Consider the following 57,671-nt stretch of genomic DNA (forward strand, 5'->3'; position numbering starts at 1 on the left):
AAATTTAGTTGATTATGTCACTAATGTCCTCGAAAATCTAGGAAAAGAATATGCAATTAATTTTGCGTAACTGCATATCGGACGGGATTCTAGTTCCAGATCGTCCGACAGGAAAGAGCTTAATTGATTTGCAGTTACAGTCTCTAATAAGTTCTTCTCCAAAAAAGGCAGCAAATAACAGTGATCTCTTGTTTGCTGGAATTTTTGGTCATATAAAACGCGAAACAGGGAAAGAATGGAAAGAGCATCAGACAGAGGAAGAGTATGAGAACGCCAAAAAAATCGCACTCAAGAAGCTCGAAGAAATACGAAAAGAGTTAAGGAAGCGTCTGGGTCAACCAAACTTGCTTGATTTGCTAGAATAAAGCAAGCGATCGCCTCTTGCAACTACCAAAAAAGCGATCGCATCTCCAATCCTTTAACTATCCGGATCCACTCCCAACTCCCGCAACCGTTGCGCCAGTCGTTCGGCGCGTTGGCGCTCTTGTTCGGCACGTTGGCGCTCTTGTTCGGCGCGTTCCTCGGGCCATAGGAGGAGTTCTCCTTCCGCATTCCACCAGCGCAACCAATAGCCGGTACGATTATCGCCCTTTCCTTGCCAGACTCCTAAAAAGAGTTCTAATTCGGGAATCCAATATCGACCGTCTGCATTTGTCGTCTGGATTTGATAGCGATCGCTCTCTAATCGATAGACTTCTAAAGTCGCGGTTTGCGGTTGGAAAATCCCATAAATTGGTACCTTCACCACTCGCTCGTAAAAATACCACTTCCCGATGCGTTGTTGAAACTCCACGGAGTATTCTTCACCGTAGGTATCGGATAGAAATTCCATAACCACTGACGGAACGGGCCCTTCCGTGTGGGGAGTGTAGCTGCGACGGGGATAGGGATGCGGCCAAGGTTCTATCGGACGGACATACATCCAATCGGGCGCTTTACAAAGGATGCGATTATTAATTGCGGCACAGAGGGCAAAATTTCCGACAATTAAAGCCTCTTCTACTAATGCTGGAGGAAGCGCTTGACGCAGAGCATTTGCTAATAAAGGATGTTCTGTATTTTCCACTGGATCGTCAGGCAGTACAAAGTCATCTGGCAGTTTAGGCCAGGTAATTTTTATCTCAGAAACTGGGGTTTGAGGTATGACAGACATTATGCAACCTCGCATGACCGTTAATAGGGAATTTGCTGTTATTCTATCGGATAGAAGCTGGCGATCGCATCCCCGACCGATTTAACCTCAACTCATGCTGTCTGCCCTCTGTGCTACAGTACCCCCAGCAAATCCGGCTTTTGACAACCTTTCCTTATTTTGCTGAAAAAAAAGATAGAGTTTATCGATTTCCATTAGAAAAATAGAAAAGACAGAACCCTAGGGTTCTGTCTTCTCAATTCTCAATTGTTTAGGCGTCTTCGGCTGCTGGTTTCAGTTTAGAGAGTTCCGCGAATTGAGCGGCGTAGATTTCGATTTCAATGTTTTCATCATCGCGAACCCCCAGCGATCGCTTCACCTGACCCAAAAATAGGGGTTTAGACAGTCCCGGTTCGGGATGGACGATTGTGCGGGCGCGAATGGTTAATTGGTTTTCTCCACCGGAACTAAACCGCCCCTGGGAAAACAAATCATTTGCCGCTTGACGCAGGGTTAATTCCAGTTCAGACTGGGTGATACTCGGCGGTAAAGCAATCACCGTTTGACTGCCGCCATTGTCGTAGACCCTAGTGTAATGGACTGCACCGGGGACTTGGACCCGAGTCAGAGGGACTAAGCTGAGGGCAAATAAACCGCCGGTGAGGACTCCCATAAAGCCGGTAATTCCTACCAAGCGAAAACGGACTCCCCATTTGAAGAGAAATCCTAACAAACTCAGGACTCCACTAACCAGGGTGAGGATGCCTGCCCACTTAAAAGCAATGAAAAATTCTGCGGTTGTTAGCATATTGGTTTCTGGTGTAATTGAGGAGTAGTTCGGTTGAGTTGCATTCAGATTTAAGATTCCGCTTCATTACTGACAAAGCTATCGGAGTCAGGGTTCACTGATTCGATCGCCGCTTTTAGAGTATGCCAGCAAAGGTTGGCGCATTTGATGCGAACGGGGAATTGGGCGACACCTTGCATGACATTAAGCTTGCGCTGTTCTTTGGGAAATTCCGCCTCGCCTTTCATCATGTTTTGGAAGCGCTGTACCATTTCGATCGCTTCGTCCGTGGATTTGCCGCGCAACGCTTCTGCCATCAAGTCCACCGATGCCATCGAGATGGCGCAGCCTTCCCCGTCAAATTTTACCTCTTCAATGCGATCGCCCGCCTCATTCAGCCGCAATGTCAGTTCGATGGTATCGCCACAGGAAGGGTTATGTCCTCGTTGTCGGCGATGCACCGGATCCGTGACACCCCGGTATTTGGGAGACTTGTAACGCTCCAGAATGACTTGCTGGTAGAGGTCGCGCAGATTGCTCAGAGACATGGTAGTAAGCGGGGAGAACTTAATTAATCTTTAGTTTAGATCCTATCAGCACTAGCACCTTTTGTCGTGGGTTAGGGGTTATGCGTTCTTGAGAATCCTGCCCAAGGCAATCTAAACATTAAAATCTTCCCGACCAATTTATTAGCGGTGTTAGCACTTTTGGTGATAGCGAGACGTGATCATCCTAGAGGTTATCCGCCAGGGCGCTAACCCACGGAACTTTAATCAGTGAGAAAGAAAGCGAGCAAGATGCTCATACTCCAATCTTGTACGCGAATAAGGGCGGGAAACGTTAATATAAATTAAAGATTTTTGTTAAATTTTAATTTATAAACAAATGCCTAAATTAAAATTTTTTAAACCGAGTAAAACCTTCTGGCTTTTTTATAGGAGTACAACCAATCTTCTTTACACTCAACAATTCTATTGTCAGCCTGCTGCAAGACGGGGTATATTTTTATCATAAATTTACGCTAAATTAGGAAATAAACCGTGAAGAGTCCGAGGGAAAAGTCGCAGGGATGGAATATCACCGAAGCAGAACGAGCCGTTTATCGAAACCGTTCTCAGGCATCGAGTGCAGCGAAGGCGAAGGCATTGCGGGGAGAAGGACCAAAACCGATTCATCCGATTAATGTGCCGAAGTTGCATCCGGAAGACTTGATGCTGCAGTTGCCATCTCATGGATTGCGATCGCTCTCTTTATTCAGTGGTGGGGGGGGTCTGGATTTAGGGTTTGATCGCGCCGGTTTTACTCATGTTGCCAGCTATGATATTCTCCCTGATGCCGGTAAAACCTTAACTCAAAATCGTCGCCATTGGAGAGTATTTTCTGGGGAGCCAGGAGATGTCACCCACATCGATTGGCGCAGTTATCGTGGGTTAGTGGATGTGATTCATGGGGGTCCTCCTTGTCAACCTTTTTCCGTGGCAGGTCATCAAAAAGGAAAAGCTGATCGCCGGGATATGTTTCCCGAATTTGTTCGCGCTGTCTTGGAAATTCAACCTTTAGCATTTGTTGCAGAAAATGTGACTGCACTACTGGGTAAAAAGTTCAGTTCCTATGTACAGGAAGAGATAGAAAAACCCCTCAGTCCAACCTATCGTTTAATTAAATTTATTTTATCTGCACCTGATTTTGGCATTCCTCAAATTCGCAACCGTGTTTTTTTTGTGGGATTTAAAACTGATAAAATTGCTGCCAAATATCAGCCACCTCAACCGACTCACCACTGGAAAAAGGAGGAAGGGAGTAGTATCAGGCAAGCCATTCAGTTAGATTTATTTTCCCCGGGAGAGCGTTCGCAACTCCCTCGATGTATGGGGATTCGAGAGGCATTGGGATTACCGGATCTTGGCTTTGATGCCTTAGCACCAACGATTAGAAGTGGACTGACGGGACCCCGGCATACCACATCAGTGTTGAGTAGTGTTTCCGCTCAAAAGAACTGGGAAAAACTACAAATTTGGCCGAATGGAGTGGCGGCAAATCGAGAACAAGCGCATTTATTTGTAGCGAAAAATGGTCATTTTCGATTGTCGGTGGCTGACTGTGCAATGATTCAAGGATTCCCTGAATTTTGGATAATTGAGGGAGCAGTTTACATGGCATTAGGACAAATTGGCAATGCCGTTCCCCCACCCTTAGCATATCGGATAGCGGCATCGATTTATAAAGCGTTATCCTGAAGTGCTTCTGCAACCAGTTCGCGCAACCGTTGAGCATGGTTGTTTGCGATCCGTTCCCATCCTTTAAAATAAGAAGCAGGAATATGAGGATTATTTAATGTCGAACCTCTCTCGATCAGGTATTGACATCTATCCTGCAAAATGGCAAGCATTCTCTCGGGAGAGTATCCAGGTTTTAAATCCATTTTAGAGAGGTACTCTTCCATAGAGTATTGTCTTTTGTGCAGTTTATTTGCGTCTTTAAGCGTATAGACGTCTTTTTTCCCTACTATTTCATAGAGCACAGACATAGTGAGACGTTCAGGAGAAAGTTGGGCGAGTTGATAATCTGATTGGATGTAGGCTTCTTTTTCAGCAATCCAAGGAGCCATTGCTTGGGGAGAACCATAGAGACAGGAGTTTAAAACTTTTCCCCCGGCGCTGTAGAAACCAAACAACCAATGTTTGCCGTGCCATTTTCTAATATGAGCCACTCCAAAGTCCCGAACGGTTGTCACAGAAGACTTGGTGCTTGACTTCAACTCAAATGGAATTTGAGATCCCTTGAGCAGGAGAATCGCATCGGTGCCACTACGGGTTGGATTTGCTGGCTTTTCTAATTGAAATAATTCAATGAGTTCATATTCTCGAATATCATCTTGAACGGTCATATTTTTAAAATGTAGTCTATAAAATTTATCAAGATATTTTGTAGTAGTTAGATCCGCGATGGGAAGCGAGAACCTATCTCTTTCCCAATGACTTAATTGGGTAGCAGAGTCGGGTTTTCAAAATTATGAGTGATTCAACTATAAATTAAGGACACGGCTTTTGCCGTGTCCTGACGATGCAAGGTCAGAAATCTGGGAAATTTATCCCCCAATTCTGAGTAGTTCTACATCAAAAATTAAGGTAGCATTGGGGGGAATCACACCACCGGCACCGCGATCGCCGTAGCCTAATTCTGGGGGAATCACTAATTCGCGACGTCCGCCCACTTTCATGGTGGAGAGACCTTCATCCCAACCTTTGATAACTTGACCGACTCCGAGTTTGAAGGAAAATGGCTGATTACGATCGCGGGAACTGTCAAACTTTGTGCCATCTTCTAAGGTTCCGGTGTAGTGAACTACAACAGTTTGCCCCTTTTGTGGGGTTGCGCCGGTTCCCTCGGCGATTTCCGTGTATTTCAGCCCCGAAGGTGTCGTTTCCATAGTTGTCGTGGTCTCCTGTTGTGTGGTGTCAGCGCTGGCGATTTGCGTTTGAGCGGTCAACCGTTGCGCCAACAGGGATTTGCTGGGCGTTGGTACTTCAGTTGTGGTTTGAGTTGGCTGAATGTTGGACGCGATCGCCTGACTTGAGCGATCGGTAAACTGAGCGACTACCAGCACCAAAACGCAGGCCAGCATCACCCCAAAGCTGATTAAAATTTCTCGCAAAATCAGTCCTCCTGAGTAGCCTGTAATGGCTCCAATCGTTTGGTTAGGGATTGCCCAACGAGCGATTGTAGCCTGATCCCTACTCTAACGCCAAATGTCCCCCGGGTGGTCCCGGATTTCTGAATCGAATATCGGATGGTGGGAGTAAACCCCCTTACCGCCACTGCTTATTTTCCAAGTCCCGAATTTGACGTTCTAGGCGATCGAGGCGTCCTCTGAGTTCGTCCATCTCTGCTTGGCGTGGCACTCCCAGGTCTTGCATGACGTTGCGAATCTGGCGCTGCACCTGGGTTTCAAAATTCCCCTGTTCCGATTTCATCTGCTGCATCAGATCATCGACAAAATGTTTCGCTTGGTCGGGATTGAGTTTGCCATCCTGGACCCACTGGTCGCTGACCTCTTTAATTTTCTCGGCGACTAGAGAGGTTGTCCCAATGCCAATTAATAGCAGTTGCTTGAGCAAATTATTCGCATCCATATTGTTTTATTGTTTTCCTCTGACTGGGGTTATGAAAATATCATCTACGATAGCGCGGGCCTTCCAAAGCTTGCGATCGCTGCCTCTATTCCAGCCCACTCTTCTATTGTGGGATATCCTATCCTGATTCTGTGGCTGTTCTACCTCTTATGTTGTAGGGTTTCCATTCTCGGACACAGTGCCCTTAGCCCAAATACTTGGGGTAGGATGAAACAAAGAGCTTGAGGATGAGTGAGGAAACCCGCACTCATTCCCAAGCCCCCTAACGGATAAAACCCCAGTTTGCCATCATGTCTGACTGTCCGCAGTGCCATCAATCCGTTGATGTCCAAGCTGTCAAATGTCCTTACTGCCAAACGCCACTCAAAGGGTTTGGTCACCCGGGTATTCCCCTGCATCAGGCCAACTCAGAAGAGTTTTTATGCGACAGTTGCACTTACCATGAGGATGATACCTGCAACTATCCCCAGCGACCCTACGCTAAAACCTGTACGCTTTATCACGATAAATCTCAGCCTCTGGTCCCGGTGATTCATACCCCCTATTCTCAATCTGGCTCTTTTTCGGGCCTGAATCAATGGGTGAGGAGACATCCGGGGTCGATCGCGGTGGTGGCGATCGCCCTGATTAGTCTGTTCCTGGCACTCCGATAAACTCACCGGCAACCTAAGACCGATCGCCCAGTTCCTCAATCAACTGGTCCAAAGACTGTTGCATCTGAGTACAAACCAACTGATAACATTGATTCACATACTGGCGATCGCTGGCTGCCTCTCGTCCATACCGCTCAAAGGCGACTGGTGCACAAACCCGGGTATGAATCTGTGCCGGTAGGGGAAAATTCGGTAAAGGTCCAAAGGCAATCCCCCAAGGCAATCCCAAATAAATCGGAAACACTGCCGGATCAATCCCAAATAACCAAGGCATCCCCCACTCATCATGCAACTGGCGCATTTGTTGGTAAATATCCGCCATCACAAACAGGGTGTCATGAGCACCATAGGAAATAATCGGTAAAATCGGGACATTTTCCCGCAGGGCCAATTTAATAAACCCTTGGCGACCCGCAAAATAAATTTTATCTCGCAGGTGATGGGGTCGAAACACATCCTCGGCACCTCCGGGATAGACTAAAACTGTTGCCCCCTTTTGTAGGGCCGCGATCGCCATTTTGGGATGCGCCCGCACTGCCCCACATTGGGCCGCTTGGCGAACCACCGTATCGGGAAAGATATCCCAAACCGTCGGGTGCATCAATCCGTAGGTCAAGCGCTCATACCCTTGGCGACGGAACCAATCATACATAAACATAAACATATCCGGTGCCGCGAGTCCCCCATTGTGAGAACCCACCACCAGCATTTTTCCCTCGGGTAAAACATGATGCCATCCGTCGGTTTGCACGCTAAAATAGTGCTGGTATGCCCATTCCCACAGGGGCATAAACGATTGAATCACCCGGGGGTCCCGCTGGTCTAACGACCAACCATCATAGGGATGGCGATCGCCCTTTCGTGCGAGGAACTCCGGTTTAAAGAACGATTCCAGGTTATCAAACAAAGCCTCTCCCAGCCCTTCCAGCGCAGAATAGCGCTTTCCAGAATAGTCTGGTCTGCACGCTCTTGACAAATCTAGCAACTTTGGGGACCGGAATTGTCGCTTTGTTGACCTTTCGTCCCCCGATTGCCCGTCCCCCATCCCGATCCACAACCCTGCGATATCCTCGTCACATCCTCGTCATATCTGCCTTTTACATTAAAAATAGTCAGCCCTTCAACCCAGTTGAAACTGTCTCAAGCCATGCTGATGCGGGTCTTGACTTTATGCTAGAAAGGTCTATAAAATAGCTAGTCTCTATCCTGGAGGAAATCTGACTCAGTTCCCTCTGTGTCTAACTCGGAAATGAAAGCAGGCAGCTTTTTTTCCTGGATTCTTCCCAATTGGTTTTGACGAGCTATATTATCCCGACTGCAAGCAAGAAGGCTCGATTTTAAGGTAATGCAGGAGTTTTGCAGCAGGAGTTATCCCGAATGAAAACAACAAAGGATCAGTTCAATACCCCCTCAGAACAATTGAATAATTCTAATCATCCGGGGTCGGCCCCCGGTTGGCAAAAAACCCTCACCTATTTTTCTATTTTTCTCTTAGGTGCCAGTGCTACCTGGTCCGCGACCCAATTTCTGAATGGACCCACCCTGGTTTCACCCCCGGTTAATGCCGCCTCTCCCGCTCAAGTCCAGAGTGCGCCTGTGATTCAGGCGAGATTGCCCCTGACGGAGACGAATTTTGTTACGGATGTGGTTCAAAATGTGGGTCCGGCTGTAGTGCGCATTAATGCATCACGTACTGTGACTACCCAAATTCCCGATGCCTTTAACGATCCATTTTTCCGGCAATTTTTCGGGTCCCGATTCCCGACTGAACCTCAAGAGCGGGTAGAGCGAGGGACGGGTTCGGGGTTTATTATTAGTAAAGAGGGTCAAATTCTCACCAATGCCCACGTCGTTGCCGGTGCGGATACGGTGGAAGTCACCCTGAAAGATGGTCGCTCATTTACAGGTCAAGTCATGGGGACGGACCCGGTGACGGATGTGGCGGTAGTGAAAATTGATGCGACCGATTTGCCGACAGCGGTTGTAGGAGATTCTGAGCAATTGCAACCGGGGGAATGGGCGATCGCGATCGGTAATCCCCTCGGGTTGGATAATACGGTGACTGTGGGTATTATTAGCGGAACTGGGCGATCGAGTTCTCAAGTCGGGGTCCCGGATAAGCGGGTCAACTTTATTCAAACTGACGCGGCGATTAATCCCGGTAACTCCGGCGGTCCCTTGCTCAATCAACGCGGTGAAGTGATTGGCATGAATACCGCCATCATTCAAGGTGCTCAAGGTCTCGGATTTGCAATTCCGATTAATCGCGCTCAAGATATTGCTCAACAATTGATTGCGAATGGAGAAGTTCAACATCCCTATCTCGGCATTCAAATGGTGCAGCTAACTCCAGAACTGAAAAATGAAATTAACAATAATCCCAATGCTGGCTTAACGATTACGGAAGATAAAGGGATTTTAATTGCTCAAGTTATGCCGGATTCTCCTGCGGTTCGCAGTGGACTGCGTGCCGGTGATGTGATTGTCTCCATTAATGGAGTACAGATGGCGGATGCCAATGCTGTACAACAGCAAGTGGAACGGACTCGTGTCGGAGGCGAATTGCAAATGCAAGTGATTCGCAATGGTCAACCGATGACTTTGGCGGTACAACCGGGTGCTTTCCCTTCCCAAGCGAGTAATTAATTGGCACTCTAGTTACTATTTCAATTATTTTTTCTGGCTCTGTTGTGGAACATTTTACTAGAGTTCCCAACAGAGCCAAATTTTTTAAAGCGGCTTGATATTTGTTAAAAAGTGTTTGTAAGAAGTCATTGAATATTAAGTTTAAATAGAGGCGATCGCCGGTTAAGAGAACTAGAGAAACGGTTGAGAGCGTTCTGATTAACCTGTTGCTATAATGACGCGATCGCGTCCTTGGGTCTTCCCCTGATATAAAGCCGCATCCGCTGCTTGCATGAGCTGGTTTCCAGTTACCCCATGTTGGGGAAAAACAGCCACCCCCACGGAAATAGTGACCCTAGGAAGGTCTTGAGCTAAATAAGTCAATTTTAGACGTTTAACCTGTTGGCGTATATGCTCCGCCTGTTGCTGAGTCTTCTCTAAAGAGGCTTCGGGTAAAATAACCATAAACTCCTCTCCCCCATATCGACAAGCAATATCAAGAGCACCACTTTCAGTTTTGAGTAGCCATCCCAGTTCCCGTAAGACGACATCACCCGCCTCATGTCCGTAGGTATCGTTGAATCCTTTAAAATGGTCAACATCCAACATGATTAGACCGAGAGATCGCTCGGTCAGTTGAGCACGGCACAGTTCCCGTTCTAAAGATTTGGCTAAATACCGGCGGTTAAATAAACCCGTTAACGGATCGCGAATACACTGCTCATGCAATAACTCTTCCATGAGGTCAGAATGTTCGACGATCGTGTCGAGCATGATTTCTAGGTCGGCCTTTTCTCGCAGCAGGTTTGTCACCAGGAACTGATATGTGGATTCAGTCTGCTTGCGATCGCGCTGTTCCGCTTCCAATTTTTGCGTCAACTCCGCGACCAAAGCGCTCAGGGTCTGTGTATGGAGCATCAAGGTCTTTTGGGTAAAAAGCAGTTTGGCCTTTTCCTGCTTAAACTTATCAAGTTTCAGGCGCAGTCTTTCCACCTCCCACAGCAAAGAGGCGTTGGGTTCAGGTTCATCTTCATCAGCTTGATAAAATTGGGTCTTGACACAAGTCAGGTTTCTCGATGGCTTAATTGTCATGACGCGGCACTCCTTTAAACTTTTCTATTATATCCCCAATATAAATCCCGTGTCATCCTTTTGATAGAGGCAATTTTTTAAAAAATAGGGTATGTCTTCTATGTAGGTGTCCCTGATTCCCGATTCGGTCCTTTAGGAACATCCTACTTCGGGAAGTCGTCAGCAGTTGGTATCTTTTGAAGCTTTTTATCAGGTTTTGCCGGAAGTTTCCGGAAGCGTTGACCCATCTTTCTATGATTCCCTTCTTTTCAACTGCGCAACTTCCGTTTAAAAAATATCTTAATAACTAATTGCCTTGAGTCCTGATACAACCTACGGCAGTCGGTTATCTTCACTCCCCAGTTCAAGGGTTTTATCCGAAGTAATTAAACGGATTTTTGAGAAAATTCACCCCACCGCCTCAAGCTAAAGGAAGAGAAAACTGAAACCGGCTGCCTTTTCCCACTTCACTTTCAACCTGAATCTGACCCCCTTGGAGTTCCACTAACCGCCGAGAAATGGCTAATCCGATGCCGGTGCCATTGCTGCCACTGGACCCGCGCCAGAAGCGATCGAACACATGAGGTAGATCCTCTGGGGGGATACCGGAGCCGGTATCAATCACGGCAATCCACAGATAACCCGCGCTGGTCCAGGTTCGCAGACAAATCGAACCTGTGGCGGTATGACGCAAGGCATTCCCCAGAAGATTGACCAGCACTTGTTCTAAGCGATCAGGGTCCGCCATTACTCCCGGAAGTTGAGGGGGAGAGTCTAATTGCAACACTAGGTTTTCTTCCAGAATCCAATCGGAAAACCGTTCAATTAAGGTTTCCAACAAAGGACGCACATTCATCCGCTGCAAATCAATCGGCAAATAACCCGCTTCCGCTTTGGAGAGTTCCTGCAAGTCATTGACTAACCGTTCCAGACGCCGAGTTTCTTTGGCAAGACGGTGATAAATATCGGGATCCGGTGGTAGGGTTCCATCTTCGAGTTGTTCCAAATTCCCCCGAATAATGGTTAAGGGGGTTCGCAGTTCGTGAGTTAAATCGCTAATCAGTTCCCGGCGGCGGTGCTCCACATTTTCGATACTCGCTGCCATGCGGTTAAAACTGGCACTGAGGCGATTGAGTTCAGGAATTTCACTGGCAGGCATTCGCTGATGGAGTTCTCCTGCGGCAAATTTTTGGGTGATCCGTTCCATGAGAGTCATGGGTTTAGTAATCCGTTTGGCAACAAAGTAACTGAGCAAACCGGCTCCGGTTGTCCCCACAATTACGGACCAAAATGTACCCCGATTCCAGGTGGTTTCAAAGACATCGACTAAAGAAGTGCGCACGTAGTGGAGGTTAAATCCTTTGCCTTCAAGTTGTTGAAGGTGAACAATAAATAGGCGGGGGGAGGAGAGTTTGCCGGTAATTACGAGGACGGTCACCCCAACCATTAAGACGAGGAGATGGGATAAAAATAAACGCGATCGCAATCCTATCTTAGTCATAGTTTTGAGTAATTTTTACCCGGTTTCTGACCCAAATTATCCAGGATTTCAGAGTTGATAGGACTTCCCCATTGCTGTTATATCTGTAGGTACAACTGGCTTGGATGGCCCTACAGGGTTTTCGGTCCAGGGCCTCAGTTCTGGCATGGTGACTGCTGAGAGACCCTCCCCTGGTGACTGGCGATCGCCATTGGATGCTATTTTAGCGATTTTCCATGAAAGCCGATGGCGGGATTTGAACCCGCGACCGCCTGATTACGAATCAAGTGCTCTACCACTGAGCTACATCGGCATGACTGACATTAGATGATTGTAGCAGGCTTTTTTTGAGTTGGCTAGAGGGTTTAGGAGATTTTTTTCAGGAATGTTATGAACAGTGACTCGGACGCCGGTACAGTCCAGGCAAGACCCCGGTTGAAAAACCGGGGTTCTTCATCCCATCGGTGACAAGTCCCAAAAACTCGCCAAGAAACCCGGTTTCTGGTCCCTTACCCCAGTTGAAGGCAGAACTTTTTTTAGGGAAATCCCTTAGAAAAATCAGGGTTGAACTTAAAGGAGATCGCCTCAATGGTAGGATTTGGTCTAACCCAGTCCCACAACTTCACAGCTTGCTGTTGATCCATTGCTAATGTTGACCTTAACCCACTGTTTGCCACCGGATCCCGAGGCGGCGATCGCCTTGACCCTTTCCCTCACCGCAGACGATCGCACTCGCAGTCGCCATCGATTTGCCACGGAGGAAGGAGAAGAGGTTCATCTGAAGTTACCCCGAGGGACTGTCTTAAGTCATGGCGACTGCCTCACCGATGACTCGGGGAACATCATGGTTCTGATTACCGCTAAACCGGAACCCACCCTGATGGTTACTGCTGATACTCCCCGGGATTTATTACGCGCTGCCTATCATTTAGGAAATCGTCACGTTCCTTTAGAAATTAAACCGGATTATTTACGTTTGACCGTTGACCCCGTTTTAAAAGCCCTGGTAGAACAATTAGGATTAACGGTTCAAGAAGAAACGGCTCCATTTCATCCAGAAATAGGAGCTTATCACTCCCCTCATGGTCATTGATTGCAGTCTGAATTGATTATTCTGGAGAAAAGAAAAGGCTAAATTTTAAACTAGAATTCAAAAAATTAACTAATTTTATGCTCTAAGTTATGGTTACTAAATTTTCATTATTATCCCTATTGCAACTAGCGAGTCCTGCGTTACCTGTAGGCGCTTATAGCTACTCTGAAGGGTTGGAAATGTTAGTTGAACGGGGAATTATAAACAGTGCAGAAACCCTCCGAAATTGGATTGAGCAGGAATTGCAAGAAGGGGCGATTTTTTTAGATGGAGCGGTGATGGTGAGAGCCTTAAATGCAGCCCAAGCAGGCAATTTGGGGAAGGTTCAGGAGTGGAATCACTGGTCATCTGCCACCCGAGAAACGGAAGAATTGCGGCAACAAAGTTGGCAGATGGGAAATGCGTTACTCCGGTTATTGATGAGCCTGGGGCCGGTAGAAGACCGAGTTGAAGTCCGCGCATTGGGTGAAGAGGATTGTAATTTTGCAGTTGCCTTTGGAATGGCGGCCTCCTATTGGCAGATTCCCCCGGATGTGGCTTTGTTGGGATATTTACACAGTTGGGCTTGTAATTTTATTGGGGCTGGGGTGAAACTGATTCCCCTAGGTCAAACGGCGGGGCAACAGCTATTATTTAACTTGCAACCCAATCTGGTGACGGCGGTTCAAACAATTTTAAGGGTAGAAGATGATGAACTCAGCAGTTGCACTTGGGGGCTAAGTTTAGCCAGTATGCAGCATGAAACTCAATATTCGCGATTGTTTAGAAGTTGAAGCGGTGCAACAACTAAGGAAGTTTTGAACTCCGCCGGTTTCTTGTAATTTTACCCTTTAAACCTTAACCTGATTATGAGTGCATTTCGTGTTGGAATTGCGGGTCCCGTTGGTTCAGGAAAAACAGCGTTAGTGGATGTGTTGTGTAAGGCGATGCGCGATCGCTATAACTTGGCGGTGGTGACGAATGATATTTACACCCAGGAAGATGCTCAATTTTTGGTGCGATCGCAGGCCCTGGAAAAGGAGCGAATTATGGGGGTAGAAACCGGGGGTTGTCCTCATACGGCAATTCGGGAAGATGCGTCTTTGAATTTAGCGGCGATCGCCCAATTGGAACGGCGGTTTACGACCTTAGATTTGGTATTTGTGGAAAGTGGCGGGGATAATTTAGCGGCGACTTTTAGCCCAGAATTAGTCGATCTCACCATTTATGTGATTGATGTCGCCGCTGGGGATAAGATTCCCCGCAAGGGAGGGCCAGGAATTACCAAATCGGATTTGTTAGTGATTAATAAAATTGACCTTGCGCCTTTAGTGGGGGCAGATTTGGGGGTGATGGAACGGGATACACAAAAAATGCGCGGTAGTCGGCCCTTTACCTTTACAAATTTGAAGACTCAAGAAGGATTAGAAGCGGTGATAGAGTTTATCGCCGCTAATCTGGTTTAAAAACAGGTACTTTTGTTCCGGTACTGTAGCGATATTGGAGAGGGGGTTCAGGGTGGGCGACTGCCCCACTCTGAACTGAGGCGTATCTTATCCCGGTGCTTGCAGGGTATGTTAAGGACCATAAAGCTAACGTTACCCCTCGACCTCACAATTGTTAGAAATCGCAACATTGTCACAAATTGGCTCAGACTAGATATCAGAGGTCTAAGGTTTGAATGGCTGGAAATTTTCTGTATCCATAAATACAATTTGTTTTTGAGAACATGGCTTTAATATCAAAGCTCTGATAGAAGCGAGTTAATACCAGTAGGAGTAGAAAAATAGGATGACCCATCGACTTGGACGGCGTAAATTTCTGCTTTATGGTACTGCTGCCCTAGGAAGCAGCCTTTTGTTGAAAGCTTGTACCGAGGCTAATGTACCGGAAACGACGGATGCAGCAACTCCGGGGGCAGGTGGTGGCGTAGATACGATTAAGGTAGGAATCCTCCATTCTTTAAGTGGCACGATGGCGATTAGCGAACAAAGTGTCGTTGATGCAGAACAGTTGGCGATCGAGGAAATTAACAACGCTGGAGGGGTTCTCGGCAAAAAAATTGAGGCGATCGTCGAAGATGGCGCGTCGGATTGGCCCACCTTTGCGGAAAAAGCCAGAAAACTGATTGATCGGGATAAAGTGGCGACAGTTTTTGGCTGCTGGACCTCTGCCTCTCGTAAGGCAGTTTTGCCGGTATTTGAGTCGAGTGGTCATATGTTATGGTATCCCGTGCAATATGAAGGCCAGGAATGTTCTAAGAACGTTTTCTATACTGGGGCGGCCCCAAATCAACAGATTGAACCGGCGGTGGATTGGCTGTTAGAAAATAAAGGCCAGCAATTCTTTCTTGTAGGGTCGGATTATGTCTTTCCCCGCACCGCCAATACGATTATTAAGGCTCAACTCGAAGCCAAAGGCGGACAAACCGTGGGAGAAGATTATATCCCCCTAGGCGGCACGGAAGTTACGGCGATTATTACCAAGATTCAAGCGGCGTTGCCTGACGGGGGCGTGATTTTTAATACCCTAAACGGGGATAGCAACGTTGCCTTTTTCAAACAAATGCAAGGGGCGGGATTGACGGCGGATAAATATCCTACGATGTCCGTGAGTATTGCAGAGGAAGAAGTACGAGCGATCGGCACTGAATATCTCAAAGGGCATTATGCCGCCTGGAATTATTTCCAATCGGTAAATACCCCTGAAAACAAAAAGTTTGTTGAGGCATTTAAGTCAAAATATGGTCAAAATCGGGTAACGAATGACCCAATGGAGGCCGCTTACATTATGGTTTATTTGTGGAAACAAGCGGTTGAAAAAGCCGGTACAGTGGATGATATTGAGGCAGTTCGTACCGCCGCTGTGGGACAAACCTTCCAAGCCCCAGGGGGTCTGGTTACCCTCCAAAACAACCATCACCTATCTAAAACGGTCCGGATCGGTGAAATTGGGGAGGATGGAATGTTTAAAATTGTCTCGGAAACCCCGGCCCCGGTTGATCCGGTTCCTTGGAATCAATATGTTGCCGATACAAAAGGCTATTCCTGCGATTGGTCAGACCCCTCTAAAGGTGGCAAATACAAGATGTAAAAATGGCTCAAAATTGGGAACGGTAATATTAAGTGTTTAGAGGGGAAAAGCACCTAAAAATTTTGCTTAACCTAGGAATTGATACCGTTTAAAATTTCAAGCCTTAGATACCGAGTTTCTGGCAAACAAGGAAGTTAATTCTGGTTAAAAGTTTATCCAGGAACTCGGTTTTTCCATCATCGGGTTTGAAGTGATATTTTTACTCTAAACACCTACCAATTTGCGAAAATTTCAACGCTTCAAAGAAATAATTTAAGTGAACGTCAACTATAATGGCACTATTTTTACAGAGCCTGTTTAATGGCCTTAGCATTGGGTCGGTTTTGTTAATTGCTGCATTAGGATTAGCCATTGTCTTTGGCATTATGGGCGTGATCAATCTCGCTCATGGTGAATTGATGATGCTAGGAGCTTACACAACATTTGTTGTCCAAAATGTGTTTAGAGGATTTGGAGAACCCTGGTTTGGGTTCTATATTATTGCGGCGCTTCCTCTGGCCTTTTTGGTGGCGGGTGCAGCCGGTTTACTCCTAGAACGGGGGGTGATTCGCTACCTGTATGGACGACCTTTGGAAACCCTGCTGGCAACCTGGGGGGTGAGTTTAATTTTGCAACAATTGGTCCGCAGTATCAGTGGGCTGATCTGTATTCAAATTGTGGTGTTTTGTCTGCTATTTTTTGGTGGATTGTGGGGGGTAAAACAGCGTGGAGATTTTGAGCGAATTCGCAATTGGGCGATCGCCATTTTGCTGCCCCTTTCTGCTGGAATTACGGTGGCATTGGGTGCGATTTTAGGGAAATCTGCTGGATTAGCCCTTACGCAACCCTGGTTTGGCGCACAAGGGGTGGATGTGACGGCTCCCGGTTGGTTGCGCGGGGGAATCCCAATTGGCACGTTTCAGTTGCCTTATGTGCGGTTATTTATTATTGCCCTAACCGTGGTTTGTGTGGTGGGAATTTACCTGTTTTTGTTGCGATCGCCCTGGGGATTGCGCATTCGTGCCGTTACCCAAAATCGCAGCATGAGTGCTTGTCTAGGAATTCCCACCCAAAAAGTGGATGCCTTAACCTTTGCGATCGGTTCCGGATTAGCGGGTATTGCCGGTTGTGCCATTAGTTTGCTCGGTTCCGTTGGACCCAATACGGGCCAAAACTATATTGTGGATGCATTTATGGTGGTGGTTGTCGGGGGAGTCGGCAAAATTTTCGGGACCGTCGTAGCGGCACTTGCCATTGGTTTGGTGAACTATATCATCGGTTCAGGAATTTTCATTTCAATGGTTTCTCCAGACAGTGCTTTATTTAATTTCTTGACCTTTTTTGCCACGACCAGTATGGCAAGAGTCATGGTATTTGTGCTGATTATTCTGTTCTTACAACTCCGTCCCGCCGGACTGTTTCCTCAGAAGGGACGCACAGTTGATGCCTAAGTTGAGCGGTTAGTTAAACGAGGTAAAAAAGCGGCATGAACAACGATAAATTTCCGGAAAAATGGGAAGACAAGAAAGACAAAGAAAGCTCAGCTTATAAGAACAGTTGGATTGACCCATTACTCCAGGTACAGGACAAGGTTAATCAGGTGGCGAAGCAGAAACCTCGATTATTTGAACTCTCGGCGATAGGGGTCGTGGCTTTAATCTTGATTGCAGTCATGCCGCTGGTTTTGTCAGATTTTCGCTTGGATTTGTTGCATCGGTATTTAGCCTTGGCGATCGTTGCTCTGGGAATTGATTTGATTTGGGGTTATACGGGACTGCTGAGTTTGGGACATGGGATATTTTTTGCCCTTGGGGGATATGCGATCGCCATGCATATCAAATTACAAATTCCTGAAACTGCCAGCAGTCAACTTCCGGACTTTATGGGACTCTATGGAGTGACGGAACTGCCTTGGTTTTGGGGGCCTTTTTCATCGTTTCCCTTCACGGCGATCGCCATCCTGTTAATTCCGGGCATCCTTGCCGCCTTTCTCGGGTATCTCGTCTTCCGAAATCGCATCCGAGGGGTGTACTTCTCTATTCTCACCCAAGCGGCTACCATCGTCTTTTTTAACTTCTTCAACGGACAACAAAAACTCTTCAACGGCACCAACGGACTCACAGATTTTCAAACCCTGTTAGGATTTCCCATCTCCAACCCAAATACACAATATGGGTTTTATGTAATCACAGTCATCCTGTTAGCGGGTTCCTATCTTCTCTGTCGCTGGTTAACCTCGGGACGTTTCGGACGCTTACTCATTGCCATTCGGGATGATGAAAGCCGCGTTCGATTTTCAGGTTACAATCCCACCGGATATAAAGTCTTAGTCTTTGCCATTTCTGCCGCTTTAGCCGGACTCGGCGGCGCACTGTTTACCCTTAGATCCGGTATCATTTCCCCCAGAGCAATGGATATTGCCTTTTCCATTGAAATGGTTATTTGGGTGGCGGTAGGCGGTAGAGCAACCTTAATTGGAGCCATCCTCGGAGCCTTATTAGTTAACTATGGGAAAAGTTTTTTAAGCGAACAATTCCCCGAAATTTGGCTGTTTTTCCAAGGCGCACTATTCCTGATTGTCGTCTTAGTTCTTCCTAATGGCATTGTGGGTTGGTTGCGGACCGAAGCGGGTAATTTCATTCGCACCATTACCGGACGTCCCCGCTATGTGATTACCTATCCTAAGTTAGCAGAAGACCCCGAAATTCAACGGGAACGTGAAACCCTGGAGCCTTAACCCAATCGACTTCCAATGAGTTGATTGGGGAAACATTCTAGTCATCAAGTATCTGAGAGAGAGTCCGTGAACGAGAACATCTTAGAAATTGAAAATTTAACGGTTAGTTTTGACGGATTTAATGCCCTCAATAACCTGACATTCACCATGAATACGGGGGAGTTACGGGTCATTATTGGTCCCAATGGTGCTGGAAAAACTACCTTTTTAGATGTGATTACCGGAAAGGTTAAACCCACCCAAGGGAAAGTTTTCTTTAAAGGGCGAAACCTCCGAAAATATTCTGAAGATAGTATCGCTCGGTTTGGCATTGGTCGTAAATTTCAAACCCCACGGGTTTACCTAAATCTTACCCCCCGGGAAAATTTAGAAATTTCCTGCAATCGGAATAAAAATGTATTTCAAACCTTATTGAAACCGACCCCGGCTTCGGAACACAATACGGTCAAAACGTTACTCGAAACTATTGGTTTGGTTGCTAAAGCAGATATTGCCTCGGGATTACTCTCCCACGGGGAAAAGCAGTGGCTAGAAATTGGGATGTTACTGGCTCAATCTCCCGATTTACTGCTCGTTGATGAACCTGTAGCCGGTTTGACCGATGAAGAAACCGCCCTCACTGGAGAATTACTGATTTCCTTGGCTCAAAGTCATTCGATTATTGTGATTGAACATGATATGGAATTCGTGCGGCAAATTGCCCGAAAAGTGACAGTATTACATGAGGGTTCGGTACTCTGTGAAGGAAGTATTGAAGAAGTGCAAAATGACCCCAAAGTGATTCAAGTCTATTTGGGAAGTACCGAGGAAGATGAAGAATAAGCCCGATTAAGACCCTATAAAAACTGAGAATAAAGTTGATGAATTCACTGGATAACCTGGAAAACCCCTACCTGACAGAACCCTCAACCCATCGGATGCTACAAGTATCTGGCTTGAATGTTTATTATGGAGAAAGTCACATTTTACGGGATGTGGATTTGAACGTATCCCCGGGACAAATGGTTTGCCTCATTGGACGCAATGGAGTGGGCAAAACTACTTTGTTAAAAACGATTATGGGGTTACTGCAACCTCGGAAGGGACAAATCTATTTAGAGGGTCAACCCATTATTGATAAATCAAGCGATCGCCGCGCTAAAATGGGCATCGGCTATGTACCTCAAGGTCGAGAAATCATTCCCCGCTTGACGGTGAAAGAAAATTTAATTTTGGGCTTAGAAGCGCGACCCACGCGCCCTAAAACCCTGGAAATTTCTGATGAAATCTTCGAGCTATTTCCTGTTTTAAATAAAATGTTACACCGGATGGGAGGCGATTTGAGTGGGGGACAACAACAACAACTGGCGATCGCCCGCGCCTTGATGGGAAATCCTCGCTTACTCATCCTCGATGAACCGACGGAAGGGATTCAACCTTCCATTATTTTAGAAATTGAAGCGGCAGTGCGTCGAATTATCCAATCAAAAGGCATTTCAGTCCTGTTAGTAGAACAGCATTTGCATTTTGTTCGAGAAGCCGATTGGTATTATGCTATGCAAAAAGGAGGCATTGTTGCCTCGGGTTCCACTGCAGAACTCAGTAATGAAGTCATTCAAAGATTCCTAGCGGTGTAATCAAAAAGTCTGGGTTCTACAGGCTATGACAACTGGATTTCTGGTCAAAGGGCAGGCTATAGTAGGATTTGATGTAACCTGAATCCGAGAATTTGTGAAGAATAGTCTGACTGAAAATCCAGGGCTTAAAGGATGGCATGGCAGCTTAGAATTAGCTTATGCTCAATCTGGAACAGCCACCCAAATGGTATCGGCTAAGGCGACGGCCCCTCTCAAGATGCAGCGCCCCTTTTATCCGGAAGGGGAAGGGGTTTGTCATAGCGTGATTTTGCATACTGCTGGGGGAATTGTTGGGGGTGATTCCCTGGGCCAATCGATTCATCTCCAGGAGAATGCTCATGCCTTAATTACCACCGCAGCGGCAGCTAAAATTTATCGGAGTATGGGTGAAGTTGCACGGCAAACTATTCAAATTCAGGTTGATTCTGGGGCTTATTGTGAATGGCTTCCCCAGGAAAGTATTATTTTTAATGGAGCAATCTATCGCCAAGATTTACGCATTGAATTAGCCCCGGATGCCCGCTTTTTGTTGTGGGAAATTAACCGATTTGGACGGAGTGCCCGGGGGGAAACGTTTGTTGAGGGAGAGTGGCGATCGCAGACAGAAATCTGGCAACAGGGTCGTCCCCTGTGGATCGATCGCCAACATCTCCAGGGGAGTGAGTCCGCAGTTGCCTCGGACCATGCTTTAGGCGGTTTCCCCATTGTGGCGACTCTCGCCTGGATTGCGGACCCGGTGACCCCGGAATTGGTCCAGGAAGCGCGATCGCTGTGGGAGACGCGTTCCAGTTCCTCCGACGGCGAAGCTGGGGTCACCAGGCTCACTCACGGATTATTATGTCGATATCGTGGATCTTCGACCCCAGAAGTGCGAAACTGGTTTAGCGAAGTTTGGCAACTCCTGCGCCTGAGGTTTATAGGCCGTCCGAGTTGTCCTCCGCGAGTTTGGCCGATTTGAAGGAATTATTATGCAACTTTCTCCCCAAGAAAAAGACAAATTATTAATTTTTACGGCAGCATTAGTTGCGGAACGTCGTAAAAATCGGGGCTTACTTTTAAATTATCCGGAAGCTGTTGCCTATATTTCTGCTGCTATTTTAGAAGGGGCAAGAGATGGGAGAACAGTCGCCGATTTGATGAGCTATGGCGCAACCTTACTCACCCGAGAGGAAGTGATGGAAGGCGTACCGGAAATGGTGGCAGAAGTGCAGGTGGAAGCGACGTTTCCCGATGGCACAAAATTGGTGACGGTTCACAATCCGATTCGGTAAGTTTAACCGATTTAATCTGGAATAATACAGGTAAGAGGTGATGATGATTCCTGGAGAAATTATTGTTAAAACGGGAGAAATAGAGCTAAATGCGGGACGAAAAACCGTCCGATTGCAGGTAGCAAATTCTGGCGATCGCCCGATTCAAGTTGGGTCACATTATCATTTTTTTGAGGTCAATGAAGCCTTAAGTTTTGACCGAGATGCCGCCCGAGGAATGCACCTGGATATTCCGGCAGGAACTGCGGTGCGGTTTGAACCGGGAGATCAGCGAGAGGTGGAATTAGTTCCCTTTGTCGGCAGTCGTCAGGTGTATGGCTTTAATGGGCAAATTAATGGGTCCCTAGACTCATAAGGCTCAAAGTCTGTAACCGTCACTACTACGATTGTTAAGAATTTCTTTTAAAGTGGAAGCAGTCCTCAAGCTCAACCCGTTATGGCGGGATTTAAGAGTGGAACAGGGGGATAAATTACCTCTAAAACTAGAAATATATAACTCATGGTAGATGTAAACTCGACAACACCGATTCATCAGGTTGTAATTGTGGGGGGTGGATTTGGGGGACTGTATGCTGCCCAGTCCCTCGGGCGGGCTCCCGTCCAAGTCACCCTGATTGATAAACGCAATTTTCATTTATTTCAACCCCTGCTTTATCAAGTGGCAACGGGAACCCTTTCCCCCGCAGATATTGCTTCTCCCTTGCGGGGTGTCCTCAGTAAAAATAAGAATACTAAAGTGCTGCTGGAAGAAGCAGTGGATATTGACCCAGAACAGCAAAAATTGAAGTTGTTGGGGCAAGAAATTCGGTATGATACGTTAATTGTGGCCACAGGAGTGAGTCATCATTATTTTGGCAATGACCACTGGGAAGACAAAGCGCCCGGTTTAAAAACCGTGGAAGATGCCTTAGAAATGCGGCGGCGAATTTTTATGGCATTTGAAGCAGCCGAAAAGGAAACGGACCCGCAAAAACGTCAAGCTTGGTTAACCTTTGCGATCGCCGGAGGGGGACCGACTGGGGTAGAATTAGCTGGGGCGATCGCAGAACTGGCTCATAATACCTTAAAAGAAGATTTTCGCAATATTGACACCACTGAAGCGAAAATTTTGCTGTTAGAAGGGATGGATAGAATTCTGCCGCCTTATCCCCCAGAATTGTCCGCGAAAGCGGAAAAATCTTTACATGAATTAGGGGTGAGTGTCCAAACCAATAGTTTGGTTACCAATATTACAGAGGATGCGGTAACAGTCCGGCGCAAAGAGGGAGAGGAAATCATTCCCACTCGCACTTTATTATGGGCAGCAGGGGTGAAAGCGTCGGGAATGGGGGAAATTTTGGCCCAACGGACGGGAGTGGAACGCGATCGCGCTGGACGGGTGATTGTGGAGGCGGATTTAAGTGTACCGGGATATCCGAATATTTTTGCGATCGGGGATTTGGCGCATTTTGCTCATCAAGATGGCAAACCTTTACCCGGGGTGGCACCAGTGGCGATGCAGCAAGGGGAATATGTAGCAAAGGTGATTCAAAACCGCTTCAAGCAGAAGGAATATCCGCCCTTTCATTATGTAGATTTTGGCAGTTTAGCGGTAATTGGACGTCATGCGGCGGTTGTAGATTTAGGATTTATTCAATTTTCTGGGTTTATTGCATGGCTATTTTGGGTCTTTGTGCATATTTACTTTTTGATTGAATTTGACAATAAATTAATCGTGATGATTCAGTGGGGTTGGAACTATTTTACCCGCAAACGGGGGGCGCGATTAATTACCGGAGAAAAGGGGAAAATGTTACTTGAAATTAAGGGAGGAGGGGACTATCATCTCCCCGAAGCGGAAAAAGAAACCCTGGAAGTGTAAGCTGGAAACTGAATCGGGTGACGAGTGACCAGAATCTGTGGGAAATACCCTCTAAGCCAGCGATCGCAATCTCACCCTGAGACACCCTATAAGCAGGGCGATCGCCACTTTTTCAAAATACAATTTTATCCACAACTCCCACAGGTTCATCGTCATCGGATAAAATATCCAGTAACCGATCCAGTTCAGTAATTTCCAGCAGATACATCACCGATCCTTTCAGATTACACAAGCTTAAACGGCGGCCTGTTTTTTTAGCCAGTTGATTGGCGGTGATTAATGCCATTAATCCAGAATGACTCACCGTGGTGACTTCACCTAAATCAATGAACCAGCGATTGTATTTTTCCCAGGCTAAACGAGCAATATTTTGTTGAAGCATTGCCGATGCTTTTAAGTCTAAATTACCTTGGGGCTGAAGGACCACGTTCATACAAATTTCCTCGGTTGATCGGTATGTATCTGGAGAAGCGGCGAGACTGTACTGGTTCACGCCCCTTCCTAACTCTGCGTAAAAATACGAATGCTTTTCCCTGACTTATGGTCAATATCCGTGATTTTTCGGTGATATTGTGTGATGCAGAAACCGAGAAACAGCGATCGTTTGGCAGAACAGGGGTGATCGCAATCACTGACAAGTTGCGGATTTTTAAATAATAGATGCTAAAATTCTAGCCTAGCAACGCATTGCCTGGATTAAAACCGGGGGATCCGTGAATCCACTGACTGTTTGACGGGATTGGAGACTGACTTGAATAAGTCCGGAGTTCCCCAGAATTAAGCCGATGGCGTCGGGAAGCAACTCCCACTTTTCTCTAGCTTTCTTCTACTTCCGGGAACAGTGGGATAGGTATTCCGCAGCTATCAGGGATGTGCAAAAAGCCGGTTTATGCAAAAATAAACCGGCTTTTTGGCTGAATTATTGACTGAAATTACATTAAAAATAGGGAAAAATATGATAATTTGACTCTATGGAGATACCCTGGGATTGTTTTAAAAGGGAACCGGGAAACTTGGAGGGTTTAATCGACCACGCGAATTAAACCCTGGTGGATGAGGTCGAATACCTGGTTAATTTTATACCACTCAGCCTCACCGATCGCCTCTCTGGATAGCAAACCAGACATCAACAACTGTTGATCCAAACGAGTAAGCTGACGAAATTTAAAAATTTTTTCAAGGATTTCATCTGTTGATATGGGCGTTCTCTGGGTGGTTGTATGCAGTGTTTCCCTGTAAGTCATCGTTGTTTAAAACAACTCTACGGTTTCAAGTATGGAGTGGGTTGAAGCCCGGAGTTGCGATCGCCAGCATACCAAACCCATGAGGTTGATCGACTCATCTGGGAGATCACGATCATTGACATTTACAAAGGAAGGAGGTAATCACCCGATGAAGGCTTTAATCCCCGATTTTATTTTGGGACTACAATAATGGCGTGACTTCTCCCGTTTTTTCCCACCGGAATGAGGAATCACCGAGTCTTGGTGACTCCAGGCGGACTCCAGATAGCGGCAATCCCAACAGGTTGCCGCATTAGAGAGAAAGGCGCAGGGTGCGATCGCCGATGGGAATTGCGGGTACTCGTCCCCCCCCAAAATAAATCCGCTGAAAATAGCGATCGTATTCCGTCCCCTTTCTGAGGCGATTAATTTTCACTCCACTGTAACCGCCTCGGGGCGTAGAATGAATGAATTGAGAATTGCCAATATAAATCCCCACATGAGTGGCTAACCGGCGATTTTCGCTGAAAAAAACTAAATCCCCCGGTTGTAATTCATCCAGGTTTTGCAATGTTTCAGCCACAGGTTGAGAGTAGAGTTGTTGTTGATAGGCATCGCGGGGTAAATAAAAATTTCCCTCTCTAAAAACCGTCTGGACAAATCCGCTACAGTCGAGACGATCGCCAATAGTTCCCCCCCATAAATAAGAACCTCCTCCATATTTTTTCTGCGGCATAAATTGGTGGGCGAGTTGAATCAAGAGAGTTTTATCGGGGATTAGTTGGGGAAAAGTCACCTGGCGATCGGGCAATTGGAGGATGCGACTATCCGGTAAGCGCACGGTGATTTTATCCCCGGAAGTCTCTTGGGGAACTAAGGGGAGGCGGGTTCCTAAATAGAGGGTTTGGGGTTGAGAAATCGTCTCCGTGAGTTGGACTTTGGGGGCAGTGATCCAAGCCTCAAAAGTCGGGCGATCGCATTCTAGCAAATCTTGCCGTTGAATCCAAGCCAGATATCCATCATCTTCTATTCTAACTCGGGCAAATTTGCCATCAGAACTATAGTCTAATAGCTGGACTGGGGTACCCATCCGTACTTGGGTGGCTAAGTCTCTAATTTCTAAAGTCGGTTTTGTATAGAGATTGCTAGAGGCTTTGACCGTAATCCCATAATCTAAATCAATATCAGAATAGGGAAAAATGGCCAAATGGGATTCTGCCCCATTGGGGAAACTTTCCCCAGCTAATCCTTCAATTAAGTCTCGTTCTGTGGCAGTTAAAACCTTTCCCATTAAAACCGGAATATTTCCATTGGAATTAATGCTAACCTCAAAGACCGTATCGCGGTGAATCCGAGCATAAGGTTCCAATCGGGTAATCGTTCCCGACTGCTCAGGAGAAATATCAAAAAAGACTTGCCTGCGATGGAGTTGCTGTTGTAAAAGCCGTTCCATCTGCGGAGTCAATCGGTTCACAAAGGTTTGGATATCGGCGGGAACCGCGTTTCCCGGACTAGATAAACTCAGGGCTAGTAAAACTGTTAACAGTCCGGCCAAAAAATACGCTGCTTTGAGCTTAAATCGAGGAAATATCATAGGGATTTCAGGGTGGGGTCAAGGCAATAGGAGACCAATACTTAGCCACTGTTTCAACGCGTACCGGGCAAATCCGGATAGTCTATTTCTGGAGTCGATAGGCAGGCTCTTTCCCTGAAAATCACCTTTCCAGGCTATATCCCCCCGTATTTTAGGCCGCTTGCCAAAAAGAAGTCTTTTGATTATTTATGCAGTCCGCATGAACATCCGCTATTCTATAAATGGCGATTAGCAATCACCCTCTAAAATGACCCTTTATGAGTCCCCATTTTTTTTGCTAATCTACAAGAAATCAGGGTCAGTAGCCCGGTTTCTGCTCCGATTTTTAAAAAACGGTATCAACGCCCTAACCCGATGAAAACCATTCGTTTTATCGATTTATTTGCTGGAATTGGAGGCATGAGATTAGGCTTTGAGAAAGCCGCTCAAAAACTGGAAATAAAAACTCATTGTGTGCTGAGCAGCGAAATTAATGCCGATTCCTGCTTAGTTTATGAGCAAAATTTTGGCGAGTCTCCCCGAGGAGATATCCGCAGCCTAGAAAAACTACCGCCTCATGATATTTTATTAGCCGGATTTCCCTGCCAGTCTTTTTCCTTTGCCGGTAAGCAAGGGGGATTTAAGGATAAAAGAGGAACTTTAGTTTTTGAAATTATCCGGTTAATTAAACTCGACCCGCCTCAAGCCTTTATTTTTGAAAATGTGCGAGGACTTTTAACAAATGATGGGGGGGAAACCCTCAAAAAGATTCAGCAGGATATGGAAGCAATGGGCTATAGTTTTGAGGTCTTCTTGCTGAATAGTGCAAATTTTGGACTGCCTCAAAATCGGTTACGGGTGTATCTACTGGGGGTATTAAATGGTTGTCCCCAGTTTAAGTTATGTTCTGACTTAGGCCCAAAAGATTCTCATGCTTACAATTTTCAGCAGCTTGCGGGGTCTGACTTGAAGCCAAAAAAAGTAACGGTGGCTGATATTTTAGAAGAGGATGCTCCGGAGAACTATAATTGTTCGCCCCAATTGATTGAGGCTTTACAGAAACGATTGGAAGGAGATTTGAATCGGTTACATGGGATGCGTTTACTGGACTATCGGGGGGGGAATTCGATTCATTCTTGGGAGTTGGGATTGCGCGGTGAATGTAGTCCTGAAGAAAGGGAGTTAATGAATCGGTTTATCCTGAAGCGGCGTCATGCTCAGTTTGGAAAAGACCAAGATGGGAAGTTGTTGAGTCAGGAGCAAATTGCGACGTTTTTTGATTCTCCTGAGTTGGGGAGTCTTTTAGGGTCTCTGGTGGCGAAGAATTATCTGAAGTTGATTCAAGGGAAATATAAGCCGGTGGCGGGTAATTTTTCTTTTGAGGTGTATAAGTTTTTGGACCCGAATAAAATTGCGGTGACGTTAGTGGCGAGTGATGGGAATCGGTTAGGGGTTTATTATCAGGGTCGGGTGAGAAAGATTACGCCGAGGGAAGCGGCGAGATTGCAAGGATTTCCCGATGAATTTAGGCTGCATCCCAGGGCCGATCGCGCTTATTATCAATTGGGAAATTCCGTGAGCATTAATGTGGTGGAAGCGGTGGCGCGAGAGGTGATTTTAAATCTAACTAGCGGTGAACCGGGGTTTAAGTATAGCGCGGATGAATCCAGGGGTTAGGGGGTAGGAGATAGAGGGTTTGTCCCCTGGGGAAAGAGGGTCAATACTGGGGAGTTAGAAATCATCGTTAAATTGAAAGGAAAAATTAAAGGAAAAATTGGATTCAATTCGCCTAAGAGATGGGATGAGGGGATACACTAAGTAAAGACTCTTTATGACGTTATCTTGATAATTTATGTTCAAGAACGCGATCGCCACTATGGTTAGTCCCTGGGTTAAACAGGTCCCTCTACGCCTGGTTTTAATTATTCCTTTTGTGCTGCAAATTGTGTTGGCGGTGGGGATGACGGGATACCTCTCTTATCGGAACAGTCAAAAGGCGATCGCCCAACTCGCTTACCAGTTGATGGATGAGGTGAGCGCTCGCCTCAACGAACAACTCACCGAATATCTCTCTATTCCCCACCAGATCAATCGCATCAATGCCGAAGCCGTTCACAATGGTCAACTCAATCTGGGAGATCCCCAGGAACTTGAACGGCATCTGTTTCAACAGATCCAGGTATTTAAAGAAGTCAGTAACATTTTAGTGGGCACAGAACAAGGGGTATTGCGAGTCGCCTCTTCTTATCCCATCTTGGGAATCCTGATGTCGGATCCCGTGGAACCGAACTTAATCTATCATTATCGTCTGGGGCAGGACGGTAACAAAACTTACCTGATCCGCCAATTTCGGCAACCGCCAGTACAGCAGCGTCCCTGGTATCGGGAAGCAGTCAAGGCGGGTCAACCCACTTGGGTGCCCATTTTTCAGCTAGGGGATGGTTCGGACCTCTCGCTCAATGCCAGTTATCCCATTTATGATCCTCGCAGTGGGAAACTGCTGGGGGTGTTTTCTGCCGCCTGTGATCTTTCCTTGATGCCCGAATTCCTCGCGAAGTTGAGGGTGGGGAATACGGGACGAGTGTTTATCATGGAACGGAATGGTTTGCTCGTCGGCAGTTCCAACTATGAACTCCCCTATCGTATCCGGGAAGACAATCACACTAAACAGTTGCAACGGCTTCATGGGACCGAGAGTGAGGACCCTTTAGTTCACCAAACCAGTGAATATTTGCGATCGCAGCGGACCAATTGGCAGACCCTCAAGCAACCTCAAGACTTCCAATTTCACATCCAGGGAAATCTTCATTATTTAAAACTAATTCCCGTACAGCATGACTTAGGGTTAGATTGGGTGATTGCCGTAGTGATTCCTGCAAAGGATTTTATGCAGGACATCGAAGAGAACACTCGTCTGATGGTTTTTCTCTGTATCCTTGCCCTTGGTGGGGCGATCGGTTGCGGACTGATAACCGCTGCCTGGATCACCGAACCGATTTTATCTCTCAATTTAGCCGCGAAGGATATAGCCCAAGGAGAACGGCACAAACCCGTGAATATCTCTCAGATTCATGAAGTGGGAGAATTAGCCCTTTCCTTTAATCAAATGGCACACCAACTCCAAAATTCCTTAGTGGAACTGCAATCTTTAAATCAGGCCCTCTCCCAGAGTGAGCGCCGCTTGCATGACTTTCTGGAAGCCTTGCCCGTGGGCGTGACGGTGATGAATCCCGATGGCAGTTTGGCCTATGTTAATCCCACGGGAGAACGCTTATTTAGAAAAGGGATTGTTGCCCAGGTCACCGCTAAAGATTTAGCCAAAACCTATCAAGTCTATCGGACCGGGACCGCTCAACTTTACCCCACCGAAGAACTCCCGGGCATCCGGGCATTACGGGGGGAAACCGTGATGATTGATGATATTGAAATTCGCTTTGATTCCGGGCAGATTGTTCCTTTAAAAATTTATTCAATCCCCATTTATAGCTCTGAAAGCAATATTATTTATGCCATCAATGCCTATGAAGATATTAGCGAAATCCTGCAAGCTAAAGCAGTTTTAAATGATTACAATCAAGTTTTAAAACAACAAGTTGAAGAACGAACGGCTGAATTAGTGGCGGCCAAAGAAGCGGCGGAAATTGCAAATCGGGCGAAAAGTCGCTTTTTAGCAAATATGAGTCATGAATTGCGAACCCCCCTGAATGCGATTCTGGGTTTTACTCAGTTGATCGGACGCCATCCCGCCTTACCCTCGGAATGTCGAGAACAGACTGAGATTATTCGGCGCAGTGGGCAACATCTATTGACCCTGATTAATGATGTTTTGGATATGGCGAAAATTGAATCAGGACGCATGAGCGTGACAGAAACCCGTTTTGATTTGTATCGCTTACTCGATGATGTGAAATCGATGTTTTACTTTAAAGCCCAGGAAAAAAGATTGCAGCTTTCCGTAGACTATGGTCCCCTGGTTCCCCGGTATTTAGAGACCGATGAAATGAAGCTGCGACAGGTGTTGATTAATTTATTAGGAAATGCCATAAAGTTTACCCAAACCGGGGGGGTGAGTTTATGGGTGAGACGCTGGAGTCCGGATCAGGAGTTGGGTCCAGTTGGGGACAATCAAGCGGGGGTGATTTCCCCGGTTCCTGGGAATATGTTGGCCCTTGAAGTGAGAGATACCGGACCGGGAATTGCCGAGGAAGACATCGGGAATCTTTTTGATGCCTTCGTGCAAACCAAAAGCGGATCCAAGTCTCCCGAAGGTACGGGACTGGGATTACCGATCTCGCGCAAATTCGTCCAACTGATGGGAGGGGAGATCAGATTGGAGTCGAAAATCGGGCAGGGGAGTTGTTTCACGGTTTATCTGCCGGTGAAGGAAGTCTCGGAAATCCCCGAGGCGACCCCTGAGACTGCACCCCGTCCAGTGGCCCTAGTCCCGAACCAGCCCCGGTATCGGATTGCGATTGTGGATGATCAATTAGATAATCGGCAACTGTTAATGGCCCTGCTGTCTCCCTTCGGCTTTGAATTGCGGGAAGCGAGGAACGGACAAGAGGCGATCGCCCTGTGGTCAGAATGGCATCCCCATCTGATATTTATGGATATGCAGATGCCGGTCCTGGATGGTTATCAAGCGACCCAGCAAATTAAGGAGTTCACCTCAGATCAGGAGACGGTGATTATTGCAGTCACTGCGAGTATCCTCCCCTCAGAAACAGCCATTATCCTCTCGGCAGGATGCGATGATTGGATTCGCAAACCCTTGGATGAATCGGCTATCTTTGAGACAATAGAGAACTATATCGGTGCGCGTTTTATTTATGAAGAAAAATCTCCTCCAGAACCCCCTGGCTTCAAGCCGCCGATTTTACTAAATCCAGCATTGCTCTCGGACCTGCCTGGGGGGATTCTCCAAGAACTGGAACGAGCAGTAGTCTGTATTGACCTAGCGGCAATGAACAAGATAATCGCCCAGATTGCCCTCCATCCGCCCGAGCAAAATGCCGCGATCGCAGAGGCCCTGAAGCAGTGGGTGGATGAATTTGATTATCCGAGTATGTTGTCTTTCATTCGTCAGAGTCAATTATAAAAATGAACAGCTCTCAAAGCGCCGCTAATCTATTAGTCGTAGACGATACCCCAGAAAATCTCCGCCTGTTAACCCAAGTCTTGTCCCAGCGGGGGTATGTGGTTCGTCCAGTCCTAGAGGGGAGATCCGCGATCGCTGCTGCGGTGGTCCACCCCCCGGATCTCATTTTGCTGGATATTTTGATGCCCCAACTTGATGGATATGAAGTCTGCCAACTCCTGAAAGGTGACCCCAGGACCCGAGATATTCCGATTATTTTTCTAACGGCTTTAAGTGATGCTCTGGATAAAGTCAAAGCCTTTTCCCTGGGCGCAGTGGATTATATTACCAAACCTTTTGAGGTAGAAGAAGTCATTGCCCGAATTGAAAATCAACTGCGCTTGCGATCGCTGCAAAAAGAACTGGAAGCCAAAAATCATCACCTCCAACAAGAAATCAAAAATCGCCTCGTAGCAGAAAGCGCCCTCCTAGACCGGGCGGAAGAACTCCGGATCCAAAACACCCTTTTAACCGACCTGGCTAAAAGTCCAGACCTCTATCAGGGAGATTTACAAGCCGCCTTTGACAAACTGATTACCGCTGCAGTCAACTATTTAGACCTCGATCGCTCCGGGGTGTGGTTGTATGACGAACGGGGGACTAGACTGGAACGATTAGCCAGCTTTGAAAAAAATTTACCAGGGGTTGATCCCCTCAGTCCAGCTATCCTAGGAGATTATTTGGCCTCCAAAGCCGCCTCCACAGATTCCCTCACCTTCGGGGGTCACGGCGAGCCCGAGAACTCCCTAGACTCTCCCCAGCAGCCCTTATTAAAGGGTTCCCTCTCCCTAGCCCCGATCCGCCAGGAGGGTCAAACCATTGGGTTCTTAGAAAGTACCCGGTTCACTCGCGATCGCCTGTGGACGCCAGAGGAGGAAAACTTCATTCGGTCCCTGGCGGACCTGGCAGCGGTTACCCTGCAAGGGGCAAAACGACAACAGGCGGATCACCAGCGGCAGATGACGGAAGAGAAATTTGCCTTAGCTTTTCGGGCTTCTCCCGATGCGATCGCTATCCTTTCTTGGCCGGAAGGCCGGTATTTAGAAGTCAATGAAGGGTTTTGTCAGCAACGGGGTTATTCTCGTGCAGAAATCCTCGGCAAGACCAGCCACGAACTCAATTTTATCCTCAATGTAGACGCTACTGCTACCCTTTTGGAGCAATTGCGCCAGCAAGGCAGCCTGAGCAATTTAGAAACCCAAATACGCACCAAAACTGGGGAAATCAAAACGGTTTTGATCTGTGCGGAATTCGTTGAGATCGATGGGAATCCCGCCATTTTGACCTTTAGTAAAGATATCACCGATCGCGAACAAAACCGACTGGCGATCGAACAACAATTATACCGCAGTAATCTGCTGCGGGAAATTACCGAGCGCATTCGCAGCGAAATCGAAACTCAGCAAGTCTTTGAAACTGCTGCCTTGGCCATTGGGCGGGCTTTTAAAGTCTGTCGTTGCTTGATTCACACCTGTGTAGACGACCCTGTGCCGATGATTCCCGTCATCGGAGAATATTTAAGCCCGGGGCATTCTTCCCTCAAACCCCGAACCATTTATCTGGCAGACAATCCGGGCTTAGAACGGTTGCTCTTTGAGGAACGGGCGATCGCCTACGATGATGTCAATACCGACCCCAGGCTGGAAAGTCCGAATTCCCTGCATCGACAAGTCACCATCAAGTCTATGCTATCCGTGGGGATTTTTTATCAAGGTCAAGCCAATGGAATTATCAGCTTGCATCAGTGCGATCGCTTTCGCGAGTGGACCGCACAAGAGATAGAATTGATTGAGGCGATCGCTGCTCAACTGGGAATTGCGATCGCCCAAGCGCGCCTTTTAGAAGAGGAAAAACAAGCCCGCCTCGCCTTTGAGCAACAAAATATCCAATTACAACGAGAAATCACTGAGCGCCGCATCACCCAAGAAGCCTTACGGCACAGCGAACAGAAATATCGAGCCCTGGTGGATGCCTCACAAGATGTCATTTGGTCCGTAGATATCCGGGGGTGTTATACTTTTGTTAATCCCGCCGTGGAAAAAATTTACGGCTATACTCCTACGGAAACCCTCGGCTGTAAATTAACTCAATTTGTCGCCCCGGAATACCGCAAGCAGGAAAGAAAACTCCTGGAACGGCTGCTAAAAGAGGGCGAACCCTTGCTTCAACATGAAAGCCGCTATCAGCGTCAAGACGGCCAACAGATTTACGTCCTCGTGAATGCGATCGCCTTACGGGACTCGGAAGGGCGAATTCGCGGGGCCACCGGAACCACCATCGATATCACCGAACGCCGACAGCAGGAAGAAGCCTTGCGAGCAATGGTAGAAGGCAGCGCAGCCCTGGCGGGGTCTGAATTCTTCCGCGCCTGTGTTCGGTCCATCGCCAATGTGCTGCAAGTCCAGTATGCCCTCCTGATTGAATGTACCGACTCCACCCAACAGCGGCTACGTTCCCTAGCCTTTTGGACGGGAACGGACTGGAGTGACACGGTGGAGTATCAAGTGGAAGGAAGCCCTTGTGAAATCGTCCTGAAAACCAGCCGGAGTTGTTACTATCCCCAAGATTTACAGGCTCTCTTTCCCACGGATCTAGATCTCGTCGCCCTGAATGCCGAGAGTTATCTGGGTCTACCCATCCAAACCGCCACCGGCCAAATCATCGGCCATCTGGCAGTCCTCGATGTCAAACCGATGTTTGCCACGGCTCACACCGAATCCATTTTAAAACTCTTTGCCGATCGCGCCGCTGCGGAAATTCAAAGGCTGCAATCGGAGCAAGCCCTGCAACAAAGTGAGCAACGATTCCGGGCTATTTTTAACTCCATGTTCCAATTTATCGGCCTGCTCAATCCCGATGGCAGCGTTTTGGAACTGAATCAAACCGCCCTGGATTTTACCGGCTTAGAACAGGCCCAAGTCGTCGGTAAACCCTTCTGGGAAATGCCTTGGTGGAATCGGTCTGAGGCACTGCAACAGCAACTCATAGAGGCCATATCCCAGGCATCCCAGGGGGAATTTATCCGCTATCAAGTTGAAGCTACAGGGGTTCAAGGGATAACCCTCACCCTGGACTTTTCCCTCAAACCCGTCCTGGATGAACAAGGGAGGGTCATCTTACTGATCCCCGAAGGACGAGATATCAGCGATCGCGTTTCGGCGCAAGTCCAGTTACAACAAACTACGGAACGGCTGCAATACTTGCTCAGTTCCAGTCCAGCGATTATCTATAGTGCGGAAATTTTCGGCAACTATCGCGCCACCTTTATGAGTGAAAATGTCCAGATGATCCTGGGATACGAAGCCCGGGAATTTTTAGAAAACCCCACCTTCTGGCGAGATCGGATTCATCCAGAAGACCGCGATCGCCTCTTCGGAAAAATCGCTACAATCCTCTCCCAAGGCAGTGTAAGCGAGGAATATCGCTTTCTCCATGCCGATGGCACCTATCACTGGGTGGACGATCGCATGAGATTAGTGCCGGATGAAGCGGGCAATGCCCGGGAGTGCGTGGGGTATTGGATCGATATCACCGAGCGTAAAATCGCACAACAGTCATTCCAGGCCAGTCAGCGCCGCTATCAAACCTTAGCAGAAGCCTCTCCCGTGGGGATTTTCCACACCGATGCCCAGGGCAATTGTTTATATGTGAATCAACGCTGGAGTGAAATCACCGGCGTGTCCCCTAGCGAATCCATTGGACCCGGATGGATGACAGCCTTGCATCCGGAAGACCGCACTCGGGTAATTCAAGACTGGCACACCGCCTCGGAAAATCAAGTCCCGTTTAAGTCCGAGTATCGGTTCTTGCGTCCAGATGGAGAAATTAGCTGGGTCATTGGTCAGGCGATCGCGGAAATCAACTCCGACGGCACGGTAAAAGGGTACATTGGCACAATTTCCGATATCAGCGATCGCAAACTGGCAGAAAATGACCTCTTAGAACGGTCGGAACGCGATCGGGCCATTTTTACCCTGTTCCAACGGATGCGCCAAACCTTGGAACTCGACCAGATTTTCGCCGCGACGACGGAGGATTTACGACAACTCCTCGAAAGCGATCGCGTCGTCGTCTATCGATGCCCTCCTGAACCCGACATGAACTCGATCTGGGAGTCCGTGGGCCCAGAATGGCTCCCCCTGATGGCTGCACCGGACGGGAAACCTCCGAGGACACAACTACAAGCTCCAGGGTTGAAGGATGCTGAAGCAGCCCTAAGTGCCTGGAAATTGACCCTAGAATCCCTAGACCAGCGCGATCGCGAACGGGACTCCCTCTATCCCCACCCGTCGGATTTGCCTTGTCTGGTCACCCCCGATGTGAAACAAGCCCCTTTAAACCCCGAGGAACTGCAACATCTTTATCGCCTCCAAGTGCAAGCTTATCTAATCGTCCCGATTTTTGCCCATAATCAACTCTGGGGACTGTTGGCGATTTATCAAAATAGCGGTCCGCGCTATTGGAAACAAGCACAGGTGAATATTGCCATCCAAATTGCCACTCAATTAGGGGTAGCTTTGCAGCAAGCGCAACTCCTCGAACGGATGCAACAGCAAGCTCAGGCCCTGCAAAAGGCCGCGATCGCCGCTGATACTGCTAACCGTGCTAAAAGTGAATTTCTGGCGAATATGAGTCATGAATTGCGGACTCCCTTGAATGCTATCCTCGGGTTTTCCCAGGTGATGACGCGCGATCGCTCCTTGAACAGCCAACAGGCCGAGCAATTACGGATTATTAATCGCGCTGGAGAACATCTGCTGGATTTAATTAATGACATTTTGGAAATGTCTAAAATTGAAGCAGGTCGCACCGCTTTCCATGAAACCAGTTTCGACCTTTTGGATCTGCTAGACAACCTAGAAACGATGTTGCGACTCAAGGCTAAATCTAAAGGGTTACAGCTTGATTTTGAGATTGCTCCCCAAGTGCCCCAGTTTATCAGCACCGATGAAGGAAAACTACGGCAGGTGTTACTTAATATTTTGGGGAATGCGATTAAATTTACCCAAACTGGGGGGGTTTTCCTGCGGGTTCGGGTCGCCAACGACGAGGAGGTACAACCGGGGAAACTGCTTCCGGGCAGTCGCCTCCAAAAACTTTACTTTGAAATCGAAGACACGGGTCCCGGAATTGCCCCCCATGAGATGCACCGGCTATTTGAACCCTTTGCCCAAACCGAAACCGGGATGAAATCCGGACAAGGCACCGGACTGGGGTTACCCATTAGTCAGAAATTTGTGGAACTGATGGGGGGACAGATTCAGGTTCGCAGTACCCCTCATCAAGGAACGGTGTTTTCCTTTGATCTGAGCCCCGGTCACGGGGAACCTGTGGAGAGTCCTCAGCGACAGACTAAACCTCGGGCGATCGCCTTAGCACCCAATCAGCCGGAATACCGCATCTTAGCCGTTGATGATGCCTTTGAAAGCCGTCTGCTACTGATTACCCTGTTCTCCGGATTAGGCTTTTCCGTCCGGGGTGCAGCCACGGGTCGCGAAGCCCTGGAAATTTGGGAAAGCTGGGACCCCCATTTAATTTGGATGGATATGAGGATGCCGGACATCGATGGGTTTGAAGCCACTCGACAGATTAAAGCCACCCCAAAGGGTCAAAACACAGTAGTGATTGCTTTAACGGCGAGTGCTTTTGAAGAAGATCGTCAACTCGTACTTGCTGCCGGATGTAATGATTTTATTCACAAGCCTTTTCGCGAAGAGGTTTTGCTTTCCAAGGTCGGTGAGCATATAGGGGTACGATATATTTATGATGAGCCAATAGAGTCAGCCTCGGACAACAGGATTCAAGGTTCAAGGGAGGATTCAGCCTTTATCCTGAATGCTCAATCTTTCCAACTCATGCCCCAAGATTGGGTGGTCCGCGTTTATGATGCAGCCTGCCAATGTAGTGATGATATGATTTTGGAGTTAATTGAGGAAATTCCCCCGGAGAATGCTCCGCTTGCCAACGCACTAGCGGAACTGGCAAATAATTTTCAATTTGAAACGCTAATGGCACTTACGAAACAGGAGAAATCATGAATTCTGACCCCGTTGAGCGTACCCATAAAGATATTTTGATTGTGGACGATACCCCGATCAATCTGCGAGTCTTGGCTAAAATTCTGAGCGATCGCGGCTATAAAGTTCGCAAAGCCCTCAATGGTCAAATTGCTCTGACTGCTTGTCAAACCCTTGTACCGGATGTCATTTTACTGGATATTATGATGCCGGATATGGATGGCTATGAGGTCTGCCAGCGGCTGAAAGCTGACCCGAAGACTCAGGATATTCCCGTGATTTTTATCAGCGCTCTGGAGGATGAATGGGATAAAGTCAAAGCGTTTAAAAGTGGGGGTTCGGACTACATTACCAAACCCTTTCAGATTGAGGAGGTCCTGGCCCGAGTTAAACATCACCTGACCATTCAACACCTCCAATATCAACTCAAAGTCCAAAATGCAGAATTGCAAGCCTTAAATGCTCAACTGGTGCAGTCTAATAAGGAACTGGAGCAATTTGCTCATGTGGCATCCCATGATTTACAATCTCCCCTGCAAGTGATTATTGGCAATGCCGATTTGCTCACCTGGAAATATGAACAGCAACTCGGACCCGATGGCGATCGCTATCTCACCAATATTATGGAGGCTTCCGGGAGAATGACGCACCTCATTCAGGATTTACTCACCTATTCTAAACTTGGCATCCCCCAACCCGAGTTTGAAGCCATTGATTGCAACTTTGTGTTAGAAGAAGCCCTGGCTAATTTAAGTGGAGAAATTTCTAAAAGTGGGGCAAATATTACTCATGCTCACCTGCCAACCATCAGGGGAGATGAGATTCAATTGATGCAGCTTTTTCAAAACTTAATGGCCAATGCCATTAAGTTTAGACTTCCGGATGTTTCCCCAGAAATAGATATTTCCTGTAATCTCAATAATCCGGAAGAATGGCAGTTTGAAATTCGTGATAATGGCATTGGCATCGACCCTGAGCAAGGCGATCGCATCTTTGAAGCATTTTATCGTCTGCATTCCTATAATGAATATCCCGGTACCGGCATTGGCTTAACCCTCTGCAAAAAAGTTGTTGAACGTCACGGGGGAAGACTCTGGTTTAGTTCCATCAAGGGGGAAGGGACCACATTTTATTTTACCTTCCCTGCCCTAAAATCCTGAACCGACAAGGGTGATTGATTATTATCCCTTGGGAAGGCTTCTCATCCATTGGTTGCTTGAATATTCAAGTTAGACCCTTTAACCCTTGACGAAAGAGGACTTCATCAATCTATCACCTGGACTAATCAATATCTGTAAAATGGGGAGATAGCCAGCATGAAAAAACACACAAAATTCAGGGGGATCCTATCACCGGCTCAATCTATCCCAGTCACCCTTAATTCCCAGGGTCTCCCCCTATTTGCATCCGTTCTAAACGAGCTCCATCATGGGCCGTGTTAATCATAAAAGGGATGCACAGATTATGATTGAGGAATTAGATATCCCCTGCAAAGGAAATATTCTGCTTGTGGATGACACCCCGGATAATTTGCGGGTTTTATCCTCTATTTTGACGAAGCATGGCTATTATATTCGTAAGGCTTTGAATGGAGAAATGGCGATTACGGCGGCCCATGCCTTAATCCCGGATTTAATTCTCCTAGATATTAATATGCCATATATGAATGGATATGAAGTTTGTACCGCTTTAAAGCACTCAGAAAAAACCGAGAATATTCCCATTATTTTTATCAGTGTTTTAGATGACGTATGGGATAAAATTAAAGCTTTTCAAGTTGGGGGAATTGATTATATTACTAAACCCTTTCAGCTAGAAGAAGTAATTGCCCGCATTGAAAACCAACTAAAAATCAAACGCTTACAAGCGGAACTTCAAGAAAAAAATAAAATTTTAGAAGAAAAAAATGTTCTACTCATGCGGGAAATTGCCCATCGAAAAAAGGCAGAAATAGCTTTAAAAACCGCCAATCAAAAATTACAAAAATTGGCTTCTATTGACGGTTTAACTGAAGTATCGAACCGCCGCAAATTTGATGAACATCTCAAGCAAGAATGGCTCCGCCTAGGACGACAACATCATCCTTTATCCTTAATTTTATGCGATATTGATTATTTTAAGGCCTATAACGATACTTATGGTCATCCCGCCGGAGATGAATGTTTAAAACAGGTTGCCCAAGCCATTTGTCAGGCGGTTAAACGTCCGGCAGATCTAGTCGCCCGTTATGGTGGCGAAGAATTTGCCGCCATCCTCCCCCATACCCATTCTGCTGGGGCCTTATCCGTCGCCCGCAAAATTCAGCGGGAAATACAGCAGCTAGATATCAAGCATTGTGCATCTGATGTCTGTGATATCGTAACCATTAGTCTCGGAATTTCTACGATGATTCCCACGGATCAAGAGTCCCTAGATGCCCTGATTTTAAGTGCTGACAAAGCCCTCTATCAAGCCAAGCAAAGCGGTAGGAATTGCTATTGTACTTACCTAAATCAAGCCCAGGGTGAAGCGTTTGAATGTGGAAGCTGTCGATGCGACTTTCGGGAATAAATGCCAGATTAGAGCGTTATTTACAGCCATGAAGAAGAGCCATCAGCCCGGTTGCTTGCCTCGGGTTTTGCGCTGCTCATACGGAATCCGGTTTTCAAAGACCTATAAAAACCCGCACCCTCAAGGGTGGGTCTACAAGGACAAAGCCTGCCTCAGCCCGCTATTGGATAAAAACAACTTTTAACAAGCAGATTTGTATCACTTGGGGCAAGGAATGCTGTTTTATTCGCGATCGGGTAAGGGTGAGGGATTGGACATAATCTCCTCGACAAGCTCTTTAAAGTTTGATAGACTTAAGCGCATCAACTTTTTTAAATTTTATTGATTGAGTGACCCTTTATAAGCTGATGAATAAAAATAACCCAAACCCCCACCCTTCAGATATTCTCATTGTTGATGATACCCCGGATAATCTCCGGCTTTTGTCGATAATTCTCTCCAAACAAGGTTATCGAGTTCGTAAAGCCCTCACCCCTCACCTAGCACTCAATGCGGTAGAGCTAAGTTCACCGCATTTAATTTTGCTGGATATTAATATGCCAGTAATGAATGGTTATCAGGTTTGTTCCAAGCTCAAGGCTAATCCTACAACCCGGGAAATCCCCATCATTTTTATTAGTGCGCTGGATGATGTTTTTGATAAAATTAAAGCTTTTGAAGTGGGAGGAAATGATTATATTACCAAGCCTTTTCACGAAGCCGAAGTTTTGGTGCGGGTGGAGCATCAATTAAAATTGCGATCGCTCCAAATGCAACTGGTGGATAAAAATCGGGTATTAGAACAAACATTAACGGATCTAAAGAACGTTCAAAACCAACTGATTCAAAATGAAAAAATGGTCAGTCTGGGTCATTTGGTGGCAGGAGTTTGCCACGAAATCAACAATCCTGTTAATTTTATTTACGGCAATCTGACTTATGTGAAAACTTATGTCAACCAGCTATTAACATTGATTGATCAGTATCGGGAGGCTTTAGGCTCAATTCCCTCGGAAATTCAACAATTGGAAGAAGAAATTGAGTTAGAATTTATCGTGGAGGATTTCCCAAAATTAGTTATCTCAATGGAAGGGGGAGCAGCACGGATCCGCACCATTGTGGAATCTCTACGCAATTTCTCCCGACTGGATGAAGCGGAACTCAAATCCGTGGATCTGCATGAAGGATTGGAGAGCACTTTAATGATGTTAGGGCATCGCCTGCAAGGAAGTGACGATCGCCCGGGAATTACTGTTATTAAAAACTATACTCCACTCCCCCTAGTTCAGTGCTATGCCGCTCAACTTAATCAAGTCTTTATGAATCTGCTCACGAATGCGATCGATGCCTTAGAGTCGGGCGATCGCCATCGCCACTCCCTCCCCAATAGCCATGACGAAGGCGCGATCGGCCCGGAAACTCCTTCCCCCACCATCTGGATCAACACCGCACAGCCTACAGAAAACACCGTCACCCTCTCCATCGCCGATAATGGTCCCGGAATGAGCCTTGAATTACAACAACAAGCCTTCGACCCATTTTTTACCACGAAAGAAGTCGGATATGGTACCGGATTAGGATTATCGATTTCCTACCAAATTATCGTAGAAGGACATGGGGGAACCCTTGATTGTCAGAGTTCGCCCGGAACCGGAACCACTTTTACCCTCAAATTGCCCATTCACTGTCGCCAAGACAGAGCAAAATAGCAGGGATATCCCCCCAAACATATCCCTCCTCTATGTCCTGGTGACGCGGCTGAAGCCCCCTTACGAGGACACAGAGGATAGGACCGGACCCCCGGAAAAAAAATCACCGATCCTTATCCTGTGCAAATCGGCTTACAATATATAATCGAAGCAGTTCCCTGACGGGATTGGGTAGCCATCATGCAAGTTTTATTTAAAATCGTTCGACAAAGCCAAAATACTGGCCCTCGGATCCAGACCTATCAACTCGATGTAGAAGCGGGGAATACTATCCTCGATTGTCTGAATCGGATTAAATGGGAGCAAGACGGAACCCTCGCCTTTCGTAAAAATTGCCGTAATACCATTTGCGGCAGTTGCTCGATGCGGATTAATGGCCGTTCTGCCCTCGCCTGTAAAGAGAATATCGGCGCTGAACTGGCGCGCTTGAACCAAATTGCGGAACAGAGTACCGAAACTGGGTCCGCCACCGGGGTTCTAGACCAAACGGAGAACTCGGCACTCAATGCCTTACCGGGCGCACCCCCAAGGGCGACTGCACCGGGAGCCATTCCCGAAATTACCATTGCGCCTATGGGAAATATGCCGGTTGTCAAGGATCTAGTAGTGGATATGCAGCGGTTTTGGAACAATCTGGAAGCCGTTGATCCCTATGTGAGTAATAGTGCCCGGAAAATCCCCGAACGAGAATTTCTCCAAACTCCCGAGGAGCGATCGCGCCTAGAGGAAAGCGGCAATTGTATCCTCTGCGGTGCCTGCTATTCTGAATGTAACGCCGTGGAAGTGAACCCGCAGTTTGTCGGTCCCCATGCCCTGGCCAAAGCTTATCGCATGGTGGAAGACGATCGCGATGACCAAACCGAATCCCGCTTAAAAAACTATAACCAAACTAACTCCGGGGTCTGGAGTTGCACCCGCTGCTTTTACTGTAATTCCGTTTGTCCAATGGGAGTTGAACCCCTGGATAAAATTGGTAAAATTAAGGACGAAATTCTCGATCGCAACGATGATCAAGCCAGTCGTCCCATTCGTCATCGCAAAGTCTTAATTGATTTAGTCAAAAAAGGCGGATGGGTCGATGAACGCAAATTTGCCGTGATGGTCGTGGGTAATTTCTTCCGGGATATCAAAGGATTATTAAGCCTTGCTCCCGTAGGATTTCAGTCCATCAAACGGGGTAAGCTGCCCATAACCTTTGAACCCTCTGAAGGCACAAAAGAAGTGCGATCGCTGATTGAATCCGTTCAAGCCCTCGAATCTAAATCCTCGAAAGCTCCTAAAAAATAACACCGATGACTGAGCAAAAAACCACCCCTACCCCACCCCCCATTCAAGATTTACCCGCCGAACCTGAACCGGCTTTTGGATGGACCGAATATGCCGAACGCATGAATGGTCGAGTTGCTATGATTGCCTTTCTCGGGTTGCTCTTACTCGAAGCTGTCACCCATCAAGACCTCTTTACCTGGTTAGGATTGCGGTAATTTCAGCCGGAATCAATCGGAAAGTTTGTAGTAACAACTTCAGTGGTTATCCCCAGCTATGCCGCAGGCTCAAGCCCGGAGGCTATACGGACAAAGCCTGCCTACGCTTTTCTGGAGAGTAAAGGAGGTCTTTGATAACAGGATTTGGTATTACTGCAAACAATTGAAAACGACTGAAGTCATGACTACGAACAATTGAGACCAACTGATACTCAATCCGGTTGTCAAAAGTAGTGTTTATCTATTAGCCCGCGCAGGCGGGCTTTGTCCGCTTTCCTCCCCGGGCTTGACGCTACGGGTTTTTATAGAATTATCAGTACCATATTCTATATGAAATCGTGACTATAAAATTATGAAAATTAAGATTGAAACCTTTACCGTCCATAAACGGTTTGCCCTAACAATTAGTCGCGGAACCACGGCTCAAAGTACAAATGTTTTAGTCAAAGTGGAAGCTGAAGGGATAACGGGATGGGGGGAAGCATCGCCGTTTTCTGCTGGGGGTACACCTCAAACAACACCGGAAATTGTTGCTGCATTACAGAAAGTTGCCCCGCAATTGGAACGGTTTAGTCCCCTCGATCGCCAGGAAATTGAAGGGTTGTTGATGACTCTCACAAAAGAGGGGAAATTCCCATCAGCAGCCCAAGCGGGTTTAGATACGGCGTTACAGGATTGGTTAGGGAGAAAAGTCGGACTTCCCTTGTGGCAATTGTGGGGACTCGATCGCAGTCGGATCGTCCCTACCTCTCTCACTATTGGCATTAGTAGCCCCGAGGCGGCCCGAACCCGGGTCCGACATTGGTTTAATTTAGACTCAGACAGTCGCGAAACCGAGGCAGTCCCGGCAACCCAAGGTTGTGCGATTAAGGTAAAATTAGGCTCTCCTGCGGGAATTGAGGCCGATCGCGCTATGTTCTTAGCGGTCCAAGAGGAAGCCCCACGGGGTTCAGGGTTTAGCATTGATGCCAATGGCGGATGGACCCTAGAGGATGCAGTCACCATGAGTCACTGGTTGAGCAGTCGGGGGGTGAAATATTTAGAACAACCCCTCCCGGTAGCAGCACAAGAGGAATTACTGCACCTTTATCGGGAATCTCCCTTACCGATTTTCGTGGATGAAAGCTGCTTTACCCGGGCGGATATTATCCCCTTGGCCGATCGCGTTCATGGAATTAATATTAAACTGATGAAATGTGGGGGATTAACAGAAGCGATGCGGATGATTCACACCGCCAATGCCTGCGGATTGCAGGTGATGTTCGGGTGTTATTCCGATAGTGTGGTGGCAAATACTGCCCTGTCTCACCTCTCACCCTTAGCGGATTATCTGGATTTAGATAGTCATCTGAATTTAATTGACGATCCGTTTACCGGGGCGATCGTCCAGGAGGGACGTTTGCTGCCCAATGATCTACCGGGTTTAGGAGTACAACGTCGTGCGTATAACAGCTAATCATCGCGTTGCCATTCTGCAACATCAAGGCATTGTAGGTTCGATCGGGAAAACCGGGTTAACCTTGTTGAGATACAGCGAAGGCAATATGGTCGCCGTCATCGATGGCGAGTCGGCGGGACAGTCGCTACGAGAACTCACGGGAATTGCCCGAGATGTGCCAATTGTGGCCTCGGTGGATGCGGCCCTCGCCCTGAACCCGGATGTCCTGGCGATCGGGATTGCACCGCCTGGGGGTGCGTTACCTCCGGAGTGGTTTGAGGAACTCCGTCGCGCTATTTCGGCGGGATTATCGATTGTGAATGGGTTGCATACCCCTTTAAATCATCATCCGGATCTGCCGTTTCCCTTGCGGGAGGGACAGTGGATTTGGGATGTCCGACAAGAACCCCCGGGACTGAAAATCGGCAGTGCCCAGGCGCGGCAATTGGCTTGTCCCCGGGTGTTGACCGTGGGGACAGATATGGCGATCGGGAAAATGTCTACTTGTTTGGAAATTCATCGCCTCGCCCAACAGCGCGGGGTGCAGTCGCAATTTGTGGCCACGGGTCAAGCGGGGTTGATGATTGCCGGTTCAGGGGTGGCCCTGGATGCAGTGCGAGTAGACTTTGCTGCGGGGGCGGTGGAACAAGCGGTGATGCAATGTGCTACCGATTGTGACTTGATTTTGGTGGAGGGACAGGGGTCGTTGTTTCATCCCGGTTCTACGGCGACTTTACCCTTGTTGCGGGGGAGTCAACCGACTCACTTAGTTCTCGTGCATCGGGCAGGACAAACCCATATTAAAAACCATCCCCATGTGCCGATTCCTCCCTTGTCCGAGGCGATCGCCTTGTATGAACAGGTTGCCAGTGCCGCTGGGGCTTTGACTCCCTCCCAGGTTGTAGCAGTCGCCCTCAATTCTCGCGATTTAGATGAGGCGGCTTCCCGAGAGGCGATTGAGCAAATTGAAACGGAAACCGGACTCCCCTGCACGGATCCTATTCGTTTCGGACCCGAGAAATTGCTTGATGCCATTTTAGCCCCCTAACCCCCGGGAAAAATATCCCTCCCCTAATACCCCTGTAGAAAACGGGTTTTAAATCTATCCCGCGAGGGATCCCGGCGGTTTAACTCATGGATAAACTATGGGAATACCACGCGATGAGGCAGTTGACCCCCTGTACCCAGGTCCCGTCACCGCAAAATTACTCCCGGCGCGATCAGCTCAACTGTCTGGGTATCCTCTACAAACCCCTAGGGAAATCCACCTGAATGTTATCCCAGTCCCGGGAGCAAATTGCCCGTTGGCTTCACCTGGAAAGACACTCATCTTAAGGGGAGTTCGGGAAATTTCTCGGAGAATTATCTCAGCAATTTAATTGAGTTAAGCCAGTAAAAATTCCAGCGATCGGCGAAAAACTAAACTTCAGCCTAGGGGTATATTGAGAGGAAGAGATAAACCCAACCAGAGAAAGAGATCACCCGATTTATTTCTAAGTTATATTTTGGGTAACCCTTTGAACGCGCTTTCTTTTTTATAAGTTTTTATGGCGTTTTCGTTTGGATGAAGTCCATCAAGGATTCTTTTAAATCCCCTTACCCCTAAGCATCCCAGTTTTCTTTAAGGATTACCCCAGAGAAAGAATGGGGGAAAAAAAAGGCGAATTGTTAGGCAAGAGAACCCGGGGACTCGGGGGAAGAATTGAGGGGTGAAAGTGAATCCAACTGCTGTACCTCATTTCAGTGAAATAGGGTAGAGTCTCCCCGCTCAAATCGGGAGAGTTCTTCCCCAGAGAACGGCTGGCTTTTAGAAAAATTTTTCTTAAAGGTTTGAAGACGGATATATTTGGCTAAACCATCCTAAACATACAGAGTTAAAAAAGATGAATCAGATTCCAACCTATCAGGACAGCACAAATCGCGTCACCCTCTCTAGCACAGGGGCTCTGGAGTTAAATGCTTCAGAACAAATTGAAATTCCAGCCTATCAGTCTCCCATGAGACCCCAGCAAAGCTTTTCTACCAGCGATCTATTATTAGTACCGCTTTCCTTTGCTGCAGTGGTGTGGGTCGTGTTGTTTGTCATGCACTTTAATTTTTGGAAATCAGTCCGGAGTCGCCTCTCTAACTTACCGCCAGTGAGTCAATTACCCTGCACAAATTGTAAATATTTTAAAAATAATCCTTATCTAAAATGTGCCGTCCAACCCGATAAGGTCCTGCGTACTGAAGCGACGCAATGTCCGGACTATTCTAGTAATGAAGAAGTGATGTCTTAGAAAAAGATACATCGGCCCAAGTTCTGAATTACTGATAGGGGACCTAAAGGATTTAGGAGTTACCCCTCGCCTCCAGTCCAGAGGAGGGGCAGTCTATGTACTGCTCCACCTACAGGGCGATCGCGTTACATTCCCCACAAAATTTTTTCAAGGGAGGCGCTTTCCCTCTCCCCTATCCTCCCCTCCCCTCTTTCGGGGAGGGTGGGGCATTTTGTAGATTGCCGCCAGGGGGGAGGGCGGATTTAGACTTTAAAAATGTTCATCTACTCCCTTAGATTAGATATTTCACCAGAGATACTGTTGAGGTACATCTGGTGTTCAGCAGGGATGCTGAAAATATCCTAGTCTGAGGAGATGATCACTTTACCACCACTTACGATTCCCATCTTCATCGGTTCGCGCTTGGCGAATGACGTCAGAAATTTCTTCTGCATCTTTGACATGATGAAGTGCTTCCTGATGGCCGTCTTCATCTTCCACGATAAAATAGGTGGGAACCTGAATATGGTCTCCGGTAATATCAGGAGAATCTACCGCGAGTTGTTTAGATTTTTCTTCAATAGTTTGCTCTTCATCAGCAATGCGATCGCCGGGATTAGCAGTCCGTCTTTTGTCAATTCTCTTGTAGTCGCTCATAAAACCTCTTTGCTTTGTTGTGTGAACTTTTTTATTAAGGTAAACAAGAGTGGAAATTATCCACCACTGTTGGAAAAATCTGGAAATACCGTAGCAATGGATTTGCCCTTGCTGTTGAAATATTTCCTAGCTAAAGAAGGGGTAAGAAGTAGGGCTGGATCACTTGAAAGGGTTGGTAATCAACACTTTACTTGGATTCTCCCTTGTTAGATGATTAACAGGGGAGACCTCTAAATTCTTGAACCCGATCAAAGTAACTTATGCTTTCATCCTATTTATCCTATCTAATAGCTAGAGAATTTTCATCTTTCTCAGGTTACATCTTATTAATTTATTTGGTCGCTGATGTAAACGGGCATTTTAAACGAGGAAAATGGGTTAGGCTACATGAGATAGATAACATATCTCACTCCTGAGATAGATAAACCATTCCCTGATCGGTGAGGGAGTAGATGTAACAAGGAGCAACACAGATCCATCCCAACCCCAGTCCGGCAACTCCGAATGATCAACTGAAACCTTCAATAGCGTTTTAAAGCAAGGCGATGCCTTGTCCTTCCGGTCAAGCAAAGTCAGGTTAGTTACGAGGGACCACTAACCCTCACTCGGTGGCCAAGACCCCAAAACCACCCGAAAACGCACCCTGGCGATCGCACCCCCACGCCCCAGAAATACTGCCGCCGGTTGGGTGAGGCTCTTTTCGGGGGAGGCGCTGCCATCATTAATTGGAGGCCCTCACCGACCCTAGCTCTTACGGAGCATCTTTTGTCGTAAAAATCCGCTGCATCCCAGGGAATGGAGGGTCAAAAATTGAGACCCTAGCGATCGGGGTGGGGGTAACGCTCAGGCAGTTCTCGTTAGGTGATGCCGATGGAGGGGAACAGATGCCTTCACAACTTTTAACTAGCCCAAGCGATCGGGGTTATCCCTAGCAGTTCTTCTGGACTGCCCACATACCAGGGATGTTGACGGCGACTCTAAGGCTCCCCCTTAACGCCGTTATTTATAGGGAGACTACAGACAAGCAAAATTTGTCGAGGATCCTATTGCCGGAGTGAAAAATGCCTACCATTCGCTGCTCACACAACCCTGATTCCAATGGCTCATCCCTAGTTTGGGGCAGTTCGGGAAACTTGAAAGATACAGCAAAATTGGCTAACACCAGGCAGAGGGCTAGACTTAAGAAGGCTCGGCATTTTCTCAGCTCTTTATCGAGTTCATTTACCATAATTCTAGCTCCGTAACTCTTCTAATACTTTTAAAACTAATCTAACTTTAATGAGCGATAAACGAGCCGTTTTTAACCCCCAAAGGGCGGCGTCATGGCTCCAAATGAATCGGGTATCAAATTTGTCCTTTAAATTTGAACCTACAGAAAATATATCTTTTACTTTATCACTACATCCTCTCCCTTTAGTATGAAGTATTATCGCCCATTTATCTGGGGAAGGCACAGGGGTTACTTAGAGAAAAAAACGCCCCTCGGGCCAGCCTTGATCGGCTACCTCTCCTGGGGCGATCGCCCCAGGAGAGGATCCCCCTCCGTACCTCTTGGGGATAGGGTCAAGTGGATGAAGAAAACCGGATAAAAATCGTTTGGGTGGAGCAACGCTTCTCAGAGGATACCCAAATCTCTGCCCAGAAAGCAAGTAAGGCCCGAACCTGCGCTTGCTTGCCTTAATGCCACCCTTGTGCGTCGTGGGGTTTAGGCTCTCCCGAGGCTACTATCTCGGAAGTGGAGGAGCATTTCTCCTCTATTTTGCCAACTTTTTAGGGATTATCCCCGCCTGTCTGCTCGTTGTTGTTTGGGGAGAATATTTTTAGGTTGAAAACCCACAATTGGTTCAGCCTTGAGATGGACATTAGCCTAAACGGGAGTGATAGTTATTTCCCTGTTTCTAAGCTTTTGTAACTTACGCAGAGAGGCCATTTTTAGAGCCACACTTAAGGACATACTCAAACAAGAAAGTTTTATCGTTATGTAGCAAGGGAGTGGCTGAAAAAAAACTGGAAATAGAGGGGAATCAAAAACCCCTGGAAGTGTACTTAAACTTCAAGCCAGAGAATCCATTACCTCCAAAGAGGTGCAACAAGTTGAACAGTAGGTTTCTAGGGGAATTTGAAAACGAGCTACCCTAGTGTTTCAACAAAGTCAAGTGCGGGAAGTTTGCGCTGTCATGGATCCGGGGAATCCGGACTCTGAGGGACCCATTGAGCTGCCCACATCCCTGCTAGAAAAACTACAATGGTCCAGTTCAAAAGACTCCTCACCGAGGTAGAAACGCCAGAGGAACCCGAGAGGAGAAGCTCACCCGAACAAATTTGGCGATCGCCCTGCCGACCCAGGGAACGATAGAGTAAGGTAGATAAGTCATGGCAATTTGTTATTTTTAGGAACCCGTTCGATGACAGCAACCACCACTCAGCTCAAACACGAAGTCAAAGACCTTTCTCTGGCTCCTTTAGGCAAACAAAGAATTGAATGGGCAGGACGCGAAATGCCGGTTCTAGGGCTGATCCGCGATCGCTTTGCCAAAGAAAAGCCCTTCGCTGGCATCCGCTTATCTGCCTGCTGCCACGTCACCACCGAAACTGCCCATCTTGCGATCGCCTTAAAAGCTGGTGGTGCAGATGCAGTCCTGATTGCCAGCAACCCCCTGAGCACTCAAGATGACGTCGCCGCGAGTCTAGTGGTAGATTATGGAATTCCCGTTTTCGCTATCAAGGGAGAAGACAGCGCCACCTACAACCGTCACGTTGAAATCGCCCTCGATCACAAACCCAACATCATCATCGATGACGGTAGCGATGTCACCGTACACCTCGTCCAACATCGCCAAAATCAACTCCCCGACATCATCGGCACCACCGAAGAAACCACCACCGGCATCGTGCGCCTCGCCGCCATGTTCAAAGATGGCGTACTTTCCTTCCCGGCAATGAACGTCAACGACGCCGAAACCAAACATTTCTTTGATAACCGCTATGGGACGGGTCAATCCACCCTAGATGGCATCATCCGCGCTACTAATCTCTTATTGGCGGGTAAAACCATTGTCGTTGCTGGATATGGCTGGTGTGGCAAAGGGACCGCCTTACGCGCCCGGGGTATGGGTGCTAACGTCATCGTTACGGAAATCAACGCCGTGCGTGCCCTAGAAGCCACGATGGACGGATTCCGCGTCATGCCAATGGAACAAGCTGCTGCTGAAGGCGATTTGTTCATTACTGTAACCGGCAACAAGCACGTCATTCGCGGTGAGCATTTCGCTCAGATGAAAGATGGGGCGATCGTCTGTAACTCCGGCCACTTCGACATCGAAATTGACCTCAAGGCCCTGGGAGCAGAAGCCTCGGAAGTTCGCACCGTGCGTCCGTTTACCCAACAATATCACCTCAAATCTGGCAAATCTGTCATCGTCCTGGGAGAAGGACGTTTGATTAACCTCGCCGCTGCCGAAGGACACCCCAGCGCGGTGATGGATATGAGCTTTGCCAACCAAGCAATGGCTTGCGAATATTTAGTCAAGAATAAAGGCAAGTTGCAACCCGGTTTACACTCCATTCCCCGGGAAGTAGACCAGGAGATTGCTCGTCTGAAACTCGAAGCAATGGGAATCAACATGGATACCCTCACTTCGGATCAAGTAGAATACATGAATTCTTGGACCTCTGGCACTTAAAATTACGGGGTTGTCTTCTTTGCGGAAGTGGAAGATATAGATTTCTGTTAAGAGTCTGAAGAGACCCCCCCTAACCCGATGGCGTTGCCAAGGGGGGGACTGGAAGGCTTCAAGACTTCTGATGTCATCAGAATATGCGGGATGAAAGGGTAAGGATAAAGACTAAAAAGACAGGAAAAATTCAAACCCTTCTCCCTCTTCTCCCTATCTCCCCTATCCGCCCTATCTCCCCCATCCTCCTCATCTCCCTCCTCTCGCCGTTCACCTAAATCCTGTGGCTCGACTTTCTGTTGAATTGCATCGCTATTTTTTTGAAGAAGAACGTTCGGAAGGGGTAATTTTAGCGGATATTATCCTGCTGGCTGGAGAACGCATTTTTGGATTTTTGTTTGTCTTCTTGGCGTTACCTTCAGCTTTACCCCTACCGGCGCCCGGATACTCGACTCCATTTGGAATTGTTATTTTTATCCTGGCGGTTCAGCTAGTTGCTGGGGCACAACGTCCTTGGATGCCCAATCGGGTTATGAATTACCCGATCGCCTTATCGAAGGTCCAAGGCATTTTAAAAGCTGGGATTCCCTGGTTGGAAAAAATCGAGTTGCTCTCTCGTCCCCGCTTGACCTATATGTGCACAACTTTAGGGGGTCGGGTCGTTATTGGGAGTGCGATCGCCCTGATGGCCATTTCGATGATGATTCCCATCCCCGGGACCAATACCTTACCGGCGATGGGCATTTTCGTGACCGGCTTTGGCTTACTTGATGACGATGGAGCCATTACCCTGGCTGGGTTAGTGCTGTGTGTGATGGGATTTATTCTCTCGTCCTCTATTTTGATGGCTCTTTGGTTTGGGGGTTCCAGCTTGCTGGACATCATCCAAAACTGGCTGGCACAGTAACTCAATTGGATTCAAAAGCAGTCACCTCTTTAGACAATGCCTGCCTTGAATCTCTGGATTTAACACTTGATTTCTATTGAAAGGGGAGGGACGCCCGCTTAATCGGTGTCCCTCTCTTATTTTTATCTGAAGTAAGTCTATTTACTTATTTCCTGAAATTTTCGAGAGATAAGGGCTTGACAAGCCAGACATTTTGAAGTGGACAAAAATTACTCTTTAAGCACAATTACTTATCAATTGGTAAAACTTGTCCTGATCCTGTCCCTAACTCCTCCTAAGCTTAATAATTTTTCCAGATTATTGTGAGCTGAGTCTTGTTAGAATCCCTAGAACAACCCTCTATCAAAGGTTTTCGGGATAAAGTGGCTGCCTCAATCCTGATGAACAGTAGAACAAATTGGCTCAGTCACCGGCTAAAACCTCTGATATTCGTTGGTTTTAAGGCTGTAGATTCCCCTTTGACACCTACCCTAAGATAGATTCAAAAAGCCGGTTTTGAAGAACTTTTATTTTTCTGTCAATTTTGTAACAAATTTTGTCTTTTTTACCAAACCTTGACCAAAAAAGGTTAGTCTAAATAAAAATACAAGGATATAAGGAGAATTTTATGGTTGCTGTCACAATTGGATTTGACAAGGACCTAGAACAAGAAGAAGCGGTGGTTTTTCACCCGGGACAGCAGGTACAGTTCAAGAATCGCCCCGGAGTCATCGATACCATTGCCGCCTACGACCCCATGATGGTCCCCCCGATTTGGTTAGAAAACGACCCCCAGCCGAGATATCCTGAAGAGTTAAGAATTGTAAAGCAAACCGCATTGACAATGGGTTCAGTACGGGTATCCGCGAACTCTAATGTGCACTATGTAGATTTTTGGGGACGCTTCAGATTAGTTAGCAAAAGCTCTTAAAATCCTGTGATTATAAAAATAAACAAGCGATCGCTACCAACAACAAAGGGCGATCGCTTTTAGTTTGTAGACAACTTGTGAAGAAGATAAACACCCTCGACACCCCACCAGGCGACAATCGGATCAAGTTGAGCCGCTTTTTTAGCCGGAATCACCCCATTGCAGCGGATACGCCTCCCTTAAACTCTGGGCAAGTTGCTCCAACCGCTGCTGCGATTTCTGTAGGTTAGATGCTATAATTTTTTAAATTCACTTCCCGTTAAAGATTAGTGACTAATTCAATTAAATTTATTGACTTATTTGCCGGAATTGGAGGATTCCGTATAGCGTTTGAAAAAGCTGGCTATCATTGTGTTTACTCCTGTGAAATTAATGAAGCTTGCCAGAAGGTTTATCATCAAAATTTTGGGGATTTACCTGAAAAAGATATTACTACTTTAGATATTCAAAATATTCCAAATCATGATGTCCTAACAGCCGGTTTCCCTTGTCAGCCTTTTAGTATCTCTGGAAAACGCAATGGTTTTAAGGACACGCGAGGAACCCTATTTTTTCATTTATGCAAAATCATTGAAATAAAAAGACCTCAAGTGATTGTCTTGGAAAATGTTAAGCACCTCCTACATCTTGATCAAGGCAAAGTTTTAGATACGATTCTTTATTCCTTAGAAGACTTAGGATATTGTGTCACTTATAATTTATTGAACTCCAAGGATTTCCAATTGCCCCAAAATCGAGAGCGGGTGATTATTATTGGGACTTTAAATAAAAAATTTAACTTTGATTTAATCAAACCACAGATTCCTACTCCTAGTCTTGAAGAATTCTTAGATAAAGAAGGACCATTTGAGTATTTAAAGCCTGAAGACTATACATTAATTGAATATCCTAAACCCCAAGCTTCCGGGTTAATTTTTGTCGGATATCGTAATAAAAATATTTGGAAAACTGGGATTAGACCGAATACAGAACATCTTTCGAGAGTTCATAGACAACCGAATCGGATTTATTCGGTGAAAGGGGTTCATCCGACTTTACCCTCCCAGGAAACATCGGGCCGATTTTTTATTTATATTCCTGAAGAAAATGCCGTGCGAAAATTAACCCTTAAGGAGTGTTATAGAATTATGGGATTTCCCGATACTTTTAAAAAGTATTCTAGTAGCGGAGAATGCTATAAACAGATTGGTAATTCAGTTTGTATCCCGATGATTCATGAATTAGCTGTTCAAATTAAACAGCAAAATCTATTAGAGGAGTCCAAAAGAACCGAACCCTGTTCGCGTAGTGTTCCGCAAGGAAAGGGTGGGGCTACACAGGGGTAGGTTTTTATCGGCTGTCAAACCTTTTGCCAAATAAAAGTTAACAACGCCCTGGGTTTTTTTAAGCCCCGCGTAAGGCGACAATTGGATCAAGTTTAGCGGCTTTTTTAGCCGGAATTACCCCAAAGAATAACCCTGTTGCACCTGATACTCCCGTTGCTAAGGCGATCGCCATCGTAGAAATTCCCGCATCAAACGGCGTAAAACTCCCAATCAGCAGAATTCCACTGACCCCTACAAATACTCCAACCAATCCCCCAGCAACGGATAAAATCACCGCCTCAATCACAAACTGCATTAAAATATCCTGCTGAGACGCCCCGATCGCCTTTCTTAACCCAATCTCCTTCGTCCGTTCCGTCACCGAAACTAACATAATATTCATAATCCCAATTCCCCCCACAAACAGAGAAATACTGGCGATCGCCGCCAACAACAACGTTAACGCCCCCGTTATCGCCCCCATCCTTGCCTGCAAATCCTTCTGATTACGAACCGTGAAATCATCTTCATCAATAATCTGATGTCGCAGGCGCAGCAAATTCTCAATTTGGAACTGTGCCGCACTCATACTTTCCTCATTCTGCACCGACACCGAAATAAAATTAATTCTCGTCCCGTAGGGTGAAGTATTCCCCCTAATTCGATTCGCCATCGTCGTCAAGGGTATCAACACCACATCATCCTGATTCTGTCCAAATGTGGAACCCTTCGGTTGCATCACCCCAATCACAGAAAACGATACATTTCTAATCCGGATTTGTTTCCCAATCGGGTCCGTATTTCCAAATAGAGTTTCCGCTATATCCGGACCCAATGCCGCCACCTGTTCATTCCGCTTTAAATCCAAGTTAGTAATAAACCGACCCTGAGCAACATCAAAACTGCGAACCGTCAAAAACTCCGGCGTCACCCCCACAACGGTGGTGGATTGATTGGTATTGCCGTAGGTAATGCGTTGCATCCCCGTGATTTGGGGCGCAACCTCCTTCACGGAAGGAACTTGAGAGGCGATCGCCTCCGCATCCCCTAACACCAACGTCTGAGGCGGACTCACCGGACGAGTTTGAGCCTTGGGACTTCCCGGCACAATAAATAACAAATTTGTCCCCAAAGATTCCACTTGCTGACCCACAAAACTCTGAGCCCCCTCACCCATCCCAATCGTCGCAATCACCGAGGCATTGCCAATAATAATCCCTAGCATCGTTAGACTACTTCGCATTTTATTGGCAACGAGGGTTTTTGATGCCATCTTGACGCTTTCTAAGAAGTTCATGGTTTTAGGAATAATGAAGATAGGGGAGATGGGGAGGATGGGGAGGATGGGGGAGTTGGGGAGGATGGGGGAGTTGGGGAAGATGGGGAGGATGGGGGAGGAGAAAGAACAATATACCTCGTTACATGGCTCTGCCGTGTAATGCTCTGTTGGAGGCTCTGCCTCCAGTCCGGGACCCAACGCTTAAGCCGCCCAACGTCCAGAGCACTGCTCTACCATCATACAAAACCCATTACTTTAAAATATCCTCCAACTTTTGCCCTTCCGGAAGACCAATAAAAACGCGATCGCCCGGTTTCAAACCCTCCAAAATTTGAATTTGATTGCCTAGGGTTGGTCCAATCGTTACTGACCGAAATTCCGCCTTACCCTCCGCATCGGGAATCAAAACCCCTGTCTCCCCTCGGTTGGTGACGATCGCCACCGTCGGAACCACCAAGGCATTATCCAACTGGTCCCCTAAAAACGTTACATCCACATTCATCCCCGATTGCAACGTCTCCATCCCAGATTCCAAATCCACCCGCACCTCAAACAAGGTCACATCCTGCTGCTTAATCGCTTCGGGGGCAATTAAATTCACCTTTCCTTGAAATTGTTCATCGGGATAGGCATCGGCCCGAATCTCCACCTTTTGACCCGCGCGAATCCGACTGATATCCGCTTCCGGGACTTGGGCCAAGATTTCTAACCCTCTCGCCAGGGCCACAATCGAGGTGGATGTAGCACTTCCCGCACTCGATGCCGCTGTGGTTGGGGCAACAAATGAGCCTTCGGTAGCATATCGCTGGGTAATTTGACCCGCGAAGGGGGCGCGAATGATGGTATCTTCCACCTGGACTTCTACAGCTTTGAGTTGCGCTTCGGCTTCCCGCACTTCCGCCTCTACTCGCAGGAGTTCTTCGGGTCTGGCACCGCTTTGTTGCACCGATAAAGCTTGTCTAGCTTCCATCACTTCCGCTTCGGCGCGGGTAATTTCTTCGGGTCTAGCACCGCTTTCTTGGAGGTCCACCGCTTGACGGGCTTCGGCAACTTCTGCTTCGGCGCGGAGGATTTCTTCGGGTCTAGCACCGATTTCTTGCATTTCCAAGGCTTGACGAGCTTCGGCAACTTGGGCTTCGGCGCGGGTGATTTCTTCGGGTCTAGCACCGCTGGCTTGCAGTTCTAAGGCTTGACGAGCTTCGGTGACTTGGGCTTCGGCTTCGATAATCGCTTCTTGGCGAGCGCGAATCAGTTGCTCTAACCGTTGCTGCGATCGCTCTAAATTGGTTTGAGCCCGACGATTTTCCGTGACCACTTCATCAAAGCGATCGCGAGAAATTGCTCCTTCATTGACTAATTCCTGATTCCGGCGCACTCGTTCTGCCGTCAGGGACAAGGTAGCCTCAGCTTCTTCAATTTGACTTTCAGCTTGAGCAATCTCCTCTTGCCGACTCCCCGAACGCAGTGCATCTAGCCGCGCTTGAGCTTGAGTGAGTCTAGCCCGCGCTTGAGCCACTTCCTGGGACCGATTTCCCGCTCGCAGTTGAGCCAGTTGCGCCTCAGCTTGAGCCAGTCTCGCCTCAGCTTGAGCCACTTCCTGGGACCGATTTCCCGCTCGCAGTTGGTCGAGTTGGGCCTCAGCTTGAGCTAGTCTGGCCCGGGCTTGGAGAATCTCCTGGGGCCGATTTCCGGCACGCAGTTGGTCGAGTTGGGCTTCGGCTTGCGCCAGTCTCGCCCGCGCTTGAGCTATCTCCTGGGGACGATTTCCGGCGCGCAGTTGAGCGAGTCGCGCTTGGGCTTGTTCTAATCGCGCTGTAGCTTGGAGTCGTTGCGCTTCTACGTCCTCACTTTCCATGCGGGCGATGATCGCACCGGCTTCTACTTGGTCCCCTTGTTCGACGTATAATTCAGCAATCCGGCCTGTGGTTTTGGGGGAGAGGTTGACGCTCTGAATGGGTCTGACGGTGCCACTGGCTTGGATGCGGACCGTGAGGGTTTGGGTGTCTACGGGGACGGTAATTTCGGCGATCGCATCGGTTTTAGGTTGGGCGTTTTGGTAAGT

The 57,671-nt window shown here is 47.3% G+C and carries 47 protein-coding genes and 1 tRNA gene (1 of these 48 running past the window's edge); 32 read left to right on the forward strand and 16 right to left on the reverse strand.

Annotated elements, in window-relative coordinates; translation table 11 throughout:
• Positions 1–50: 50 nt before the first annotated feature.
• The gene (locus NG792_RS10005) at positions 51–365 is read left to right on the forward strand and encodes a hypothetical protein (RefSeq protein ID WP_261235356.1); all 315 of its coding nucleotides are present in this window, start codon (positions 51–53) and stop codon (positions 363–365) included.
• A 53-nt stretch (positions 366–418) separates the two neighbouring features.
• Here NG792_RS10005 and NG792_RS10010 read toward each other — a convergent pair whose 3' ends face one another.
• The 3 genes from NG792_RS10010 to sufU all read right to left on the reverse strand — a co-directional run bounded on the left by NG792_RS10010 (position 419) and on the right by sufU (position 2,467).
• Positions 419–1,153, reverse strand: coding sequence for a Uma2 family endonuclease (locus NG792_RS10010; RefSeq protein WP_261235357.1), 735 nt, complete (start codon positions 1,151–1,153; stop codon positions 419–421).
• Between the two features lie 250 nt (positions 1,154–1,403).
• Entirely contained in the window at positions 1,404–1,940 is a 537-nt protein-coding gene (locus NG792_RS10015; RefSeq protein WP_261198868.1) for a Ycf51 family protein, read from the reverse strand.
• Positions 1,941–1,990: 50 nt separating this feature from the next.
• Positions 1,991–2,467, reverse strand: coding sequence for a Fe-S cluster assembly sulfur transfer protein SufU (gene sufU / locus NG792_RS10020; RefSeq protein WP_261198867.1), 477 nt, complete (start codon positions 2,465–2,467; stop codon positions 1,991–1,993).
• Positions 2,468–2,959: 492 nt separating this feature from the next.
• Here sufU and NG792_RS10025 point away from each other — a divergent pair, with 492 nt between their 5' ends.
• On the forward strand, positions 2,960–4,156 hold the full coding sequence (locus NG792_RS10025; protein WP_261235358.1) for a DNA cytosine methyltransferase: 1,197 nt from the start codon (positions 2,960–2,962) through the stop codon (positions 4,154–4,156).
• On the opposite strand, the gene NG792_RS10030 is transcribed toward NG792_RS10025, so the two are convergent.
• From NG792_RS10030 to NG792_RS10040, 3 genes are all read right to left on the reverse strand, one after another.
• Positions 4,138–4,806 (reverse strand): hypothetical protein, encoded by a 669-nt coding sequence (locus NG792_RS10030; protein WP_261235359.1) that lies wholly within the window; start codon positions 4,804–4,806, stop codon positions 4,138–4,140. The two genes, NG792_RS10025 and NG792_RS10030, sit on opposite strands and share 19 nt — an antisense overlap.
• Before the next feature lie 201 nt (positions 4,807–5,007).
• Positions 5,008–5,574: an FKBP-type peptidyl-prolyl cis-trans isomerase gene (locus NG792_RS10035; RefSeq protein WP_261198864.1), complete on the reverse strand. Its 567-nt coding sequence runs from the start codon at positions 5,572–5,574 to the stop codon at positions 5,008–5,010.
• A gap of 154 nt (positions 5,575–5,728) precedes the next feature.
• A complete protein-coding gene (locus NG792_RS10040; protein WP_015149625.1) occupies positions 5,729–6,052 on the reverse strand; it encodes a phasin family protein in 324 nt (107 codons plus the stop codon).
• A 290-nt stretch (positions 6,053–6,342) separates the two neighbouring features.
• On the opposite strand from NG792_RS10040, the gene NG792_RS10045 reads away from it, so the two are divergent.
• Positions 6,343–6,705 carry a zinc ribbon domain-containing protein gene (locus NG792_RS10045; RefSeq protein WP_261198863.1) on the forward strand — a complete coding sequence of 121 codons (363 nt, stop codon included), beginning with the start codon at positions 6,343–6,345 and terminating at the stop codon, positions 6,703–6,705.
• A gap of 13 nt (positions 6,706–6,718) precedes the next feature.
• Here the strand turns inward: NG792_RS10045 and NG792_RS10050 are convergent, their stop codons facing one another.
• Positions 6,719–7,600 (reverse strand): lysophospholipid acyltransferase family protein, encoded by an 882-nt coding sequence (locus NG792_RS10050; RefSeq protein WP_261235422.1) that lies wholly within the window; start codon positions 7,598–7,600, stop codon positions 6,719–6,721.
• A 482-nt stretch (positions 7,601–8,082) separates the two neighbouring features.
• Here NG792_RS10050 and NG792_RS10055 point away from each other — a divergent pair, with 482 nt between their 5' ends.
• Positions 8,083–9,351, forward strand: coding sequence for an HhoA/HhoB/HtrA family serine endopeptidase (locus NG792_RS10055; RefSeq protein WP_261198862.1), 1,269 nt, complete (start codon positions 8,083–8,085; stop codon positions 9,349–9,351).
• Positions 9,352–9,549: 198 nt separating this feature from the next.
• Here NG792_RS10055 and NG792_RS10060 read toward each other — a convergent pair whose 3' ends face one another.
• From NG792_RS10060 to NG792_RS10070, 3 genes are all read right to left on the reverse strand, one after another.
• Positions 9,550–10,422 carry a GGDEF domain-containing protein gene (locus NG792_RS10060; RefSeq protein ID WP_261198861.1) on the reverse strand — a complete coding sequence of 291 codons (873 nt, stop codon included), beginning with the start codon at positions 10,420–10,422 and terminating at the stop codon, positions 9,550–9,552.
• 400 nt (positions 10,423–10,822) lie between these two features.
• On the reverse strand, positions 10,823–11,902 hold the full coding sequence (locus NG792_RS10065; protein ID WP_261198860.1) for a sensor histidine kinase: 1,080 nt from the start codon (positions 11,900–11,902) through the stop codon (positions 10,823–10,825).
• A 220-nt stretch (positions 11,903–12,122) separates the two neighbouring features.
• Positions 12,123–12,194, reverse strand: a tRNA-Thr gene (locus NG792_RS10070).
• A gap of 336 nt (positions 12,195–12,530) precedes the next feature.
• Here NG792_RS10070 and ureE point away from each other — a divergent pair.
• From ureE to NG792_RS10130, 12 genes are all read left to right on the forward strand, one after another.
• Positions 12,531–12,974 carry an urease accessory protein UreE gene (ureE, locus tag NG792_RS10075; protein ID WP_261235360.1) on the forward strand — a complete coding sequence of 148 codons (444 nt, stop codon included), beginning with the start codon at positions 12,531–12,533 and terminating at the stop codon, positions 12,972–12,974.
• A gap of 89 nt (positions 12,975–13,063) precedes the next feature.
• Complete coding sequence (locus NG792_RS10080; RefSeq protein ID WP_261235361.1) at positions 13,064–13,747, forward strand: urease accessory protein UreF; 684 nt, start codon at positions 13,064–13,066, stop codon at positions 13,745–13,747.
• A 75-nt stretch (positions 13,748–13,822) separates the two neighbouring features.
• On the forward strand, positions 13,823–14,419 hold the full coding sequence (gene ureG, locus NG792_RS10085; protein ID WP_261235362.1) for an urease accessory protein UreG: 597 nt from the start codon (positions 13,823–13,825) through the stop codon (positions 14,417–14,419).
• A 325-nt stretch (positions 14,420–14,744) separates the two neighbouring features.
• Positions 14,745–16,046: an urea ABC transporter substrate-binding protein gene (gene urtA, locus NG792_RS10090; protein ID WP_261198856.1), complete on the forward strand. Its 1,302-nt coding sequence runs from the start codon at positions 14,745–14,747 to the stop codon at positions 16,044–16,046.
• Between the two features lie 272 nt (positions 16,047–16,318).
• A complete protein-coding gene (urtB, locus tag NG792_RS10095; protein WP_261198855.1) occupies positions 16,319–17,476 on the forward strand; it encodes an urea ABC transporter permease subunit UrtB in 1,158 nt (385 codons plus the stop codon).
• Positions 17,477–17,511: 35 nt separating this feature from the next.
• Positions 17,512–18,762, forward strand: a complete 1,251-nt coding sequence (gene urtC, locus NG792_RS10100) for an urea ABC transporter permease subunit UrtC (RefSeq protein WP_261235363.1) — start codon at positions 17,512–17,514, stop codon at positions 18,760–18,762.
• Between the two features lie 66 nt (positions 18,763–18,828).
• A complete protein-coding gene (urtD, locus tag NG792_RS10105; RefSeq protein ID WP_261198853.1) occupies positions 18,829–19,584 on the forward strand; it encodes an urea ABC transporter ATP-binding protein UrtD in 756 nt (251 codons plus the stop codon).
• A gap of 95 nt (positions 19,585–19,679) precedes the next feature.
• Positions 19,680–20,378 carry an urea ABC transporter ATP-binding subunit UrtE gene (gene urtE, locus NG792_RS10110; RefSeq protein WP_261198900.1) on the forward strand — a complete coding sequence of 233 codons (699 nt, stop codon included), beginning with the start codon at positions 19,680–19,682 and terminating at the stop codon, positions 20,376–20,378.
• Between the two features lie 94 nt (positions 20,379–20,472).
• Positions 20,473–21,336, forward strand: a complete 864-nt coding sequence (locus NG792_RS10115; protein ID WP_261235364.1) for an urease accessory protein UreD — start codon at positions 20,473–20,475, stop codon at positions 21,334–21,336.
• A gap of 10 nt (positions 21,337–21,346) precedes the next feature.
• A complete protein-coding gene (gene ureA / locus NG792_RS10120) occupies positions 21,347–21,649 on the forward strand; it encodes an urease subunit gamma (RefSeq protein ID WP_254566088.1) in 303 nt (100 codons plus the stop codon).
• A 43-nt stretch (positions 21,650–21,692) separates the two neighbouring features.
• Positions 21,693–22,004, forward strand: coding sequence for an urease subunit beta (locus NG792_RS10125; RefSeq protein WP_261198899.1), 312 nt, complete (start codon positions 21,693–21,695; stop codon positions 22,002–22,004).
• A 144-nt stretch (positions 22,005–22,148) separates the two neighbouring features.
• Positions 22,149–23,510 (forward strand): NAD(P)/FAD-dependent oxidoreductase, encoded by a 1,362-nt coding sequence (locus tag NG792_RS10130; RefSeq protein ID WP_261235365.1) that lies wholly within the window; start codon positions 22,149–22,151, stop codon positions 23,508–23,510.
• Positions 23,511–23,622: 112 nt separating this feature from the next.
• Here NG792_RS10130 and NG792_RS10135 read toward each other — a convergent pair whose 3' ends face one another.
• The 3 genes from NG792_RS10135 to NG792_RS10145 all read right to left on the reverse strand — a co-directional run bounded on the left by NG792_RS10135 (position 23,623) and on the right by NG792_RS10145 (position 26,327).
• Positions 23,623–23,943, reverse strand: a complete 321-nt coding sequence (locus NG792_RS10135) for an STAS domain-containing protein (protein ID WP_353961566.1) — start codon at positions 23,941–23,943, stop codon at positions 23,623–23,625.
• Between the two features lie 589 nt (positions 23,944–24,532).
• Positions 24,533–24,754, reverse strand: coding sequence for a hypothetical protein (locus tag NG792_RS10140; RefSeq protein ID WP_261198849.1), 222 nt, complete (start codon positions 24,752–24,754; stop codon positions 24,533–24,535).
• A gap of 292 nt (positions 24,755–25,046) precedes the next feature.
• Positions 25,047–26,327 carry a C40 family peptidase gene (locus NG792_RS10145; protein ID WP_261235366.1) on the reverse strand — a complete coding sequence of 427 codons (1,281 nt, stop codon included), beginning with the start codon at positions 26,325–26,327 and terminating at the stop codon, positions 25,047–25,049.
• Positions 26,328–26,681: 354 nt separating this feature from the next.
• Between NG792_RS10145 and dcm the strand changes: the two genes are divergently transcribed.
• The 11 genes from dcm to NG792_RS10200 all read left to right on the forward strand — a co-directional run bounded on the left by dcm (position 26,682) and on the right by NG792_RS10200 (position 46,899).
• Positions 26,682–27,983, forward strand: a complete 1,302-nt coding sequence (gene dcm / locus NG792_RS10150; protein ID WP_261235367.1) for a DNA (cytosine-5-)-methyltransferase — start codon at positions 26,682–26,684, stop codon at positions 27,981–27,983.
• A gap of 175 nt (positions 27,984–28,158) precedes the next feature.
• A complete protein-coding gene (locus NG792_RS10155) occupies positions 28,159–31,404 on the forward strand; it encodes an ATP-binding protein (protein WP_261235368.1) in 3,246 nt (1,081 codons plus the stop codon).
• A 2-nt stretch (positions 31,405–31,406) separates the two neighbouring features.
• Positions 31,407–37,481: a PAS domain S-box protein gene (locus tag NG792_RS10160; protein ID WP_261235369.1), complete on the forward strand. Its 6,075-nt coding sequence runs from the start codon at positions 31,407–31,409 to the stop codon at positions 37,479–37,481.
• Positions 37,478–38,620 carry a response regulator gene (locus NG792_RS10165; RefSeq protein ID WP_261235370.1) on the forward strand — a complete coding sequence of 381 codons (1,143 nt, stop codon included), beginning with the start codon at positions 37,478–37,480 and terminating at the stop codon, positions 38,618–38,620. Before NG792_RS10160 ends, NG792_RS10165 begins: the two co-directional genes overlap by 4 nt.
• Positions 38,621–38,924: 304 nt before the next feature.
• Positions 38,925–40,010 (forward strand): GGDEF domain-containing response regulator, encoded by a 1,086-nt coding sequence (locus tag NG792_RS10170; protein ID WP_261235371.1) that lies wholly within the window; start codon positions 38,925–38,927, stop codon positions 40,008–40,010.
• 347 nt (positions 40,011–40,357) lie between these two features.
• Positions 40,358–41,698 (forward strand): hybrid sensor histidine kinase/response regulator, encoded by a 1,341-nt coding sequence (locus NG792_RS10175; RefSeq protein WP_261235372.1) that lies wholly within the window; start codon positions 40,358–40,360, stop codon positions 41,696–41,698.
• A gap of 180 nt (positions 41,699–41,878) precedes the next feature.
• Positions 41,879–42,985: a succinate dehydrogenase/fumarate reductase iron-sulfur subunit gene (locus tag NG792_RS10180; protein WP_261198841.1), complete on the forward strand. Its 1,107-nt coding sequence runs from the start codon at positions 41,879–41,881 to the stop codon at positions 42,983–42,985.
• Between the two features lie 5 nt (positions 42,986–42,990).
• Entirely contained in the window at positions 42,991–43,182 is a 192-nt protein-coding gene (locus tag NG792_RS10185) for a chlorophyll a-b binding domain-containing protein (RefSeq protein ID WP_261198840.1), read from the forward strand.
• Positions 43,183–43,534: 352 nt separating this feature from the next.
• Complete coding sequence (locus NG792_RS10190) at positions 43,535–44,638, forward strand: dipeptide epimerase (RefSeq protein ID WP_261198839.1); 1,104 nt, start codon at positions 43,535–43,537, stop codon at positions 44,636–44,638.
• A complete protein-coding gene (locus NG792_RS10195) occupies positions 44,622–45,668 on the forward strand; it encodes an N-acetyltransferase DgcN family protein (RefSeq protein WP_261198838.1) in 1,047 nt (348 codons plus the stop codon). The genes NG792_RS10190 and NG792_RS10195 overlap by 17 nt, the downstream gene beginning before the upstream one ends.
• An 835-nt stretch (positions 45,669–46,503) precedes the next feature.
• The gene (locus NG792_RS10200; protein WP_261198837.1) at positions 46,504–46,899 is read left to right on the forward strand and encodes a hypothetical protein; all 396 of its coding nucleotides are present in this window, start codon (positions 46,504–46,506) and stop codon (positions 46,897–46,899) included.
• Positions 46,900–47,262: 363 nt separating this feature from the next.
• Here the strand turns inward: NG792_RS10200 and NG792_RS10205 are convergent, their stop codons facing one another.
• On the reverse strand, positions 47,263–47,535 hold the full coding sequence (locus tag NG792_RS10205) for a hypothetical protein (RefSeq protein ID WP_261198836.1): 273 nt from the start codon (positions 47,533–47,535) through the stop codon (positions 47,263–47,265).
• 1,680 nt (positions 47,536–49,215) lie between these two features.
• Here NG792_RS10205 and NG792_RS29085 point away from each other — a divergent pair.
• The 5 genes from NG792_RS29085 to NG792_RS10225 all read left to right on the forward strand — a co-directional run bounded on the left by NG792_RS29085 (position 49,216) and on the right by NG792_RS10225 (position 54,351).
• Positions 49,216–49,359 (forward strand): DUF389 domain-containing protein, encoded by a 144-nt coding sequence (locus tag NG792_RS29085; protein WP_353961705.1) that lies wholly within the window; start codon positions 49,216–49,218, stop codon positions 49,357–49,359.
• A 581-nt stretch (positions 49,360–49,940) separates the two neighbouring features.
• Entirely contained in the window at positions 49,941–51,218 is a 1,278-nt protein-coding gene (gene ahcY / locus NG792_RS10210; RefSeq protein ID WP_261198835.1) for an adenosylhomocysteinase, read from the forward strand.
• Between the two features lie 274 nt (positions 51,219–51,492).
• Positions 51,493–52,116, forward strand: a complete 624-nt coding sequence (locus NG792_RS10215) for an exopolysaccharide biosynthesis protein (protein WP_261198834.1) — start codon at positions 51,493–51,495, stop codon at positions 52,114–52,116.
• Between the two features lie 607 nt (positions 52,117–52,723).
• Positions 52,724–53,026 carry a hypothetical protein gene (locus tag NG792_RS10220; protein WP_261198833.1) on the forward strand — a complete coding sequence of 101 codons (303 nt, stop codon included), beginning with the start codon at positions 52,724–52,726 and terminating at the stop codon, positions 53,024–53,026.
• Between the two features lie 269 nt (positions 53,027–53,295).
• Complete coding sequence (locus tag NG792_RS10225; RefSeq protein ID WP_261235373.1) at positions 53,296–54,351, forward strand: DNA cytosine methyltransferase; 1,056 nt, start codon at positions 53,296–53,298, stop codon at positions 54,349–54,351.
• Positions 54,352–54,409: 58 nt separating this feature from the next.
• On the opposite strand, the gene NG792_RS10230 is transcribed toward NG792_RS10225, so the two are convergent.
• Positions 54,410–55,627, reverse strand: coding sequence for an ABC transporter permease (locus NG792_RS10230; protein ID WP_261198831.1), 1,218 nt, complete (start codon positions 55,625–55,627; stop codon positions 54,410–54,412).
• 232 nt (positions 55,628–55,859) lie between these two features.
• Positions 55,860–57,671: the 3' portion of an efflux RND transporter periplasmic adaptor subunit gene (locus tag NG792_RS10235; protein WP_261198830.1), read on the reverse strand. The gene runs 174 nt beyond the window's last position; only the last 1,812 of its 1,986 coding nucleotides appear in the window; its start codon lies beyond the right edge, outside the window — the gene reads right to left on this strand; the stop codon is at positions 55,860–55,862.

The sequence above is a fragment of the Laspinema olomoucense D3b genome, from assembly GCF_025370785.1.
Lineage (GTDB): Bacteria > Cyanobacteriota > Cyanobacteriia > Cyanobacteriales > Laspinemataceae > Laspinema > Laspinema olomoucense.

Excerpts from the sequence above, each read along its gene's own strand:
- NG792_RS10005 (WP_261235356.1), top strand. The coding sequence starts at position 51 with ATGCAATTAATTTTGCGTAACTGCATATCGGACGGGATTCTAGTTCCA.
- NG792_RS10010 (WP_261235357.1), bottom strand. The coding sequence starts at position 1,153 with ATGTCTGTCATACCTCAAACCCCAGTTTCTGAGATAAAAATTACCTGG.
- NG792_RS10015 (WP_261198868.1), bottom strand. The coding sequence starts at position 1,940 with ATGCTAACAACCGCAGAATTTTTCATTGCTTTTAAGTGGGCAGGCATC.
- sufU (WP_261198867.1), bottom strand. The coding sequence starts at position 2,467 with ATGTCTCTGAGCAATCTGCGCGACCTCTACCAGCAAGTCATTCTGGAG.
- NG792_RS10030 (WP_261235359.1), bottom strand. The coding sequence starts at position 4,806 with ATGACCGTTCAAGATGATATTCGAGAATATGAACTCATTGAATTATTT.
- NG792_RS10040 (WP_015149625.1), bottom strand. The coding sequence starts at position 6,052 with ATGGATGCGAATAATTTGCTCAAGCAACTGCTATTAATTGGCATTGGG.
- NG792_RS10045 (WP_261198863.1), top strand. The coding sequence starts at position 6,343 with ATGTCTGACTGTCCGCAGTGCCATCAATCCGTTGATGTCCAAGCTGTC.
- NG792_RS10055 (WP_261198862.1), top strand. The coding sequence starts at position 8,083 with ATGAAAACAACAAAGGATCAGTTCAATACCCCCTCAGAACAATTGAAT.
- NG792_RS10060 (WP_261198861.1), bottom strand. The coding sequence starts at position 10,422 with ATGACAATTAAGCCATCGAGAAACCTGACTTGTGTCAAGACCCAATTT.
- NG792_RS10065 (WP_261198860.1), bottom strand. The coding sequence starts at position 11,902 with ATGACTAAGATAGGATTGCGATCGCGTTTATTTTTATCCCATCTCCTC.
- ureE (WP_261235360.1), top strand. The coding sequence starts at position 12,531 with ATGTTGACCTTAACCCACTGTTTGCCACCGGATCCCGAGGCGGCGATC.
- NG792_RS10080 (WP_261235361.1), top strand. The coding sequence starts at position 13,064 with ATGGTTACTAAATTTTCATTATTATCCCTATTGCAACTAGCGAGTCCT.
- ureG (WP_261235362.1), top strand. The coding sequence starts at position 13,823 with ATGAGTGCATTTCGTGTTGGAATTGCGGGTCCCGTTGGTTCAGGAAAA.
- urtA (WP_261198856.1), top strand. The coding sequence starts at position 14,745 with ATGACCCATCGACTTGGACGGCGTAAATTTCTGCTTTATGGTACTGCT.
- urtB (WP_261198855.1), top strand. The coding sequence starts at position 16,319 with ATGGCACTATTTTTACAGAGCCTGTTTAATGGCCTTAGCATTGGGTCG.
- urtC (WP_261235363.1), top strand. The coding sequence starts at position 17,512 with ATGAACAACGATAAATTTCCGGAAAAATGGGAAGACAAGAAAGACAAA.
- urtE (WP_261198900.1), top strand. The coding sequence starts at position 19,680 with ATGCTACAAGTATCTGGCTTGAATGTTTATTATGGAGAAAGTCACATT.
- ureA (WP_254566088.1), top strand. The coding sequence starts at position 21,347 with ATGCAACTTTCTCCCCAAGAAAAAGACAAATTATTAATTTTTACGGCA.
- NG792_RS10125 (WP_261198899.1), top strand. The coding sequence starts at position 21,693 with ATGATTCCTGGAGAAATTATTGTTAAAACGGGAGAAATAGAGCTAAAT.
- NG792_RS10130 (WP_261235365.1), top strand. The coding sequence starts at position 22,149 with ATGGTAGATGTAAACTCGACAACACCGATTCATCAGGTTGTAATTGTG.
- NG792_RS10135 (WP_353961566.1), bottom strand. The coding sequence starts at position 23,943 with ATGAACGTGGTCCTTCAGCCCCAAGGTAATTTAGACTTAAAAGCATCG.
- NG792_RS10140 (WP_261198849.1), bottom strand. The coding sequence starts at position 24,754 with ATGACTTACAGGGAAACACTGCATACAACCACCCAGAGAACGCCCATA.
- NG792_RS10145 (WP_261235366.1), bottom strand. The coding sequence starts at position 26,327 with ATGATATTTCCTCGATTTAAGCTCAAAGCAGCGTATTTTTTGGCCGGA.
- dcm (WP_261235367.1), top strand. The coding sequence starts at position 26,682 with ATGAAAACCATTCGTTTTATCGATTTATTTGCTGGAATTGGAGGCATG.
- NG792_RS10155 (WP_261235368.1), top strand. The coding sequence starts at position 28,159 with ATGTTCAAGAACGCGATCGCCACTATGGTTAGTCCCTGGGTTAAACAG.
- NG792_RS10160 (WP_261235369.1), top strand. The coding sequence starts at position 31,407 with ATGAACAGCTCTCAAAGCGCCGCTAATCTATTAGTCGTAGACGATACC.
- NG792_RS10165 (WP_261235370.1), top strand. The coding sequence starts at position 37,478 with ATGAATTCTGACCCCGTTGAGCGTACCCATAAAGATATTTTGATTGTG.
- NG792_RS10170 (WP_261235371.1), top strand. The coding sequence starts at position 38,925 with ATGATTGAGGAATTAGATATCCCCTGCAAAGGAAATATTCTGCTTGTG.
- NG792_RS10175 (WP_261235372.1), top strand. The coding sequence starts at position 40,358 with ATGAATAAAAATAACCCAAACCCCCACCCTTCAGATATTCTCATTGTT.
- NG792_RS10180 (WP_261198841.1), top strand. The coding sequence starts at position 41,879 with ATGCAAGTTTTATTTAAAATCGTTCGACAAAGCCAAAATACTGGCCCT.
- NG792_RS10185 (WP_261198840.1), top strand. The coding sequence starts at position 42,991 with ATGACTGAGCAAAAAACCACCCCTACCCCACCCCCCATTCAAGATTTA.
- NG792_RS10190 (WP_261198839.1), top strand. The coding sequence starts at position 43,535 with ATGAAAATTAAGATTGAAACCTTTACCGTCCATAAACGGTTTGCCCTA.
- NG792_RS10200 (WP_261198837.1), top strand. The coding sequence starts at position 46,504 with ATGAATCAGATTCCAACCTATCAGGACAGCACAAATCGCGTCACCCTC.
- NG792_RS10205 (WP_261198836.1), bottom strand. The coding sequence starts at position 47,535 with ATGAGCGACTACAAGAGAATTGACAAAAGACGGACTGCTAATCCCGGC.
- NG792_RS29085 (WP_353961705.1), top strand. The coding sequence starts at position 49,216 with ATGCCACCCTTGTGCGTCGTGGGGTTTAGGCTCTCCCGAGGCTACTAT.
- ahcY (WP_261198835.1), top strand. The coding sequence starts at position 49,941 with ATGACAGCAACCACCACTCAGCTCAAACACGAAGTCAAAGACCTTTCT.
- NG792_RS10220 (WP_261198833.1), top strand. The coding sequence starts at position 52,724 with ATGGTTGCTGTCACAATTGGATTTGACAAGGACCTAGAACAAGAAGAA.
- NG792_RS10230 (WP_261198831.1), bottom strand. The coding sequence starts at position 55,627 with ATGAACTTCTTAGAAAGCGTCAAGATGGCATCAAAAACCCTCGTTGCC.